At 62.7% G+C, this 54891-nt stretch carries 59 protein-coding genes and 1 tRNA gene (2 of these 60 running past the window's edge); 26 read left to right on the forward strand and 34 right to left on the reverse strand.

Translation table 11 applies throughout. The features are described from left to right. A protein-coding gene (locus CEW89_RS02455) for a cupin domain-containing protein (RefSeq protein ID WP_096804777.1) crosses the window boundary here: on the reverse strand, positions 1–128 show its beginning. The gene continues 391 nt to the left of window position 1, outside the view; only the first 128 of its 519 coding nucleotides appear in the window; the start codon lies at positions 126–128; the stop codon falls past the left edge of the window. Positions 129–269: 141 nt separating this feature from the next. On the opposite strand from CEW89_RS02455, the gene CEW89_RS02460 reads away from it, so the two are divergent. Both CEW89_RS02460 and CEW89_RS02465 read left to right on the forward strand, forming a co-directional pair. After that, positions 270–1247 (forward strand): alpha/beta hydrolase family protein, encoded by a 978-nt coding sequence (locus CEW89_RS02460; protein WP_096804778.1) that lies wholly within the window; start codon positions 270–272, stop codon positions 1245–1247. Positions 1248–1274: 27 nt separating this feature from the next. Continuing rightward, positions 1275–1820 carry an AAA family ATPase gene (locus CEW89_RS02465; RefSeq protein WP_096804779.1) on the forward strand — a complete coding sequence of 182 codons (546 nt, stop codon included), beginning with the start codon at positions 1275–1277 and terminating at the stop codon, positions 1818–1820. On the opposite strand, the gene CEW89_RS02470 is transcribed toward CEW89_RS02465, so the two are convergent. The 6 genes from CEW89_RS02470 to CEW89_RS02495 form a co-directional block, all read right to left on the reverse strand. Then, positions 1821–2684 carry a PhzF family phenazine biosynthesis protein gene (locus CEW89_RS02470; RefSeq protein WP_244906141.1) on the reverse strand — a complete coding sequence of 288 codons (864 nt, stop codon included), beginning with the start codon at positions 2682–2684 and terminating at the stop codon, positions 1821–1823. Between the two features lie 31 nt (positions 2685–2715). After that, positions 2716–3261, reverse strand: coding sequence for a YbhB/YbcL family Raf kinase inhibitor-like protein (locus tag CEW89_RS02475; RefSeq protein WP_096804781.1), 546 nt, complete (start codon positions 3259–3261; stop codon positions 2716–2718). Between the two features lie 90 nt (positions 3262–3351). Next, positions 3352–4602, reverse strand: a complete 1251-nt coding sequence (locus CEW89_RS02480) for an MFS transporter (RefSeq protein ID WP_096804782.1) — start codon at positions 4600–4602, stop codon at positions 3352–3354. Beyond that, the gene (locus CEW89_RS02485) at positions 4595–4852 is read right to left on the reverse strand and encodes a hypothetical protein (RefSeq protein ID WP_096804783.1); all 258 of its coding nucleotides are present in this window, start codon (positions 4850–4852) and stop codon (positions 4595–4597) included. The genes CEW89_RS02480 and CEW89_RS02485 overlap by 8 nt, the downstream gene beginning before the upstream one ends. A gap of 100 nt (positions 4853–4952) precedes the next feature. After that, on the reverse strand, positions 4953–5351 hold the full coding sequence (locus CEW89_RS02490; RefSeq protein ID WP_096804784.1) for a cupin domain-containing protein: 399 nt from the start codon (positions 5349–5351) through the stop codon (positions 4953–4955). Then, positions 5348–5725: a nuclear transport factor 2 family protein gene (locus CEW89_RS02495; protein WP_096804785.1), complete on the reverse strand. Its 378-nt coding sequence runs from the start codon at positions 5723–5725 to the stop codon at positions 5348–5350. Before CEW89_RS02495 ends, CEW89_RS02490 begins: the two co-directional genes overlap by 4 nt. Before the next feature lie 158 nt (positions 5726–5883). Between CEW89_RS02495 and CEW89_RS02500 the strand changes: the two genes are divergently transcribed. Continuing rightward, positions 5884–6132, forward strand: coding sequence for a hypothetical protein (locus tag CEW89_RS02500; protein WP_096804786.1), 249 nt, complete (start codon positions 5884–5886; stop codon positions 6130–6132). Here CEW89_RS02500 and CEW89_RS02505 read toward each other — a convergent pair. Then, the gene (locus CEW89_RS02505) at positions 6129–6590 is read right to left on the reverse strand and encodes a PaaI family thioesterase (RefSeq protein WP_096804787.1); all 462 of its coding nucleotides are present in this window, start codon (positions 6588–6590) and stop codon (positions 6129–6131) included. The two genes, CEW89_RS02500 and CEW89_RS02505, sit on opposite strands and share 4 nt — an antisense overlap. 428 nt (positions 6591–7018) lie before the next feature. Between CEW89_RS02505 and CEW89_RS02510 the strand changes: the two genes are divergently transcribed. Next, positions 7019–8200, forward strand: coding sequence for an MFS transporter (locus CEW89_RS02510; RefSeq protein WP_198403482.1), 1182 nt, complete (start codon positions 7019–7021; stop codon positions 8198–8200). A gap of 427 nt (positions 8201–8627) precedes the next feature. On the opposite strand, the gene pdxY is transcribed toward CEW89_RS02510, so the two are convergent. Genes pdxY through CEW89_RS02525 form a run of 3 tightly spaced genes read right to left on the reverse strand, consistent with a single transcriptional unit; the run spans position 8628 to position 10845 of the window. Continuing rightward, complete coding sequence (gene pdxY, locus CEW89_RS02515; RefSeq protein ID WP_096804789.1) at positions 8628–9476, reverse strand: pyridoxal kinase; 849 nt, start codon at positions 9474–9476, stop codon at positions 8628–8630. Further along, entirely contained in the window at positions 9473–10153 is a 681-nt protein-coding gene (locus CEW89_RS02520) for an MOSC domain-containing protein (protein WP_096804790.1), read from the reverse strand. The genes pdxY and CEW89_RS02520 overlap by 4 nt, the downstream gene beginning before the upstream one ends. Beyond that, entirely contained in the window at positions 10150–10845 is a 696-nt protein-coding gene (locus CEW89_RS02525) for a glutamine amidotransferase (protein ID WP_096804791.1), read from the reverse strand. Before CEW89_RS02525 ends, CEW89_RS02520 begins: the two co-directional genes overlap by 4 nt. 93 nt (positions 10846–10938) lie before the next feature. Between CEW89_RS02525 and pdxR the strand changes: the two genes are divergently transcribed. Continuing rightward, positions 10939–12351 (forward strand): MocR-like pyridoxine biosynthesis transcription factor PdxR, encoded by a 1413-nt coding sequence (gene pdxR / locus CEW89_RS02530; protein WP_096804792.1) that lies wholly within the window; start codon positions 10939–10941, stop codon positions 12349–12351. A 2-nt stretch (positions 12352–12353) separates the two neighbouring features. On the opposite strand, the gene bioB is transcribed toward pdxR, so the two are convergent. The 5 genes from bioB to CEW89_RS02555 all read right to left on the reverse strand — a co-directional run bounded on the left by bioB (position 12354) and on the right by CEW89_RS02555 (position 15809). Then, positions 12354–13328: a biotin synthase BioB gene (gene bioB, locus CEW89_RS02535; RefSeq protein ID WP_096804793.1), complete on the reverse strand. Its 975-nt coding sequence runs from the start codon at positions 13326–13328 to the stop codon at positions 12354–12356. Further along, on the reverse strand, positions 13325–13882 hold the full coding sequence (locus CEW89_RS02540) for a biotin transporter BioY (RefSeq protein ID WP_096804794.1): 558 nt from the start codon (positions 13880–13882) through the stop codon (positions 13325–13327). Before CEW89_RS02540 ends, bioB begins: the two co-directional genes overlap by 4 nt. 84 nt (positions 13883–13966) lie before the next feature. Further along, entirely contained in the window at positions 13967–14635 is a 669-nt protein-coding gene (locus CEW89_RS02545) for a GntR family transcriptional regulator (protein WP_096804795.1), read from the reverse strand. A gap of 38 nt (positions 14636–14673) precedes the next feature. Continuing rightward, the gene (locus tag CEW89_RS02550; protein WP_096804796.1) at positions 14674–15186 is read right to left on the reverse strand and encodes a hypothetical protein; all 513 of its coding nucleotides are present in this window, start codon (positions 15184–15186) and stop codon (positions 14674–14676) included. A gap of 29 nt (positions 15187–15215) precedes the next feature. Further along, positions 15216–15809, reverse strand: a complete 594-nt coding sequence (locus CEW89_RS02555) for a LysE family translocator (protein WP_096804797.1) — start codon at positions 15807–15809, stop codon at positions 15216–15218. A 227-nt stretch (positions 15810–16036) separates the two neighbouring features. Here CEW89_RS02555 and CEW89_RS02560 point away from each other — a divergent pair, with 227 nt between their 5' ends. Beyond that, entirely contained in the window at positions 16037–17356 is a 1320-nt protein-coding gene (locus CEW89_RS02560) for a hypothetical protein (protein WP_096804798.1), read from the forward strand. A gap of 136 nt (positions 17357–17492) precedes the next feature. Here the strand turns inward: CEW89_RS02560 and CEW89_RS02565 are convergent, their stop codons facing one another. Beyond that, the gene (locus tag CEW89_RS02565; RefSeq protein ID WP_244906142.1) at positions 17493–18563 is read right to left on the reverse strand and encodes a site-specific integrase; all 1071 of its coding nucleotides are present in this window, start codon (positions 18561–18563) and stop codon (positions 17493–17495) included. A gap of 120 nt (positions 18564–18683) precedes the next feature. On the opposite strand from CEW89_RS02565, the gene dusA reads away from it, so the two are divergent. Together dusA and CEW89_RS02575 are read left to right on the forward strand one after the other, a co-directional pair. Next, positions 18684–19676, forward strand: coding sequence for a tRNA dihydrouridine(20/20a) synthase DusA (dusA, locus tag CEW89_RS02570; protein WP_096804799.1), 993 nt, complete (start codon positions 18684–18686; stop codon positions 19674–19676). A gap of 11 nt (positions 19677–19687) precedes the next feature. Further along, positions 19688–20500: a class I SAM-dependent methyltransferase gene (locus tag CEW89_RS02575; RefSeq protein WP_096804800.1), complete on the forward strand. Its 813-nt coding sequence runs from the start codon at positions 19688–19690 to the stop codon at positions 20498–20500. A gap of 3 nt (positions 20501–20503) precedes the next feature. Here CEW89_RS02575 and CEW89_RS02580 read toward each other — a convergent pair whose 3' ends face one another. Continuing rightward, a complete protein-coding gene (locus tag CEW89_RS02580) occupies positions 20504–24172 on the reverse strand; it encodes an efflux RND transporter permease subunit (RefSeq protein WP_096804801.1) in 3669 nt (1222 codons plus the stop codon). Next, positions 24169–25296 carry an efflux RND transporter periplasmic adaptor subunit gene (locus CEW89_RS02585; protein ID WP_096804802.1) on the reverse strand — a complete coding sequence of 376 codons (1128 nt, stop codon included), beginning with the start codon at positions 25294–25296 and terminating at the stop codon, positions 24169–24171. The genes CEW89_RS02580 and CEW89_RS02585 overlap by 4 nt, the downstream gene beginning before the upstream one ends. A gap of 402 nt (positions 25297–25698) precedes the next feature. Between CEW89_RS02585 and CEW89_RS02590 the strand changes: the two genes are divergently transcribed. The 4 genes from CEW89_RS02590 to der all read left to right on the forward strand — a co-directional run bounded on the left by CEW89_RS02590 (position 25699) and on the right by der (position 30628). Then, positions 25699–26346 (forward strand): hypothetical protein, encoded by a 648-nt coding sequence (locus CEW89_RS02590; protein WP_066701612.1) that lies wholly within the window; start codon positions 25699–25701, stop codon positions 26344–26346. A gap of 60 nt (positions 26347–26406) precedes the next feature. Further along, positions 26407–27783 (forward strand): PQQ-like beta-propeller repeat protein, encoded by a 1377-nt coding sequence (locus tag CEW89_RS02595; protein WP_066701613.1) that lies wholly within the window; start codon positions 26407–26409, stop codon positions 27781–27783. A 37-nt stretch (positions 27784–27820) separates the two neighbouring features. Continuing rightward, on the forward strand, positions 27821–29023 hold the full coding sequence (locus CEW89_RS02600) for a glycosyltransferase family 61 protein (protein ID WP_096804803.1): 1203 nt from the start codon (positions 27821–27823) through the stop codon (positions 29021–29023). Positions 29024–29110: 87 nt separating this feature from the next. Then, the gene (gene der, locus CEW89_RS02605) at positions 29111–30628 is read left to right on the forward strand and encodes a ribosome biogenesis GTPase Der (RefSeq protein ID WP_096804804.1); all 1518 of its coding nucleotides are present in this window, start codon (positions 29111–29113) and stop codon (positions 30626–30628) included. 144 nt (positions 30629–30772) lie between these two features. Here der and xth read toward each other — a convergent pair whose 3' ends face one another. From xth to CEW89_RS02630, 5 genes are all read right to left on the reverse strand, one after another. Further along, positions 30773–31603, reverse strand: a complete 831-nt coding sequence (xth, locus tag CEW89_RS02610) for an exodeoxyribonuclease III (RefSeq protein WP_096804805.1) — start codon at positions 31601–31603, stop codon at positions 30773–30775. Positions 31604–31636: 33 nt separating this feature from the next. After that, complete coding sequence (locus CEW89_RS02615; RefSeq protein ID WP_096804806.1) at positions 31637–32833, reverse strand: BaiN/RdsA family NAD(P)/FAD-dependent oxidoreductase; 1197 nt, start codon at positions 32831–32833, stop codon at positions 31637–31639. 100 nt (positions 32834–32933) lie between these two features. Further along, the gene (locus CEW89_RS02620) at positions 32934–33290 is read right to left on the reverse strand and encodes a hypothetical protein (protein WP_198403483.1); all 357 of its coding nucleotides are present in this window, start codon (positions 33288–33290) and stop codon (positions 32934–32936) included. 306 nt (positions 33291–33596) lie between these two features. Then, positions 33597–33956 (reverse strand): hypothetical protein, encoded by a 360-nt coding sequence (locus tag CEW89_RS02625; protein ID WP_096804807.1) that lies wholly within the window; start codon positions 33954–33956, stop codon positions 33597–33599. A gap of 249 nt (positions 33957–34205) precedes the next feature. Beyond that, positions 34206–34538 (reverse strand): HesB/IscA family protein, encoded by a 333-nt coding sequence (locus CEW89_RS02630; protein WP_066701624.1) that lies wholly within the window; start codon positions 34536–34538, stop codon positions 34206–34208. 158 nt (positions 34539–34696) lie between these two features. Between CEW89_RS02630 and CEW89_RS02635 the strand changes: the two genes are divergently transcribed. From CEW89_RS02635 to CEW89_RS21455, 10 genes are all read left to right on the forward strand, one after another. After that, positions 34697–35869, forward strand: coding sequence for a deoxyguanosinetriphosphate triphosphohydrolase (locus CEW89_RS02635; protein ID WP_096804808.1), 1173 nt, complete (start codon positions 34697–34699; stop codon positions 35867–35869). Positions 35870–35902: 33 nt separating this feature from the next. Next, positions 35903–37891 (forward strand): cation:proton antiporter, encoded by a 1989-nt coding sequence (locus CEW89_RS02640; RefSeq protein ID WP_096804809.1) that lies wholly within the window; start codon positions 35903–35905, stop codon positions 37889–37891. Between the two features lie 53 nt (positions 37892–37944). Then, a complete protein-coding gene (gene argS / locus CEW89_RS02645; protein ID WP_096804810.1) occupies positions 37945–39663 on the forward strand; it encodes an arginine--tRNA ligase in 1719 nt (572 codons plus the stop codon). A gap of 141 nt (positions 39664–39804) precedes the next feature. After that, positions 39805–41004, forward strand: a complete 1200-nt coding sequence (locus tag CEW89_RS02650; RefSeq protein ID WP_096804811.1) for an SPOR domain-containing protein — start codon at positions 39805–39807, stop codon at positions 41002–41004. Between the two features lie 14 nt (positions 41005–41018). Beyond that, positions 41019–42008 (forward strand): beta-N-acetylhexosaminidase, encoded by a 990-nt coding sequence (gene nagZ, locus CEW89_RS02655; protein ID WP_096804812.1) that lies wholly within the window; start codon positions 41019–41021, stop codon positions 42006–42008. A gap of 16 nt (positions 42009–42024) precedes the next feature. Then, a complete protein-coding gene (locus CEW89_RS02660) occupies positions 42025–42840 on the forward strand; it encodes a segregation and condensation protein A (RefSeq protein WP_066701634.1) in 816 nt (271 codons plus the stop codon). Beyond that, positions 42833–43471, forward strand: coding sequence for an SMC-Scp complex subunit ScpB (scpB, locus tag CEW89_RS02665; RefSeq protein ID WP_096804813.1), 639 nt, complete (start codon positions 42833–42835; stop codon positions 43469–43471). Before CEW89_RS02660 ends, scpB begins: the two co-directional genes overlap by 8 nt. 90 nt (positions 43472–43561) lie before the next feature. Continuing rightward, positions 43562–43813 (forward strand): hypothetical protein, encoded by a 252-nt coding sequence (locus tag CEW89_RS02670; RefSeq protein WP_081423725.1) that lies wholly within the window; start codon positions 43562–43564, stop codon positions 43811–43813. Positions 43814–44200: 387 nt separating this feature from the next. Then, entirely contained in the window at positions 44201–44422 is a 222-nt protein-coding gene (locus CEW89_RS21465) for a diguanylate cyclase domain-containing protein (RefSeq protein WP_096804814.1), read from the forward strand. Next, complete coding sequence (locus CEW89_RS21455) at positions 44361–44591, forward strand: GGDEF domain-containing protein (protein WP_096804815.1); 231 nt, start codon at positions 44361–44363, stop codon at positions 44589–44591. The genes CEW89_RS21465 and CEW89_RS21455 overlap by 62 nt, the downstream gene beginning before the upstream one ends. 14 nt (positions 44592–44605) lie before the next feature. On the opposite strand, the gene CEW89_RS02685 is transcribed toward CEW89_RS21455, so the two are convergent. From CEW89_RS02685 to CEW89_RS02720, 8 genes are all read right to left on the reverse strand, one after another. Further along, positions 44606–45676, reverse strand: coding sequence for a 2'-deoxycytidine 5'-triphosphate deaminase (locus CEW89_RS02685; RefSeq protein ID WP_096804816.1), 1071 nt, complete (start codon positions 45674–45676; stop codon positions 44606–44608). A gap of 99 nt (positions 45677–45775) precedes the next feature. Then, positions 45776–45852: transfer RNA gene (locus CEW89_RS02690), tRNA-Pro, on the reverse strand. A gap of 106 nt (positions 45853–45958) precedes the next feature. Then, on the reverse strand, positions 45959–46930 hold the full coding sequence (locus tag CEW89_RS21160) for a MerR family transcriptional regulator (protein ID WP_244906144.1): 972 nt from the start codon (positions 46928–46930) through the stop codon (positions 45959–45961). Between the two features lie 24 nt (positions 46931–46954). Then, on the reverse strand, positions 46955–47254 hold the full coding sequence (gene ihfA, locus CEW89_RS02700) for an integration host factor subunit alpha (RefSeq protein ID WP_066701646.1): 300 nt from the start codon (positions 47252–47254) through the stop codon (positions 46955–46957). Between the two features lie 140 nt (positions 47255–47394). After that, the gene (locus tag CEW89_RS02705; RefSeq protein ID WP_066701647.1) at positions 47395–48369 is read right to left on the reverse strand and encodes a beta-ketoacyl-ACP synthase III; all 975 of its coding nucleotides are present in this window, start codon (positions 48367–48369) and stop codon (positions 47395–47397) included. A 19-nt stretch (positions 48370–48388) separates the two neighbouring features. Then, a complete protein-coding gene (gene plsX, locus CEW89_RS02710; RefSeq protein WP_096807104.1) occupies positions 48389–49444 on the reverse strand; it encodes a phosphate acyltransferase PlsX in 1056 nt (351 codons plus the stop codon). A gap of 123 nt (positions 49445–49567) precedes the next feature. Continuing rightward, positions 49568–49774, reverse strand: a complete 207-nt coding sequence (gene rpmF / locus CEW89_RS02715; RefSeq protein WP_066701648.1) for a 50S ribosomal protein L32 — start codon at positions 49772–49774, stop codon at positions 49568–49570. 321 nt (positions 49775–50095) lie between these two features. Beyond that, positions 50096–50659: a YceD family protein gene (locus tag CEW89_RS02720; RefSeq protein WP_096804817.1), complete on the reverse strand. Its 564-nt coding sequence runs from the start codon at positions 50657–50659 to the stop codon at positions 50096–50098. An 86-nt stretch (positions 50660–50745) separates the two neighbouring features. Between CEW89_RS02720 and CEW89_RS02725 the strand changes: the two genes are divergently transcribed. Then, complete coding sequence (locus tag CEW89_RS02725; protein ID WP_096804818.1) at positions 50746–51231, forward strand: outer membrane protein assembly factor BamE; 486 nt, start codon at positions 50746–50748, stop codon at positions 51229–51231. A gap of 171 nt (positions 51232–51402) precedes the next feature. On the opposite strand, the gene msrB is transcribed toward CEW89_RS02725, so the two are convergent. After that, entirely contained in the window at positions 51403–51810 is a 408-nt protein-coding gene (gene msrB, locus CEW89_RS02730) for a peptide-methionine (R)-S-oxide reductase MsrB (protein WP_096804819.1), read from the reverse strand. Between the two features lie 270 nt (positions 51811–52080). Here msrB and CEW89_RS02735 point away from each other — a divergent pair, with 270 nt between their 5' ends. Next, entirely contained in the window at positions 52081–52917 is an 837-nt protein-coding gene (locus tag CEW89_RS02735) for a hypothetical protein (protein WP_096804820.1), read from the forward strand. A gap of 339 nt (positions 52918–53256) precedes the next feature. Then, on the forward strand, positions 53257–54009 hold the full coding sequence (locus CEW89_RS02740; protein ID WP_096804821.1) for a GNAT family N-acetyltransferase: 753 nt from the start codon (positions 53257–53259) through the stop codon (positions 54007–54009). On the opposite strand, the gene CEW89_RS02745 is transcribed toward CEW89_RS02740, so the two are convergent. Further along, positions 54010–54651: a LysE family translocator gene (locus CEW89_RS02745; RefSeq protein WP_096804822.1), complete on the reverse strand. Its 642-nt coding sequence runs from the start codon at positions 54649–54651 to the stop codon at positions 54010–54012. Between the two features lie 109 nt (positions 54652–54760). Between CEW89_RS02745 and CEW89_RS02750 the strand changes: the two genes are divergently transcribed. Continuing rightward, a protein-coding gene (locus tag CEW89_RS02750) for an ABC-F family ATP-binding cassette domain-containing protein (protein WP_096804823.1) crosses the window boundary here: on the forward strand, positions 54761–54891 show its 5' end (the start). The gene runs 1714 nt beyond the window's last position; only the first 131 of its 1845 coding nucleotides appear in the window; its start codon is at positions 54761–54763; its stop codon lies off the right edge, out of view.

Here is a 54891-nt window from a genome sequence, read left to right on the forward strand (position 1 = left end):
TGCGTCGCACCGAGTGGGGCGGCAATGGCCGCCATGGCGGCATGAAAGCGGGTGCCATAGCTCTGTGGCGACAGGTCCAGATCGTCGAGCGTGACGACGGGGCTGCGTGGCATGCGATCCTGGGTCATTTCGGTGCCCTCCTGCGAGAAGAGAGCGCCAATCCGACCGGTCCCGCAATTGAATTGGCTTCAGGTGAGCCGTAGCAAAGCTCATTTGGCGTGCTTTCCCTTTCAAAGGAAGCTGTTCTCGTATTGTCGGACCTGAGACGAATGTGGACACCAATGCTTTATCGCTGGAGACCTGACGCTCCGCCATCGCGGCCGAACCCTGAAAGGCCCGCCTCGGCGATGCCCGCCGAACGCTTCGAGGTGGCGGCTGAAGACGGGTATCCGATCAGGGGTGGGATCTGGCACGCAGACACCGGCCCTGTCGTCGTGCTTCATGCCGCTACGGCGGTTCAGGCGCGCTATTACGCACGGTTCGCATCCTGGTTGTCCGGGCAGGGGGCGACGGTCCTGACCTTCGACTATCGCGGGATTGGTGAGTCCCGCTCCACGCCGGTGAAGGATTTGCAGGCGGGATGGGTCGATTGGGGCGTCCTCGATGCTGAGGCGGTGCTTGCCTATGCTGGCAGGCGCTGGCCGGATCGTGCGCTCTGCGCCGTGGGCCATTCAATCGGCGGCTTCGCCCTGGGTTTGGCGCGCACCTCGGATCGGCTGGACCGGATCGTGACGGTTGGCGCGCAATTCGCCTACTGGCGCGATTACGATCCCCGCCAGCGGCGTGCGATGTATCTGAAATGGCATCTCTTCATGCCAGCCGTGACGCGGCTCTTCGGCTATTTTCCCGGGGCACGGCTTGGATGGCTCGAGGATGTGCCGCGCGGCGTGGTGCGCGACTGGGGCCGGATGGGGCCGCGGTTCGAGTCGAGTGTTTGCTCCGCTTTGGACCCAGCAGACCTTGCAGCGCGTCATGGCGCCACCCGGGCACGGCTCCTGGCCATTGGGTTGACAGATGACCCGTTCTGCACCGAAGCTGCGGGCCAGCGATTGCTCGACTACTATTCCGGGGCGGATCGAACCCATCTGCGGATCGCGCCCTCGGATATCGCGGTGCCCGAGATCGGGCATTTCGCATTCTTCCACGCCCGTTTCGAACAGACGCTCTGGCCGCTTGCCGCCGCATGGTTGCTTTCCGGTCGACTGCCCAAGGATGTTCCGGGGCGGATCGTCTTTCCGACAGGCTGAATGCGGGTTTCTTCCACTAGGATCAAAATGAACGACCGACTTTTCGTCATTACCGGCGGCCCGGGATCGGGCAAGACGACGCTTCTGTCCGCACTGGCGCGGCATGGTCTCGCAACAATGCCCGAAGCCGGGCGCGCGATCATTCAGGATCAGACCCGGATCGGCGGGATAGGGTGGCACGGTCAGGACCGGCCGCTTTTTGCAGAGCTCATGCTCGGCTGGGAGATGCGCTCGTGGCACGAGGCGCAGGGGATCGACGGTCCGGTGATCTTCGATCGCGGCATTCCCGATGTGATCGGATATCTCCAGCTTTACGAGGGTGAGGCTCCCGCACATGTTCACGCGGCGGCCGAGCTCTACCGGTATCGCCCGACGGTGTTTCTTGCGCCGCCCTGGCCCGAGATCTTCGGTCAGGATGCGCAGCGCGGGCAGGATTTCGACGAGGCTGTTGCGACGGCAGAGGCAATGGAGCAGGCCTATGCCATGGCGGGATATGACCTGCTGCCGCTGCCTTTGGCTACGGTCGAGGCGCGGGTTGATTTTGTTCTGGAGGTTTTGGATCAGTCCATCTGATCAGGACGCGTCACCCAGATCCAGTTCGCCCCGCAGGACGATACAGGCGGCCCCGCCGATGGTGATCCGCAGCCCTTCGGCTGTCGTTTCCCAGCCCGCGTGAACCAGCCCACGCCGACCGATCTCGACCCCTTGCTCCGACAGGTAACCACCCCGAGGCACCGCGTCGCGATGCGTGGCGATCCACGCAGCAATGGCACCATTGCCAGACCCACAAACAGGATCCTCGGCCACGCCCTCACCCGGAGCGAAGGTGCGTACACGCAGGCGCGGCGCGGCCCCGGACCCGCTGTCCGCAAAGACCGTGAGCCCTGCCGCGCCGAGCCCATGGCAGATCCGCTCAATCCGGCCGAGGTCGGGTCGCAGGCCAGCCAGTGCCTGGAGGTCGTGCAGCTCAAGCAACAGCCATGGAACCCCCGTCGAGACGATCCGATGCGGGCTGTCCGCGAGCCTATCGAGCGGAAGGCAGATCGCCTCGGCAAGTTCAGCTTTGGTGACCGGCACATCGCGGAATTGCGGTGTCGCCTGCGTCATCGTGTAAAGGTCGTCTTCGAGGCGGATCGGAACCAGTCCGATGCCGCATTCCTGTGTCAGGCTTTGGGGCGTTCTGCTTTGCTCGCCGCAAAACGCATGGGCGGCGGCGATGGTCGGATGACCGGCGAAGGGCAGTTCGCGCACCGGGGTAAAAATGCGGGCGCGATAGTCCGCATCACCGGTCGGACGAAGCATGAACACGGTCTCGGAGAGGTTCATCTCGCGCGCGATGCGTTGCATGATCTCGGTGGACAAGTCGTCGGCGTCGAAGACCACTGCCGCTGGATTGCCCAGCAAGGGTCGGTCCGAAAAGGCATCGATCTGAAGCATGCGTTTCTTCATGGTCGGTAAGTCCTCGCTTTCAGCGCCCGTAGCGCGCTGTCAGTGTCACACTGCCGAGGCTGTGCGCGTGAATCATGTAGCCGGCGAGGGCGGGCATGGCGCTGGCGTCTAACCCCAGGCTCGGCACGTCGATGGCATAGACGGTGAACTCGTAGCGATGAGCGACTGCGCCCTCAGGCGGGCAGGGGCCGCCGTAGCCGGGCTGCCCGAAATCCGTCAGGGACTCGACCAGAGGGGCGGGCAGGTAGCCGGACGCACCCGCGAGCATCGCTCGTGTGTGCGCCGGAATATCCAGAACGATCCAGTGCCACCAACCGCTGCCGGTCGGGGCGTCCGGGTCGTAGACCGTAATCGCGAAGCTCTGTGTTCCCGCGGGCGGGTCATTCCAGACCAGGTGCGGGGATTGGTTGAGTCCCACGCACCCCATGGTCGAATTCACCAATTCCATGCGGATCGTTTCACCCTCCCGCAGGTCGCGGCTGTCCAGATCGAACGCGTGAGCGACAACGGGAGTGGCGGCGAGCGCCATTGAGATCAGGGCAGTACGGCTTAGGTTCATCATCATGAATGTCTCTCCTCGACTTCCATGATTTGACGGTATTCCAATGCGTTAGACGCGGCGATTGAGAAGCTTTCAGGGGCCCCGTAGAAATGATCACCGAACCTTGTCCAGACCCAGGGCGCGACCTTGATGCAGAGCCATCCACGCCAGAGCGATGGCTTGCAGACCGGCGATCAGCACGATGAACGCCACATGGGCGGACGAAATGCTCCACCCAAGCCGAACCAAAGCCTCGATGCCTGCGCCGATGCCGCCCTGCATCAAGAAACCGGTGAGGACAGCGCCGAGATTGAGCATGGCGATAGCGCGGCCGGACACTGCGTCGGGTAGCAGCCGGACCAGAAGCGCGTAGGCAAGGATGGGACCCGCGGTAAACAGCCCGTAGCCAGCCCAGAGGATGGGCTGCAGTGACGCGCCTGCACCGGCAACCGCAAACTGGCACAGCACAAAGCCAAGCGTCAGGGCGAACGTCAGGTGGAACAGGTGCCGGTCGGTGCGGGCGATCCGATCGGCGAGCAGGCCGAAGCCGAATTGCCCCAAGATGACGGCAAGGGAGAGTGCCATCAGGATGCTCGCTGCCGCAGTCGACTGGAGATCAATCGCGTCGCGCAGCCAGACCCCGGCCCAGAGCCCCTGATAGGCGACCCAGGCTCCCTGACAGAGGGCCGAAGCCGGTGCGATGGTGAGAAAGGCGGGGTGCGTGAGGACACCACGCAGTCCCTTCACAGCCGGTTCCGGGATCGCGGGTGCGGCCCGTTCCCTCGTCTGGGGCGGAACCACCGCGGCGATGATCAATGCAATCGTGGCTGTGACGCCGGCGAGACCCAGAAAAATTTCGCGCCAGCCGATTTGGCGTAGCAGCCATTCGGTCGGGCTGGTGACCGCGAGGGAACCAAGGCCGGCCGCTGCAATCGTGATGGCGTTTACCAGAGGCAGGCGCTCCCTCGGCCACCACAGGGTGTTCGCCTTGTAGGCGCCGGTCCAGCAAGCGGAAAGTCCGAGGCCGATCATGAAACGCGCCAGGACGAGCATGTGGGCTGTTTGTGCCCCGGCGAAGAGCGCGGATGCGACGACAGCCAGGAAGAGCGTAACCACCAGCACGCGTTTCGGCCCGAACCTGTCCAGGGCCTGGCCGACGAACAGCTGCGAGCCGGCCAGTGCGCCAAGGAAGGCGGAGGTCATCATGCCCATGGTCGCAGGCTCAAGCTGAAACTCGGCCGTGAGACGAGGCTCAAGAACAGCGTTCACATTTCGAAAGAGTTCGGAGAGCAGGTAGGCGAAGGTAAATGGCAGAGAGACGAAGACGATGCGGCGCAACGGGGACAATTGGGCTGGGTCAGTCATGCGTGTGGCCGGACCAGATGCAGCAGTCGTCCCTCAGGGAGTATACCCGCCCAAGGTCGTCGGTTTGCTCGGCACGATCCTGAATGGAGCCCGTTTCGCCAGATCGGTGAGGATAAGAGAGGAAGGACAGAAATGTCAGCAGGATGGCCGTGACCCAAAGAAGTGCAAGTCGTTGAAGACCCGACAGGCCGGGTGTCGGTGTGCCGCCAGAGGCGGCGCTCAAGGATTTTCTGAGATCATTGATGTTCATGGCTTCTGGAATCCGCTCTTTGTCTCAAGTGCTAGCCGGGAGCCGCCTCCACGCCGATTGAGAAGGTCTCAACCGAGCGGGAGATTTTGTCAGGGGCGGGCTAGAGCCAATACATCGGATGGTGCGCTACATCCGTCGGGACGGCCGCATGGTCTTCGACCGGATACCGGTCGCCGGCCGTATCAGGGGCGGAGACGAGCAGGATGCGCAGGTCTTCGGGCCCGTTGTTCTGCACCAAATGTCCCAGGCCCGGGGGGATTTCCAGGGCCTCTCCCGCCTTGGCCAAGAGGATACGACCCGGAACCTTGATCGTCAGTTCCCCGGCAAGGACATAGAAGATCTGGCGAGAGACCCGATGATAATGTGGTGCTTCGGCACCGCCGGGCGGCAGGCGCTCTTCGCGCAGCGAAAGTTCGGGGCGATCGACCAGTCTCCAGCCGTCACAGCCGTTCCCCCAGGGGTAATGGTTCGCGGCCGTCGCGCGCAGGGGGCCCGTCATTCCTCGGACCCGTAATAGGCTTCGCCCAAAAACTGGACGCCCTCGCGAAACCGCATGTGTTCGCAGGCATGCCTGACCCGACCGCCGGCTCGCGACACATAGAAAACCGTCACGGATTGCGCCTCTTCGTCAACGGCAGTTCCGCTCAGTTCGAAATGAAGATCGGGCACGCCTGCCAGGGCGTCGGTCCAGTACTGCCGCAGGGCGTCCTTCCCAACGATCTCAGCGTTTCCCGCCACCTGCTTGGCGAGAGGGCTGATGAAGACGGTGTCTTCGGCGAACGGCGCGAGAACCGTCTCCACGTCATGCGCGTTCCAAGCGGCGATCCAATGCCTGGCATGGGTTTCAAGGTCAGTGCGGGAAAGTCTTGTCATTCTTCCGGTATCCTTCTCCGTCCGCTTTAGCGGTCGGGGTTGACTGTCATGCGGCGGCATGGCTGCTCGCAATTGAGGAATCTTCTGGAGGTCCTGAGGATTTCGCGGCGACGATCACAGGGAGGAATTCTCAATATCCGCTGAAGGATCCGAAATTCATGGTTCTGGGTACGGGGTGCATTCTCTGGGGGAAGACACCGGAGGTGACAATGAACCCGCGATGCACGGCAGCCCCAACGCAAGAGCACGAGAAAGACAGTCTTGCATCACGCCCGGCCCGGCTGCCGCGCCGCTTTCGGGCCTTTTACCGCTTGAGCGACGCGGCGTTGGAAGATCTGGGATTGGATCGTCAAGATCTGCCGATCTTCAATCCTGTTCAGGCCATTCGCCGAGAAGACCTGTTCTAGCGCGAAGCGGGCAGGTCTGGCGTGTCATGCAAGCAGATCAGGGTTTGCATCCCCGTCGCGACATGTTTGCGGCGTTCTCCATCAACGCCCCATACGTCGAGCTGGCAGATGGTCAGTGTGCGACCGTTCTTGATCACGCGGCCGACAGCCTCGAGATAATCTCCTTGCGCCGGGCTGATCAGGTTCAGTTTGAACTCGACCGTCAGGACTGAACTGCCTTCGGGGAAGAGGGTGAACCCAGCGTAACCGCCTGCGCTGTCGGCGATGGCCGATGTCCCGCCAGCATGGAAGTAGCCATGCTGCTGCGTGAGTTCTGGACGGAACGGCAGTCGCAGCGTGACAAGCCCTGCACGCACCTCGGCTATCTCGGCCCCGAGATGTGCCATAAGCCCCTGTCGTGCAAAGCTTTCGCGCGCTCGAATGATGACTTCCTCGGAAATTGGATCGCCGACCTGCATATTTTTCCTCCACATCTTGGCCGGGGAAGTATGCATAAGGCATAGGTCTCGGCGCGTGAGGAATTCTCAGTCTCAACTGAGTGTTTGGCATTGGAGCAGACCGTTGTGCGGACCTCGAACACCCGCATGGCGGCGTCTCTCCCAAAAGGAGCCCGTCGCGGGCTTTTCCCAACAGGCGCAGATGCTGCATCGACAGCTTCATCACGCGGCTTCCGTGTTCGAGGGCTAGGGCGCAGAACCCCGCTCCTAGGGCCATGACCGGTTGGCTACCGTGCCTGGCCCTAAGCTCATTCCTGTGCAGCGAGCTTGATGCCCCTGTTCCGACCGAAACCAACGAGGGTGCGTTGCCTCCCGCAGGAAGCGGGCAAGATTAGAAAATCTCATTATCTCGGCAAGAGACGTCAGTTGTGCGAGCAAGGCCGCAGTGCATGTCTGATGCTATGCAAACAGGCCGTGTCCGTTCCGAACATCTATCTGCCGCTCTGATCCGGCTTCTGGCAGTCGGTGCCGGCGCGGCCGTCGCCAACAGCTATTATAATCAGGCTTTCCTCGGCCATCTGACAGCGGATTTCGGGCTGACGGCTGGCCCCGCCGCCATCGTGCCCGTGCTGACGCAGGCGGGCAACGCGCTCGGGGTGCTCTTCCTCGCACCACTCGGGGACCGGCTCGAGCGTAAGTCGCTTATCCTCGTGACCATCGCCGCCCTCGTGGCGGCGCTGATCGGTGCGGCTGTCTCGCCCGGATTCGTGTGGCTCGCTGTTGCTAGTTTCGCGGTCGGCCTGTTCGCCACGGTCGCCCAGCAGATCGTGCCGCTCGCCGTGCATCTGGCTCCTCCCGACAGTCAAGGTCGTGCACTTGGCACGGTAACAGGCGGCATCCTGATCGGAATTCTGCTTGCCCGAGCGGCAAGCGGCATAATCTCGGACCTTTGGGGATGGCCTTACGTGTTCTGGCTGGCCGCGGCGGTGATGAGCATTGTCGGCGCGGCGCTGGCGTGTCGGCTTCCCCGTGCGATGCCGACGACCAACTTGAGTTATCTGCGCCTGCTTGGATCTCTTTGGACGTTGGTACGCAAGTATAGCGTTCTCCGGCGCGTGGTCGTGGTGCAATTCCTGATCTTTGCGGCCTTCATCAGTTTTTGGTCGAACCTCGCGCTTCTGATGGCTGAGCCGCAGTATGGCCTCGGAGGAACAGCTGTAGGTCTTCTGGCGCTGGTTGGTGTCGTCGGCGCGCTTGCCGCGCCTATCGCAGGCGGTTTCACAGACAGGCGCGGGCCCGCCATGGTTGCGTCGATGGGCGCGGGGCTCGTGGTACTGGCCTTCGTCATTTTCGGGCTCTGGCAAAGTTCCATTATTGGGTTGGTCATCGGCATTGTGATCATGGATCTTGCTGTGCAATCCGCCCAGGTTGCCAACCAGTCGCGCATCTATGCACTCGATCCGAACGCGCGCAGCCGGCTTAACACCATATTCATGGCGACCATGCTCGCTGGTGGCGCGGTCGGGGCTGGCATTGGTGGCGCTGCCTACGCCGAGTGGGGCTGGAGCGGCACATGCGCCTTCGGCGTGATCTCGGCTACCTCGGCGATGCTGTTGTCGCGGAAGTCCTAAGACCATTAACAGACCGGCCTACTCACAAGCATAATGCTCTTTCCCGTCGCAAGTCTACGTTGCGAGCCCCATGGGAGGTGCCAAATGGATTGAGACAGAGGTCCTTTGAGGTGAGTGGCCTCTTCGCCAGAATCGAGATTCTGGTACTTACTGCTGAGCCGGTCGAACACCAGCTTTGAAGAATGCAGCGAGCCGGCACCCTGATCTGCGACCAAAAGCTTCCGGCTGGGATCTGCTTTGTTTGAGCGTGCGCTAGCCATCCGGTAGGGTCGCTCATTGATATCTCGCTCGTTCGTCCTACTCACTGCGAGAGCCATTTCAACGCGCTTGAAATGGGTTAGACTGTCATTTTGCGACGCCAGGGACGACTTGGCAGGTCATTCCAAGAAGTAGGCCGATCAGGTGACGATGTCCGTGCCGCCCGGCCTCAGTCAGACCCCAGTGAAAACAGCGCACGGCGGAACGCTGGCTCGCTCAGCACCACTTCACCCGCGCCAAGCGCCTCGGCGTAGCTGAGGGCGCGGGCGGTTAGGGTCTGGGCGTTCTCGATGGCGCGGGGCAGGGCAAGGCCCCGCCCGATGCCCGCGACCACAAGCCCGGCGAAGAGATCGCCGGTGCCGGGCAGGGCGATCGGCAGGCGCTTGGTCGGGTGGCGGCTGAGGGCTTCGGGGCCCAAGAGCACCGTCTCGAGTTGCCCGGGGCCGGTGTCGTCGAGCACGCAGCCGGTGGCGATCAGATGCGCTTCGGGCGCGATGTGCAGCGCCTCGCGCGCCGCCTGAAGATCAACCAACGTGTGGATCTGCTGCCCGGTGAGCCAGGCGAGTTCGAATGGGTTCGGCGTGGCGATGTCGGCCATCGGCAGCAGCCGGTCGCGCATTACGCCGGCGATGGTTTCTGGTACATAGAGGCCGGGCCCCTCGTCACCCATCACCGGGTCGCAGATGTAGCGCAGGCGCGGGTTCGCGGCCTTCGCCTCGGCCACGAAATCCGCCACCATCTCGGCCACATCCAGCGAGCCGATATAGCCGGTGAGGATATAATCCGCCCGCTCGGGCAGGCCGCGTTCGCGAGCGCCTTGCAGCAGGTCGGAGAAGAACTCGGGCGGCAGGGCACGGCCGCGCAGGGTCGGGTAGTCAGGAGTGTTCGAGAAGATCACGGTGGGGATCGCCGCCACCTCGAGGCCTGCCGCTTGCATCGGGAAGAGCGCCGCGGAATTGCCGACATGGCCGAAGACTACCTGGCTCTGGATCGAAATGACGAAAGGGGGGCGTTTCATGCGGTGCCGTCCAGTCTTGCACTCCAGTCCTCGACCCGGCGGCTTTCCAACCTCCGGACCGCGTATTTGCGCCAGCCCTCGGCCAGGACATTGAGCTTGGCGATACCTTCGAGTTCGACCAGGTTCATCCGGTCCACATAGAGAGCGTGCCAGAGCCGTCGTAAAGTCCAGTCCGGTGCCAGGCGGTCGATCAGCTCCAGCCGGTCCCCGGGGGTAACGGTGCCGGTCTGGAGCACCCGGTAATACCATCCCGTGCGCCCGGTCTGCTGCACGCGCCGCGCCATGTCGGGCACGCCGAAGCGGTGGTTGAGCTTCCAGCAGGGCTGGCGCCCCTGCGAGACCTGGATCAGCGCGCCGCCCAGCCGGAATGTATCGCCGACGGCGACCTCCGCTTCGGTGAGCCCGGCGGTCGAGATATTCTCGCCGAACCCGCCGGGAGCGGTCAGCGCCTGAAGGTCGCCGAGTTCCGCGCGCCAGTCGCTGTAATGATCGAGCGGATAATGATGCACGGCCTTCTCGACGCCGCCATGTACGCGCCGGTCGGCCTGTTCGTCGCCTTCGAACCCCTCGGGGCCAAGCCTCAGCGGGTGGGTAACCGCCGTCTTGCCGATCCCGCTCAGCGTGTCGCATCCGGGCAGGGGAGCGGCCCGACCTGTCAGGAGCGTGGCGGGCCTCATTCATCCAACCCCCGCAGCCATTGTTTCAGCATCGCCTGACCGGCGGTCCGCAGGGCCGGGCCATGTGCCCTGGCGTCCTGCCGGAGCGCCTCCGGGGCAATCCCCGCTTGCGCCAGTTCGGCGCTATGGCCGATCAGCCAGCGTTCGAAATGCGGCAGCATCCCGGCCTCGGGGTGGAATTGCAGGCCGAGAATATTGCGGCCCCGGGCGAAGCCCTGCGTTGCGCAGGCGGGGGTCGCGGCGAGACGCTCGGCTCCGGCGGGCAGGTCGAAGCCCTCGCCGTGCCAGTGCAGCACCGGGATATCCGAGAGGTGGGCAAGCGGCCCGGCCCGGCCGGGCGCGGTCAGGGTCAGGGGCGCGAAGCCGATCTCCTTTTGGGCAATGGGCGCGACAGGGGCTCCGAGTGCCGCGGCCATGAGTTGCGCGCCGAGGCAAATGCCAAGGGTCGGGCGATCCGCCGCCAGCCTCATGGCCAGCCATTCCCGCTCCTCTGTCATACAGGGAAAGGCGGCGCCGTCATTCACGCCGATCGGCCCGCCCAGCACCACGACCAGATCCGGTTCCAGCGGGTCGGGCAGTGGGTCCACAGCCGCCTCGATCCCGTGGAGCTGGTAGCCCGCGTCCCTCAGAACCGGGGCAAAGGAGCCGAGGTCTTCAAAGGCCAGGTGGTGCAGGATCAGGGCGGATTTCATTGTGGAAGCCTCTTGCGTTTTTCGCCTCTGTGGCAAAATACTGGCCTATGCAAAAGTGCCAGTATGAATGATTGAGATAGGCCGGTTTCCGACATGCGCGAGCCTCTTGCCCTCGGGATCGAGCCGGGCCACGACGGCCCGCTCTTCCTCGCCATTGCCGAGGCGATCACCCGCGACATCACCCGCGGGCGCCTCAAGCCCGGCGCGCGGCTGCCCGGCACGCGGGCGCTGGCGCGCGAATTGGGCGTGCATCGCAATACGGTGGACGCCGCCTATCAGGAGCTACTGACGCAAGGTTGGTTGCAGGCGGAACCGGCGCGGGGCACCTTCGTGGCGCAGGATCTGCCGCAGGGGATGCTGGTCCGCAGAGCAGCGCCCGCCCCGGTCGAGCCGGTGGCGCCGCGCGCGGGGATTGCCTTCAGCGATGGCGCCCCCGATCCGAAACTGGTGCCCGACAAGGCGCTGGCCCGGGCATTTCGCCGGGCGCTCTTGTCGCCGGCCTTCCGCGCCGGGGCCGATTACGGCGATGCGCGCGGAACGTCCTCACTGCGCGAGGCACTGGCAGGCTATCTCGGCTCGGACCGGGGCGTGGTGGCGGAGCCGTCGCGGCTGCTGATCGCGCGGGGCAGCCAGATGGCGCTGTTCCTGGCCGCGCGGGCGGCGCTGTCTCCGGGCGAGGTCATCGCGCTGGAGGAGCCAGGCTATCCGCTGGCATGGGCGGCGTTCCGCGCGGCGGGGGCAGAGGTGCGGGGCGTGCCGGTGGATGGCGGGGGCCTGCGGATCGACGCGCTGGAGCAGGCGCTGGCCGGCGATCCGCGCATCCGGGCGGTCTATGTCACGCCACATCACCAGTATCCGACCACGGTGACGATGGGCGCGGCGCGGCGGCTGCAGCTGCTGGAGTTGGCGCAGCGCCATGGGCTCACGCTGATCGAGGACGATTACGACCACGAGTACCGGTTCGAGGGCCGCCCGGTCCTGCCGCTGGCCGCCCGTGCGCCCGAAGGCCTGCCGCTGATCTATGTCGGCTCGCTCTCAAAACTGCTCTCGCCGGGCATCCGGTTGGGCTATGCGCTGGCGCCCGAGCCGCTACTGCGGCGGATGGCCGAGGCGCGCGCCGCCATCGACCGGCAGGGCGACGCGCCGCTGGAGGCGGCGCTGGCGGAACTGATCCGCGACGGCGATCTGGGCCGTCACGCCCGGAAAGCGCGGCGGGTCTACCGGGCGCGGCGGGATCTGCTGGCGGGGCTGCTGAGGAAGCATCTGGCCGGGCGGGCGACATTCGATCTGCCCGCCGGGGGCCTTGCGCTGTGGCTGCGTTGCGAGGGGAGATCCGCCGATGATTGGGCCAAAGCCGCTGGGCAAGCGGGGCTGGCCCTGCTGCCGGGTATGCGCTTTGCGCTGGAGGGTCCGGCGCCGCAAGCTTTCCGGCTGGGCTATGCGGCGCTGGACGAGGGGCAGATCGCCCGCGCGGTTGATATTCTCGCCCGGAGCGTTCCGGCATGAGCCTATTCCGCCGCGACCGCGCGCCGGGCCTGCGCGGGGGCGATGTGCATCCCGAGCCGGGTCAGCAGATCCTGATCCCTCCAGGCCGCCGGGTTGCCGGTGGTCAAGAGCTGGTCGCCCACGAAGATCGAGTTCGCCCCGGCAAGAAAGCACAGCGCCTGCAACTCGTCGCTCATCCCCGTGCGTCCTGCCGACAGGCGCACGACCGAGGCTGGCATCAGGATGCGGGCCAGCGCCACGATGCGCACCAGCGCGAAGGGATCGACGGCCTGGGCGCGCGCCTGCACCGGCACGCCCTCGATCTCGTTCCACAGGTTCACCGGCACGCTGTCGGGATGCTCGGGGAGCGTCGCCAGCGTCACCAGCATGGCGATGCGGTCCTCTTCGGCCTCGCCCATGCCCAAGATGCCGCCGCAGCAGACCTTGATACCGCCCTTGCGGACCTGCTCGACCGTGTCGAGGCGGTCCTCCATCGTCCGGGTGCTGGCGATCTGCGCGTAATAGTCGGGCGAGGTGTCGATGTTGTGGTTGTAGAAATCCAAGCCCGCCGCCTTGAGCCGCGCGACCTGTTCGGGCGACAGCATTCCCAGCGTCATGCAGGTTTCCAGCCCCAAATCGGACACGCCCCGCACCATGTCGCAGAGCTTGTCCATATCGCGGTCCTTGGGGCAGCGCCAGGCGGCGCCCATGCAGAAGCGTTGCGCGCCGGAGGCCTTGGCGCGCTGTGCGGCGGCCAGAACCTCCTCGGTTTCCATCAGCTTGGTGGCCTTCACTCCGGTGTCGTGAAAAGCGGATTGCGAGCAATAACCGCAGTCCTCGGGGCAGCCGCCGGTCTTGATGCTGAGCAGGCTCGCGGTTTCGATCGCGTTGGGGTCGAAATGCGCGCGGTGCAGGGTCTGGGCGCGATGCATGAGGTCGGCGAAGGGCAGGGCGTGGATCGCCCTGGCCTCTGCCATCGTCCAGTTGGTGCGGATCATTGTGCGCGGGTCCGGACGCGGGCGATGGCCGCGATGAGACCCGAGGCCAAAGCCAGCTTGAGCAGATCGCCGAGCAGGAAGGGCGTGAGACCCGCGGCCAGCAGCCCCTGCGCCGGGTCATAGAGCGCCAGCCAGGCGAGGCCGAGGGCATAGACCACGGCGAGGCCCGCCAGCATCGCCAGGAAACGCCCGATCAGCCCGCGCCCCTGCGCTAGCCAGCCGGTCAGGCCCGCGCCCAGCAGGTAGCCCGCAAGATAGCCGCCGGTCGGCCCGACCATATAGGCGAGCCCGATGCCGCGTTCCGGTGTGCCGGAGAAGACCGGCAACCCCAGGGCGCCCGCCGCCAGATAGGCCGCCATCGCCGCAAAGCCGAGCCTCGGCCCGAGCGTGGCGGCGAGGAAGAGCACCGCCAGCGTGTGCAGCGTCATCGGCACCGGCCAGAACGGGATCTGGATCTTGGCGCCCAGCGTGATCAGCGCCGCGCCGCCGAGCGCCAGCGCGAGGCCGCGTCCCAACGCTGCAGGACGGGTCAGAGAAGGGGTGAGAAATACCATGGGTCAGTCCTCCGAAGATAGGCATCGAATCTATCTATAATAACGAAGGCTGTGTGCGGTCCCTGCAACTAGGTTTATAGATAATTACCCTGGAATTTCGTAAGTCTCTCTTACGTCGGCATTTTTCATCGCAGTCTTGCGCTTGCCGATCCAGCCGACATGGCGCGCGAGGGTGGCGCAGGCGAGGTCGGTCTGCCCCTTGCGCAGCGCGTCGAGAATGGCGCGGTGGTCGTGATCCGTGCGTGCCTCCCAGTCGCGCCGCCAGGCGGCAAAGAGGAACCGCGCGCTGGCGGCCTGCAGGTCGTCGATGGTCCGCAGCAGACGCGGCATCCGGCAGGGGGACAGGATGAGCCGGTGAAAATGGCGGTTTGCTGCCTCCCAGTCACGGACGGTACTGGCGCTGTCGCCGTGGCGCGTAACCTCTTCTGCTTCCTTCAGAATCGTGCGTGTCATATTGGGTGCCGCGTGGCGTAGGGCGAGGCTTTCGAGGCTGGAGCGCATCTCGGCCACCTCGCGCAGTTCGGCCACGTCGAATTCGGTGACGCGAAAGCCGCGCCTCGGTTCGCTCTCTGTCAGACCCTGGGTCTGCAACTCGCGGAAGGCCTCGCGCACTGGGACATGGCTCGCGCCGAACTCGGCAGCGACATGGTCCTGCCGGAGGCGCGCGCCGGGCGGAATCTCGCCCGAGATGATACGGTCGGCAAGGACGCGGGCGATGCGGGCGGACTGGGTCTCTTCAGGGGCGTGTTTCATGAATTATAGATAGTTCATGCTGCGCCGCCCGTCGACAGTTAAGGTGGGCTTTGCGGCTCATCTGTCATCGTCGCCGTCTTGTAGGACCTGGCAAGCCTCTGCAGGCTCAGGCAGCCCTTGGTTGCAATGTTGGGAAGTCGCAATTCGTAAAGATCAGCGGCTCCGACACGTCTTCCCTCTTTCGGAGGTCGGCTGACACATTGGAAGGTCAGGATCGTCCGCCAGCCCCCGAGAACGTGCCAGCTTGCTCTGACGTCGATATCTCTCCATGGGATGATCGCCTCGGGATCAATGGCGTTCATGAGGATGCCCTGCGCCGTGAATGTCAGTATCGGGCCTTTTCGTCGTCCGTACTTCCAATGCAGGAGAACGGGCGCAAACCCCAGTGGCACGGCCAATGCCAAAAATGCCACCTGAGAGGGCCTGCCATCGACGCCGGGCTCCTGACTAAGAGACATCGTCACCGCGAGAGCTGGAACGAGGAGGAGCCCGGCCATAAGCCAGAAGCCGGCAAGCCGGAGATACGACAGCCAGATCACCAGATCGGGCATCGAATGCGCTTGGCGTGCCTTGTCCACCTTCAGAGCCAGAACATAAGGCACGTTGCCGATGTGAGCGCCGCGAGGGTTCGATTTGCGCGCCTGAGGCTGGTCGGGCTCGAGAGGTGGCGCCGCAGGGCGGATCCCATGGCAGACCAGACGGCCATGCACGGGGTGCCGATTAATGCGAAGGCCAAGCAAATGATCAGCAATTGAGGAAGAACCGCCTTCTCGGGCTGCAGAAATGCCGAGACCGCAGTGAGCGCGATCAGCCACGATTTCGGATTGATGAACTGGAACAGCATCGCCTGAGAGAACGAGATCGGGGTGGCATTGGGCGATTGCGCCAACGCATCTGCTTTCCAAAGCTTCAGGGCGAGCCAGAGCAGATAGAACGTCCCAGCCACCTTGAGTGCCAACTGGATACTGGGAAACTGTGCGAAAAGGCTGCTGAGACCGGCGGCCACGAGCAGGATCTGGGAGATCACACCGGTCGGAATGCCAACGATCTGCGGTATGGTGCTCCGAAAGCCAAACACCAGCCCCGCGTTGGCGAGAAGCATGTTGTTTGGCCCCGGGGTGATCGACATGACAAAGGCGTAGAGCGCCAGGGCTCCTATTGTGGTAAACTCCATTTGCGACCTTCCCAGTTCACACGACTACATGCTCCGCGTTCTGGACGGGCAAGGCGATTGAGAGCTTCTCAACTCGGCATGAGCATAATCCACGCTTGTCACGTGCCGGAACGCGAGGGACGCGGTCTCATTGGGTGGCGCTACCGCGGTTCATTCGCTTAGAAGGAGCCGAAAGGTCCGAATGCGAGGTGCGGGCTGAGCTCGCGCCCGCCCGGAAGCGAACTAGAATGACCAGCAAGCCACCCCCGCTGAGCAGAGCAGAAGACCGATTTGAGGTTTCTCGGGAACAGCTCTTCGAAGAGGTTTGGGAAACGCCGATCCTTCATTTGGCCGAGAAGTATGCCGTCTCAGGGTCGTACCTGGCTCGAGTGTGCACGGTGCTGCGCGTTCCCAGGCCCCCGGTTGGATACTGGCAAAAGAAGGCTGTTGGCAGGGCTCCCCGCCGACCGGAACTACCCGAGGCCCAACCCGGAGATCAACAGATCTGGAGCAAGGACAGGCCTCTCGCACGTCCCGCGAGAGAAGAGCGCGGTGAAGAGCGGCAGAAAGCTGGCCGGGGTGCGGCAAGGCCCGCAGTGAATGCCCTGCTGCGTGGGACGAAGAGCCAGTTTCTCAAGACCCGCAAGATTGATGCCAACGAATTCTTGCGCCCATACAAGCAACTCCTTCCTGACATCGTTACATCCGCCGCGCCTCTGGAACGAGCGCTCGACCTCGCCGATGGTCTCTATCTGGCGTTTGGAAAAAAGGGGTATCCCGTGCGGTTCGCCCCTCCGGATCAGAAGTTGCAGCGCGCAAAGATCGAAGAGCGGGAGACCGTCCGCCACGACCGGAAATATGGTCAGTATGGGCATGGTACCATCTGGTCGCCGCTCCGACCGACAATTGCGTACCTGGGCGCCATCCCGATCGGGCTGGTTCTGACGGAGATGACCGAGCGAGCGACTATGCGTTACCAAAATGGGAAGTACGTTCGTGAAAGCACGCTCGATCGACGACAGGGGCGGTCGATTTTGCAATCACACAGTTGGACGACAGAACAGGACCTGCCTTGCGGACGCTTTCGCTTGGTCGCTTATTCTCCGCACCCCGGAGTAGAGTGGCAGCTTTCATGGCAGGAGACCAGTAAGCGCTCCCTTGATAGGGCGTTCGGCGAAGTGATCCGCAAGCTTGAAGGCTCGGTCGAAGAATTGAAGGCTCTCATGGACGCGGCCGATGACGAGGCTGCCCGGAAGAAAAGGGAACAGGAGCTTCAATGGGAGCGCTGGCGGAGGGAAGAGGATAAGCGCAGTGAGGCGAAAGCCCGCTCCGAGAGCCTTCAACAGCTTTCGGATATCATGGCGGATTGGACCAAGGCGCTCTCCGTCGAGATGTTCTTCGTCGAGGCCGAAAAGCGTATGCAGATGGTGGACGGAGAGCGGCGCGTGCATCTGGAATCTCGGCTGCGTTTGGCGCGCTCGATGCTCGGCGATCTCGATCCGCTATCATTCATCGAGCAGTGGGTTTCGCCGGAGGAGCGCTACCAGAGAAAGTTCATGGATGAATAGGGTGCCAATAGGATGGACGGCATATCGCTAACTTGCCTCTATCTCAGCATTCAGCGGCCATGAAAGTTGATGCCTGTACCTGGCAAAACCTTGAGTGATGCGCGGGTCCTTTCGATGAGATTGACGTACTGGCGCATCACGTGTTGTCTATTGCGAGCAGCATTCCGGGCCAGTTTGCATATTTGTCGCCTGTCTCTCGGATGTGCGTATAGCGTTTCAGGCTGACCCAGGATCTGTGCCCACTGACAGCTGCGACATGGGGAATGTTCCAGCCCATTTCGAACAGGCGTGAGATGCCTTCATGGCGCAGATCGTGGAAGTGCAGATCCTCAATTCCGAGCAACTTGCAAGCGCGTGTGAAGTTGGCCGTGATTGCGTCCGGAGAGTAGGGGAAGATCTCAGCCTTGCTCTTCCGCATGCTGTCGATGATCCGAATGGCCTCCTCGGGCAAATCGACCCAGGTATCGTTTCCGAGCTTTTCTCCGGGATGCTTCATGTCACGGACCAGAATGCGCTTGTGCTCCTTCTGAAAGTCATCCCAGGTAAGGCGGGTGATCTCTGCCTGTCGGCGCGTCGAGAAGAGAGCGAAAACGATTACCTTGTGCATGGGCATGGCTTGAGGTGTTCTCTGGCGCCGATCAATGAAATGGGCCAGCAGCCGGTCGATCTCATCGAGTGTGGGCCTGCGGGTCCGCTGCGCGGAACGGGAGATGATCCCCATACGGCGCGCGACGGTGATCGCGTCTCTCATCTCCCGGTCATCCAGTCGGAAGTCCCACATCGGTCGTGCTATGGCGAATATGGAGGCGAGATGGCTCGCATAGTTCCCGACTGTTTGCGGTTGTCCGGGCAGTGACTGAAGGAACTCGATGATATCCTTCGACTTGATGGTGGAACAGGGCAGATCGGCGATCGGGTAGGTGGCGATGGTCCTGAGGACCTGGGCCTTTGTGCGACCGATGTCCTTCACCGTTTCTTCGGTGTAGCGCTCGATCGCTTTGGACAGGGGAGGGTCGGATGCATTCAGTTCCTCCAGCGCTCCGGGCTTGGCAAGCTCTTTCTCACGCTTCTTTATCCAGGCGGTCGCAGCGGGGCGTCTGTCAAAGGTTTTCGTCTCATGATAAGTAGAGCCCTCTCGCATTACACGCACACGAGCTAGGTAGCTGCTACTGCCATCTTTACGTTTGCGCGTGGTAATCGAGCCCATGATGACCTCCTGACTTGGTACATGGGAATTCTATTTGGTACATTGTGCCAAGTCTAGCGTCGAAATCGGCGTGTTTGGTACAGAACGGGCGGGAACTAGACGAAGGTGAGGCGCAGATAAGTGACTGATAAAGTTAAAAAAGAAGATTTATCAATGGCCTCACGCCTCTCCGTCGCCCCGATGATGGACTGGACCGACCGTCATTGCCGGTATTTTCACCGGCTGATGTCGCGGGAGGCATTGCTTTATACGGAAATGGTCACGGCACCCGCTTTGGTGCGCGGGCGGGCGTTGCATTTGCTCGACTATAACCCCGAGGAACATCCGGTTGCGGTGCAGCTTGGCGGCTCCGAACCTGCGGAGCTGGCGGCGGCGACGAAGCTGTGCGTGGCGCAGGGCTATGACGAGGTGAATCTCAATGTCGGCTGCCCGTCGGACCGGGTGCAGTCCGGCTGTTTCGGGGCGGTTCTGATGAAATCGCCCTATCTCGTGGCGGATTGCGTCACGGCGATGCTGGCGGTTGCGGGCGATGTGCCCGTGACGGTCAAATGCCGCATCGGGGTGGACGATCAGGAGCCGGCGGAGGTGCTGCCGGCCTTCCTCGCCAGGATGCGCGACGCTGGCGTGACACGAATCACGGTGCATGCGCGCAAGGCCTGGCTCGAAGGGCTGTCGCCGAAGGAGAACCGCGACATTCCGCCGTTGGATTACGATCTCGTCCATGAGATGAAGCGCGCCTTCCCGGACCTGCATCTGTCGATCAACGGGGGCGTTCAAAACCTCGATGTGGTCGAGGAAGAATTGACACATATGGACGGTGTCATGGTCGGGCGCGCCGCCTATCATCAGCCTTACGACATTCTCGGAACCGCCGATCAGCGGATTTTCGGCAGAGACGCCGATCCGCTCAGCCGTCATGACGTGGCGCTTGCGATGGAGGGTTATATCGGGCGGCACATCGCGGCGGGCGGCAAGCTGGCGCAGGTGACGCGACACATGCTGGGACTGTTTGCGGGCCAACCGGGGGCGCGGCGCTGGAAGAGGGTGTTGTCCGAGGGGGCGCACAAGGACGGCGCTGGGTTCGAGTTGGTGCGCGAGGCCTTGCCGAGATGACAGGGGGAGACATGACGAAACAAGACCTGACCCGGCAAGAGGTCACGGCGGCGAACAGGGCCGCCTGGGAGGCCTCTGCGCCGCTGCACGAAACCGGACCTGAGTGGCTGGCGCTTCTGGACGCCGCAGCAAAGCCGGGGTTTTCCACCTTCGACGCCACGATGACCGAAGCGCTCGGGGCGCGCGATCTGACGGGCAAGCGCGCGGTGCAGATCGGCTGCAACAATGCCCGTGAGCTTCTGTCGCTGGCGTCTTTCGGAGCGATTCCGGCGGCAGGCATAGATCAGTCCGAGCGGTTTCTCGATCAGGGCCGTCGTCTCGCGGAGGTCGCAGGGCAGGCGCCCGCGCTGATCGCCGCCGATATCTACGACCTGCCCGAGGGGATCGGCTCCTTCGATTTCGTCTTGATCACCATTGGTGTGCTGAACTGGATGCCCGATCTGACCCGGTTCTTTGAAATCGTCGCGTCCCTGATGGCACCGGGGGCCGTTCTGATGATTTACGAAACCCATCCGGTGATGGAGATGTTCGACCCGGAGGCGGCCTCCCCGCATGAGCCAGGATTCAGCTATTTCCGCACGGAGCCGCATGTTCAGGACGACATCTTCACCTATGACGGAGAAGATCACGGTATGGGCACGACCAGCTACTGGTTCCCGCACACGCTGGGTGAAATCGTGACCGCCACCGCGCAGGCGGGATTGCAGATCGACGGCCTTGAGGAGTTCGGCCACAGCAACCGCGAGCCGGAGTATGACCTCTATCAGGGGCGCGCCGCGCAAATCCCGATGTGTTTCCTGCTGACCGCGACGCGCGGCGCCTGAGCCTTACTCCGCCGCATCTTTTCCGGGTTTGCCGCGACCCGTTTCCGGGTGCTCCGGCTCGAGCTCGATCACGCTTTCGGGCGTGGCCGTGGGCTGTTCCATCGGGCGTTGCCTCTGAACGGTTTGCGAGGCGCGTTCGGCGTCGTAGCTGTCGGGTCCGGCCCAGCTCTCCGTTCCCGTGGTCCAGACGAATTCCGGGTTCTTCGCGCGTCTGGCCTCGCGGCGCAGGCGATAATCCTCGGCGGCCGCACTCTGGATGCCCATGCGGGTCATCAGGCGCATCACCGCGTGGTGCACAAAGACCCAGAACCACACCCGTGCGGCCAGCATCGCGGGGGTAAACACCAAGGTCAGGATCGTGGCGATGCCGAGGCCGAAAACGACGGCGGTGGCGAGGTTGGTCCAGAACTGCGCCGTGGGCGAGTTGATCGTATAGCCGCCGCCCAGAAAATCGAGCGAGACCGCGAACATCATCGGCGTCAGCCCGGCCATGGTGGTGATCGTGGTCAGAAGCACGGGCCGGATGCGGTCCTCTGCGGTGCGGATGATGGCCTCGATCTTGGGCATGTAGCGGGCATATTCCTGATAGGTATCAATGAGAACGATGTTGTTGTTCACCACGATCCCCGCCAGCGCCACAACGCCCGTGCCGGTCATGATCATGCCGAAGGTCATGTCCATCACCATGAGGCCGATCAGCACGCCCGCCGTCGACATCACGACCGCCAGAAGCACCAGAACCGAGTTGTAGAAGCTGTTGAACTGCGCGAGCAGGATGATGAACATCAGCGCCAGTGCGGCGCCGAAGGCTTTGCCGAGGAAGGCGCCGGTTTCCTTTTGCTCTTCATCGTCGCCGGTCCATTCCCACGTCACACCTTGGGGCAGGGGATTGTCCGCCTCAAGCCATTGGGTCAGCGTTTCGATCCGCTCGGTCGGTGTGATCGTGACGCCATCGTCGCGGGTCATGCCGCTGTCGACGGCGGCTTTCACATCGTAATAGCGCTGCTGATCGACGCGGGAGATCGAGGCGAGTTTCGCGACCGGCTCACGGGTGATGAAATTCGACAGGGGCACAAGCCCGTCGGAGGTCCGCACCTTCAACGTGTCCAGTGTCGAGAGTACGCGGAATTCTTCGGGCAGGCGCACACGGATGTCGATTTCCTCGTCCGAACTGTCGACGCGCATGGTATCGAGGGTGATGCCCCGCGTCACAAGCTGGATCATCCCTCCGACGGTCGCCACATCCGCGCCGAACCGCCCGGCTTTCTCCACATCCACGTCGATCTGCCAGTCGATGCCGGGCAGGGGCCGCGTGTCTTCGATGTCGGCCAGTGCGGGCGTCTCGTCGAACTTGGCGCGCACGATTTCGGTGGCCGTCTCCAGCGTGTCGAAATCGTCGGCTTTGAGCCGAAGGTGAACGGGTTTCGCCGAGGCCGGTCCCATGGAGAGGTTCAGCGTTTCGGTATAGATGCCGGGGAGGCGGGCGAGTTTTTCTTCAAGCTGCGCCAGCACATAATCGCCGTCATACTCCGGGCTGACATGGGTGTTTTGGAAAAACAGAAACCCGTCTTCCGTGGTCGTGGGCCGGTCGTCCCATGGGATCAGCTCGACCTGAATTTGCCCGATGGTGTCGCGCGGCGCGGAGGTGCCGCCGGTGTTGGAATTGAGCCCTCCGTCGCCCGCAAAGACGAAGGCATTGTCGACACCGGGCTGGGCGAGCACGATGTCCTCCGCCTGCCGCACCAGCGCGTCTTTCTCGGCGACGGACAGGTTGCCGCGCGCTTTGACATAGATGATTGCCTGTTCCGGTTCGGTCGCGGCAAAGAATTCGACGCCTTTGTTGTGCGACCCGTAATAGGAGAACACCGAGAAGACCGCGACGATCACCGCAAGGATGGTGACGGGCGGCATGATCGGATTCGCCGTGATGAATTGGATCACATGGCCGAAGGGGGTGCGTTTGTAGCCGGATTCGACCTTTTTCGGCGCTTTCTCGATGCGCAGCGCGCCAAGAGTGATGGAACTCAGTGAGCCGCCAAGGAAGATCAGCACCAGTGCGATCAGGAAGCTTTCGCGCAGGAAGAGGAAAATGCCCGCGCCGAGCAGCGCAAGCGAGAGGACCGCGAGGGGGAGACGCAGCGCGTGCGAGACATGGTCATGCAGAAGATCGGAGATCTGGCTGTAGAATCGTGCGATCCGTCCGGTGACCCCGCCCATGACCGGCAGGTAGATCAGCGCCACGATCAGCGAGGCGGAGAGCACGAAGATGATCGTGACCGGCAGCATCCCCATGAACTCGCCCGCCACCCCCGGCCAGAACAGCATGGGCAGAAAGGCGCAAAGCGTGGTGGCGGTCGAGGACACGATGGGCCAGAACATCCGCTTGGCGGCCTCGACAAAAGCGGTCATCGGGCCTTCGCCCTCGTCCATTTTGCGGTCGGCATATTCGACCACGACGATGGCCCCGTCGACCAGCATGCCGACGGCGAGGATGAGTCCAAACATCACGATGTTGGAAATCGTAATGTCCATCAGGCCCAGAAGAATGAAACACAACAGGAAGGATGTGGGGATCGCGAAGCCCACCAGCAGGGACGAGCGGATGCCCAAAGCGGCCAGAACCACGATCATTACAAGCGCGATGGCGGTCAGGACCGAGCCTTCGAGCTGGCTCACCATCGACGAGACCTGCGTCGACTGATCGTTCGAGGTGCCGACCGTGATCGCCTGTTGCAGCGGTTCGGGCCAGCTCTCATACTCGGCCTGTACCGCCCCCTTGACCAGCGCAACCGTGTCGATCACCGGGTAGCCTTTGCGCTTGACCACCTGAAGCGCGACGGTGCTCTCGCCGTTGAACCGCGCCGTGCCCGCCCGGTCCTCGAAGGTCAGGCGAATGTCCGCCAGATCGCCCAGCGTCACCACCCGGTCGCCATTGACCTTGACGGGAAGCGCCATGACATCGCGCTGATCGTTGAAGCTCGACGGGATTTTGATCGAGAACGTGCCCTGATCGGTCTCGATCTCGCCCGCCGCCACGAGCTGGTTGTTGTTGGTGACAACGCTGATCAGTTCGCCCGCTGTGACGTTGTAGCTTTCGAGCCTAAGCGGGTCGATCACCACTTCGAGCATCTCGTCGCGATGGCCGGTGAGCTGAGCCTCCAACACCGGTTCCAGCCCTTCAAGCCGGTCCTGCATCGACTTGGCGTATTGCACCAGCGTGCGTTCCGGCACCGGGCCGGTGAGATTGACGATCAGGATCGGGAATTCGGAGAAATTCACCTCCGAAATGGTGTAATTGTCCGCTCCATCCGGGAAATCCGCCTGCACCCGGCCCATGCGGTCGCGCACGTCTGCAATGATCTTGGTCTTGTCCCAGCCAAATTCGAACTCGAGCCAGATGCCCGCATAATTCTCCGCCGCCGTGGCCGACATGGTGTCGAGACCGTCGAGGTCCGACAGCTCGGTTTCCATCGGCTTGATCAGCAGCTTTTCGGCATCCTCGGCGGAAATGCCGGGGAATTGCACCGACACATAAAGCCCGGGGATTTCAATGTCCGGCTCGCCCTCTTTCGGCAGGCTGACATAGGCATAGGCCCCCGCGATCAGGGTCAGCGCCACGAAGGCGAGGATCATCCGGGCATGGCGCCCGGCCCAGTTGACGAGGCCGGTCATTGTTCGGTCTCCGTTTCGGTGTCATCCTCGAAATGCGGTTCGATCAGGACACCTTCGCGCACGAATTCCTGTCCGACGGTGATGATGTCCGCCTGCTCCGGCAGGCCTGCGACCCAGATGCCTTCGCGCGTGTCGCGCAGCACCCTGACGGGGGCGAAGACGACGCGATTGTCCGGCCCGGCAAGGCGCAGCCCGATCAGCCCGTCGTCATTGAGCGTCAGCGAGGATTGCGCCACCAGATGCGCCATTTCGCCCTCGGCCCGGACCGCCAGTTCGACGGTCTGGCCATCGCGAATGGCAAAGTCCGGGTTCGGCACCTCGACCTCGACGCGGAAGGTGCGGGTGGCGGCATCGGCGGAGCGGGCGAGATAGGTGACATGCCCGGTGACGGTATTGCCGGAAATCAGCCGCGCGCCCGCGCGCGCGCCGATTTGGATCTCGTCGACCTCGGTCTCGGGGGCGTAGCCCACAAGTTTCATCGGATCGAGCTGAATGACCGTCGCACAGGCCGCGCCTGTCGTCAGGAAGGTGCCGAGCTCCGCCGTGTCGCTTTCCAGCAGCCCCGCGAAAGGCGCCTTGATCTCGAGGTTTTCAATGTCGCGCGCGGCCTGGGCAAGCGCCGCACGGGCGCTCTCGACACCGGCCTCGGCGGAGAGAATCTGGGTCTCGGAGGCATAGCCGCCCGAGGCGAGTTTGCGGGCGTTGCCCAAAGCGACCTCGGCTTCGGCCAGCGCGGCCTGCGCCTGTGCGAGCGTAGCATCGCGTGTGCCGCGGTCGATCTGACACAGAAGCTGTCCGGCCTCGACCAGTGCGCCCTTGCGCAGCGGTTCGTTGACGACGCGCCCGGCGGTTTCGGCCGTCACCGTGACCTCGCGCGCCGCTTCCGTTTCGCCGCGCAGCACAACGGTGCTGTCGAGCGGTTCGGCCTGCGAATGCCGGACCACGACAGCGACCGCATGAGCCTCCGTGCGAGCCTTTTCGGCGGGGGGCGTGAAATCTGCCTCGACCTGCGCGGTTTCGGGGGTGCCCGTCGGGGCAGTGCCGTTCAACCGGTCGCGCTCGAAGATGAACAGGTAGAGCGCGGCGGTGACGAGAATGGCGATGGCGATGGAAACGATGCGCATGTGTCTGTTGCTGTCCTTGTGGGGCCCGCGACATGAAGGCCGTGGAGCGGTCTTTGCGGTTGATCCTTCCCGGTGTCACGGTTTCGGGAGTTAATCGGATTAACATTGCGGCCAAGATGGATAAGACTTCATCTTATCACAAGAGAAAGATACGCAAAGATGACGTGTAAAAACGTCTCAGAAGAAGAAATTTTCCGGTATCGTGCCGAACTGCACGCAGTCCGGGAGTCTGTTGAGCGTTCGCGCACAGAGGTGCTCCCGCGCTCTCGCGCCTGTGATCCCAGGGGCGTTTGTGCCCGGGCCCGGTGTGTCGCGCAGGTCTTGGCATTCCGTCGCAGATCGGGGTAAGAGGGGGCAGACGTTTGAAATACCAATCCCGCAGCGCGCGGTCAGGGGGCGAGAGTGAGCCATACCGATAGCTTTATCGACGAGGTGACCGAAGAGGTCCGCCGCGACAAGTTCTACGCTTTCCTGAAGAAATACGGCTGGATCGGAATCGTCGCCGTGCTGGCGCTGGTGGGCGGTGCGGCCTGGACGGAATATTCCAAGGCGAAAGCCCGGACGGCAGCGGAAGCCACGGGCGACGCGATTACCGCGGCTCTGGGCGCCGAGACGCCCGAGGCGCGTGCCGCCGCACTTGCCGATGTCGCGGGTGGCGAGGCGCGGGTGGCCATAGCGATGCTGCGCGCCGGTGAGCTTCATGCCGCGGGCGATGTGAAGGGCGCTCTGGCCGTTCTGGCGCCGCTGGCTGCCGACGACATGCTGGACCCGGTCTATCGCGATCTCGCGGTGCTCAAGACGGTGATGATCGGTGCCGGGGAAATCTCGCCCGAGGACCGCATCGGCCAGCTTGCGGGCATTGCCAGCCCCGGTGCGCCCTATCGGTTGCTCGCCGAGGAACAGCTTGCCGCGGCGCAGGCGGAAATGGGCGATACACAGGCGGCGATCGACGGCTATCGGGCGATCTCGCAGGACGTGGATGCAAGTAATGCCTTGCGTCGGCGCGCGGCACAGATGATGGTGGCGCTTGGGGCGGATCCCGCCGAGTAAGGGTTGCGACAGGCAAGGGCCGGGTGTGGGATGCGTAGGGTTAAAGCAGGGAGTGCAGGGATGATCGGTCAGACATGTAAGGCCGGGACCGGCGACGTCAGAACCGGAAAGGCCGGGATTGGCAAGGCCGGGCTGTTCATGGCGATGCTGGCGCTGACGGCCTGTGGCGCCGGGCGGGAAGAGATTCTCCAGGGCACCCGGCTCGATCCGAGAGACGGCTCCGTACTCGCCGCCGCGAACACCGGCCCGGTGGTGAATCGCGCCGAGAAGATTTCTCTGGGAACGCCGATCACCCGTGATTCCTGGACGATGACCGGGGCAGGGCGCACGCATGCTTCTGGCCACAACGCGTTCACCTCCGGCACGCCGCATCTGATGTGGACCGCGGATATCGGTCAGGGCAAGACCCGCCGGGCGCGGTTGACCGTTGATCCGGTGGCCGAGGCCGGTGTGATTTTTGCGATGGATTCGGCGGCGCGCGTGACGGCGGTCTCCGCCAGCAGCGGTGCACCGGTCTGGTCCGTCGATCTGACACCTGCGGGCGAGAAAAGCGGCAAGGTCTTTGGCGGCGCTCTGGCGATCTCCGGCAACACGCTCTACGCCACCACCGGCTACGGCGATCTCGTGGCGCTCGATCTGTCGACCGGCGGGGAGCGCTGGCGTCAGCGGTTCGAGGCCGTGGGGGCTGCGGGCCTGTCTGTCCATGACGGGCTGGCCTATGTTGTCGCGGGCGACGGTCAGGTCTGGGCGGTGCAGACCAAAGACGGTCGGGTGAAATGGACCCTCAGCGGTCCGGAAACCATCACCTCGCGTGCCGGTGCTACCTCGCCGGCGATCGGCGACAAGTTCGCCGTGCTGCCGTTCTCTTCGGGCGATCTCTACGGTGTGTTCCGTCAGGGTGGCGTGCGCTACTGGTCGGCCTCTCTGGCCGGTCAGCGCAGAGGCGTGGTCTATGCCAACGTGTCCGACATCACCTCCGATCCGGTGATCGTCGGCGACCGCTTCTATGTCGGCAACCAGGCCGGGCGCTATGCCGCCTTCTCCATGGACATGGGCGAGCGGATCTGGACTGCGGACGAAGGCGCCTATAGCCCGGCCTCCGTGGTCGGCGGCTCCGTGTTCATCGTCACCGACCGCAACGAGCTTGTGCGTCTGTCGGCGTCGAACGGGCAACGGATCTGGGGCGTGCAACTGCCCTATTACACCACCGACAAGGTGCGCAAACGTAAGGCGGTCTTCGCCCATTACGGTCCGGTGGCCGCAGGTGGCAAGATGTGGGTGGCGTCCGACGATGCGGTGCTGCGCGGTTTCGATCCGGTCTCGGGTGCGCTGGTCGCCACCGTGGCTCTGCCAAAGGGCGCGGCGTCCGATCCGATCGTGGTGAATGGCACAATGTATCTCCTGCTTGAAGACGGCTCGCTCGCGGCGCTGCGCTGAGGCCTTGCGGAGACGTGAGCGCGGGTGATGTAACGGTATGAAACAGCTCGATCTTCCACCGGACCGCCCGATCCGGGATCGGGTCGTCGTGTTGGAAAACGCGCTGTTCCTGCCGAACCGGCGGCGTAAGGCGACCTGGCGATACTGGGGCGGCGTGCAGTCAGCCGATGGCAGCGAACACCCCTATGCCACCGGCTGGCATTATCCGCGGGACCGGGCGAATGTCATCCCCGAGGACTATCCTCTGCCCGAGGAGATCCCGACGCTTGAGGGCGATTTCCTCTATCTCGGTCATTACCCCTCGGGGTTCGGGCACTTCCTTCTCGAAGGCACGGCGCGGCTCTGGCACCTGCGGCAGAATGGCAAGGCCCATTCTGCGGCGCTGATGCTGAAGCCGCGCAAGCTGGCGCCGGAGGGGGTGGAGCGACAGATTCGCAGCTTTGCGGAGTTCTGCGGGCTTGAGGTGCCGCCGATGATCTGGCCCGACGGGCCGGTGCGTCTGACGAAGCTCACCGTGCCGCAACAGGGGTGCGGGGCACTCGAACTGATGCTGGGCGCGCCGGAATATCGCGACATGATCGTCGGGCGGTTTGCCTCCGATGTGCCCGCCCGTGGGGCGAAGAAAATCTACATCTCCCGCAGTGCCCTCGATTCGACCCATGGCTCGCTGATCGAGGAGGACAAGCTCGAAGCGCTCCTGAAAGACGAGGGGTTCGCGATCTATCACCCGCAGGAGCACAGCTTTCGTGACCAGATCGCGCAATACAAGGCTGCGGAGGTGATCGTCGGTCTCGATGGGTCGGCGTTTCACGCGCTCGCTCTCGTGGGCTGGTCTTCGGACAAGACCGTCGCGATCATCCAGCGCCGCCCGGCGGCGGAGGCGGCGCTGCAGGCGCGCCAGCTCGAAGCCTTTGGTGTGGCCCGGGTCGGGGTTGTGGCGGGGCATGAGACGGCTTGGTCTCCGGCGGGCACGCGACGCGCGGCGCTGTCGATGTTCGGCACGCTGTCCTTCGCCGAGACCGGACGGGCCCTTTATGAGCTGGGTGCGATCTCGCGGCCCGACGTCTGGACGGACACGCCGCGTGCCGAACTCGAGGAGCGAGTGCGGGCCATCGGGGCCTGGCTGGAGCGCGACATGTACGAGGTGCGCAACTCCGCCACCCCGCTGGATGACAGGCCAGCGCGTCTGCATTCCGATCACATCACCCTGATCCCCGAGACCACACGCAGGCCGGGCTGATTGGATGCGCCGGGCATGCCGCAGAGTTTCCTCTGGACAGTCGGGTGCAAAAAGGTATACCCCGCAGGGTCAACTCCGGAGCGTTTCATGTCTTTTTCACTTGCCATCGTCGGCCGCCCGAACGTGGGAAAATCGACCCTGTTCAACCGCCTGGTTGGCCGGCGGCTGGCGCTTGTGGACGATCAGCCCGGCGTCACGCGTGATCTGCGCGAGGGTGAGGCCAAGCTGGGCGATCTGCGGTTTACCGTGATCGACACGGCGGGTCTCGAAGAGGCGACCGACGAGAGCCTTCAGGGCCGGATGCGCAAACTGACCGAGCGCGCCGTCGATATGGCCGACATTTGTCTGTTCATGATCGACGCCCGCGCGGGCGTTTTGCCCGCCGATGAGGTCTTTGCCGACATTCTGCGCAAACGCGCCAAACATGTGATTTTGGCGGCCAACAAGGCCGAGGGGCAGGCGGGCGAGTCCGGTTTGCTGGAGGCGTTTTCCCTGGGCCTCGGCGAGCCGCTTCGGCTCTCCGCCGAACATGGCGAGGGCATGCCCGATCTTTACGCCGTGCTGCAACCTTTGGCCGAAGAGTTCGATGAACGTGCGGCGGCAGAAGCGCCGGAGGTGGACGTCGAGCTGACCGAGGAAGAGCAGGAGCTGGGCGAGGGCGAGGATATTGGCGGCGAGTCCCGCGAATTTACCTTCGACAAGCCGTTGCAGATCGCCGTTGTGGGCCGCCCGAACGCGGGCAAGTCGACGCTGATCAACAAGCTTCTGGGCGAAGATCGCTTGCTTACGGGTCCCGAGGCCGGGATCACGCGGGACTCGATCTCCGTGACCATGGACTGGAACGGCGTGCCGGTGCGCGTGTTCGACACGGCAGGGATGCGCAAGAAGGCCAAGGTGCAGGAAAAGCTCGAAAAGCTCTCCGTCGCCGATGGTCTGCGCGCGGTGAAATTCGCCGAGGTCGTCGTTGTGCTGCTCGATGTGTCGATCCCGTTCGAGCAACAGGATTTGCGGATTGCCGATTTGGCCGAGCGCGAGGGCCGCGCCGTGGTCGTGGCCGTCAACAAATGGGACACGGAAACCGATAAGTCCAACAAAGCCAAAGAGTTGCGCGAAGAGTTCGCGCGGCTTCTGCCGCAGCTCCGGGGCGCACAGCTTGTCACCGTGTCGGCGGTGACCGGCAAGAATTTGGACAAGTTGCAGGAAGCGATCCTGCACGCCCACGCGATCTGGAACCGCCGCGTGTCGACCTCGCGCCTGAACAACTGGCTGGGCGCGATGACCGAGGCGCACCCGCCGCCCGCACCGGGCGGTCGCCGGATCAAGCTGCGCTACATGACGCAGGTGAAGGCACGCCCGCCGCAATTCGTGGTGATGTGTTCGCATCCGGACGAGTTGAACGACAGCTACAAACGCTATCTGGTCAACGGGTTGCGCGAAGATTTCGACATGCCGGGGACGCCGATCCGGCTGTTCTTCCGCTCTCAGGCGGATAAGAACCCGTATAAAAACAAGACGAAATCGACGCCCTCGCGGTTGCGTAAACACCTTGGCAAGGACCGGGCGGATGCGCCGAAGGTCAAGAAGCAGCGGCCGCCGAAGAAATAAGAAAAGCGCTGACGCGCTTGCCTTCGGCGAGGAGTGAACGGCGGAAAAGAAACGCGCCAGTGGCGCGTTTGAGCCGAGAACGGGCGGAGCCCATGAGACAAAAGAAGGGGGCGTTGTGCCTCCCTTTTTCGTTTGATTTTGTGTTTAGAGGTCGAGATCGACCCAGATCGGGACGTGATCGGACGGCTTGTCCTTGGCGCGGGTGAAAGCGTCGATCTGGCAATCCGTCAGGAGATCGGCGGCCTGCGGCGACAGCAGGAAATGGTCGATGCGGATGCCGTCGTTTTTCTGGAACGCGCCCGCCTGGTAGTCCCAGAACGTATAGGTGTCCGGCGCGCCATTGCGGACACGCAGCGCGTCGGTCAGGCCAAGCGCGGTGAGGCGGCGGAATTTGGCGCGGCTCTCCAAGCGAAACAGCGCGTCGTCTTTCCAAGCCTCGGGGCGTTTCGCGTCCTCGGGCTGGGGGATCAGGTTGTAATCGCCCGCCATCAGGAAGGGCTGTTCTTCCGCCAAAAGCGCCTCGGCGCGGGCGGTCAGCCGGTCGAACCATTTGAGCTTGTAGTCGTATTTCGAGCCGGGCACGGGAGTGCCATCGGCGTCGAGATCGACCGGGTTGCCATTCGGCAGATACAGCCCGCAAATGCGGAGCGCCTGCGTCTCGCCCACAACCGTCGCCTCGATATAGCGCGCTTCCTCGTCGTCGCCGCCATCGCGCCCCGCGCCCTCTGCGCCGGGCAGGCCGCGCGTGACGTCCTCAAGCGGCAGTTTCGAGAGCAAAGCGACGCCGTTGAACGACTTTTGTCCATGGGTTTCAACATTATAGCCCAAGTCTTCGAAGATCTCGCGGGGGAAATTTTCGTCGACGGATTTGATCTCTTGTAAGATCGCCACATCCGGTTCGGCCTCTTTCAGCCAGTCCGTGAGCGCGTCTGCGCGCGCCTTGATGCCGTTGATGTTGAAGCTGGCGATTTTCATGGCTTCTCCCTCTTTTGCCCCTTTGTAGGGGGCTTAGCCTTTGTCGGCAATGGCCCGTCCGGCTGCCGCCGCCGAGGCCCAGGCCCATTGGAAATTATAGCCACCGAGCCAGCCGGTCACATCCACCACCTCGCCGATGAAATAGAGGCCGGGGACGGATTTGGCCGCCATGGTTTTCGACGAGAGCGCATCGGTGTCGACGCCGCCCAGCGTCACCTCGGCGGTGCGGTAGCCCTCCGATCCGGTGGGTTTGAGGGGGAGGCCGTGGAGTTGCTCCGCGATGGCTTGCAGGGCTTTGTCGGATTGGTCGGCAAGATTGCCGGTGAGGGCAAGTTTCTCCGCCAGCGCCTGGGCAAGCTTTGTGGGAAACAACGTCGCGAGGGCGGTTTGCATCTGGCGACGGCCGTTGTCCGCGCGGGCGGATTTCAGGGCATCGAAAGCGTTTTGCCGCGGCAAAAGATCGACCGTGATTGCGTCGCCCTCGCGCCAGTAATTGGAGATTTGCAGGATCGACGGGCCGGACAGTCCGCGATGGGTAAACAAAAGCGCCTCGTCGAAGCACGTACCATTGGCGGAGACCCGCGCGTCGACCGCCGTGCCCGCGAGTGGTGCGATCCAGTCGAGCTCATGGGGGGCGAAGGTCAGGGGCACGAGGCCGGGGCGGGTGTCGGTCACGGGAAGGCCGAATTGGGTGGCGATCTGATAGCCAAGCCCGGTCGCGCCCATTTTCGGGATCGACTTGCCGCCCGTGGCGACAACGAGATGACGACAGGTGGTGGAACGACCGGAGAGGTTCAGGCGAAACCGTGTGCCGTCATGGGCGATCTCATCGAGGGTGGTCTCCAGCCGGATTTCAGCGGCGCGGGCCTCAGAGAGCAGCATCTCGACAATGGCCGTCGATTTGCCGTCGCAAAACAACTGTCCCAACGCTTTTTCGGGGTTTTTCTCATGCCATGTGATGCCGTAACGGGCCAAAAGGTCGATGAAATCCCATTGCGTGTAGCGTGCCAGCGCCGATTTGGCGAAATGCGGGTTGCCGGAGAGGTAGTTTCCCGCTTCGGCGTAGAGATTGGTGAAATTGCAGCGCCCGCCGCCGGAGATGCGCACCTTTTCCGCCGGACGTTTGGCATGGTCGACCACAAGCACGGAACCACCTCGCGCGGCTGCAAAACCCGCACAGAACAGGCCTGCGGCACCTGCGCCCAGTATGATCGTGTCGACATGCTCCATGGGCCGGTTTGATCAGGCCGGACGGAGTATTGCAAGTCAGATTGCAGACAGAACAAAGGCCTCGCATATGCGAGGCCTTTTCTCAAAGCGCAGACTGGGTTCAGTCGATCGGGTTGCGATCTCTGACCTTCGCCGTGGCCGCAGGCGTCGTCGTATCCGTGGTGTAGAGCACGGTAAGAACGTCATTCAGAGCCGGTGTGGTGAAATTCACCCGAACATCGGTGTTGACGCCGGCTTTGACCGGAGCGGAGCCGAGCACTTTTCCGTCGGTGCCGGATTTGTTGTCGTAGGCGTAGATCACGCCATCGGTTTCAGCACGCACGAGTTCAAGCGTCACGCCGGAATTGGTGTTTTGGGCCTCACCCGGCTTGATGTAGTTCGATCCCGCGAAGGCAGCGGAACCGGCAACGGCGATCAGGGAGGCGGCAACAATGGTTTTCATGGAATGTGTACTCATGATTTTGGTCCTTTGGAAGTCAGACCGGGCATATCCCGGGTCCATTATATGTCCTGTCTCATATGGGGTACTCCGGGGCGGAGGTAAGAGTCTGAATGATCACAAGATTGCGCGTGAAAAGTGACAATTTCGTGTGTGAATCCCTGTGGCTACGCCTGTGCGAAAACGCGCAGAAAGGAAGGGTCTTCATGTGCGATGTGCATCAGGTCTCAGGCCTGGCCATCCCTGAAGCCGCGAAAAGCCCCTTGTGGGGCTTTTCTATCGGTTCTATCGGTCATGCGGGTTTCATCTGTCGTGGATGGGAGCTTACATCTTGTCGAGATTGTGCAGGGTGGTGGTCGCGACCGGCGCGCCTTCTTCGCTCAAGACCACGAGCGCTTTCTGGGCCACGTTCGGGGTGAGCTCCACTTTCACGTTTGTGTTGGCGCCGGCATGAACCTCGGCGGTCCCCAGCAGAGCGCCTTGGGTGCCGTTCGAATAGTCGTAGATCGACACGGTCCCCGCCTCGGAGGCCCGCACCAGCTCGAGGTTGATCACGGAGTTCAGGCTCTGGATTTCGCCCGGGACGATGTAGTTGTAATCCATATTGGCCGCGAAGGCGGTGCCGGAGGTGGCGACGGCGAGAAGAGCGGCAGCGGTCAGGGTTTTTACGGAATTGAAGGTCATTTTCTTGTCCTTTCCAGGAAGGCGTTTGAGAATGGCGGAACGGGAAGAACTTCGGGTCCGTCTGTGTGGTCAACAGGTGGAGGTCGCCATGCCGGTTTGTAAGGGGTTGATATGTCACAAGAACGCGCCTCGACCGTGACTTTGCGTGTGCGATTTCGTGATCGGAGCGGCGCGGTGACCGGGGAAAGCCAAAGAAAAAGGGAGATCCGAAGACCTCCCCGATCACGAATGGCGACATTCCGCCCGGTTTTACATCGAAAACGACACGCCGCAGCCGCAGGACGCGGTGGCATTGGGGTTGTCGATCACGAACCGCGCGCCGATCAATTCCTCGGTGAAGTCGATGGTGGCGTTTTCCAGAAAGGGCAGGGAGACCGGGTCGATCACCACCACGCCACCGTCGCCCTTCAGGACCACGTCGTCCTCGGCGGGCTCGTCGAGCGTGATGTCATACTGAAATCCGGAACAGCCGCCTCCCTCGATGGCCACGCGCAGAGCCTTGCTCTCGCCGGTCATTTCGTTGATTTCGGCCAGCCGGGCATACGCGCGGTCTGTCACTTTCGGCGGCAAGGTGAGGGGCATGCTGTCATTCCCGGGTGTTCAGGCTGAAAAAACAGCCGGTTATTGCGATTTTCCCGCGTCATCTGTTTGTCGCGGAGTGCTGGGCACAATATAGTCCTCACAAGGAACAGCGACAAGACAGCCATGAGGACGGAGGCGATGGCTTCCGGGAAGAGCAGATGTTGAAACCCTATGCGACCCAGCCTTTCGAAACCCGCGGGCGGCTTTACCCGGAAGAATTGTCGACCTTCCGCTCGCCGTTTCAACGCGACCGCGACCGGATCATCCATTCCTCGGCCTTTCGGCGCCTCAAACACAAGACGCAGGTTTTTGTCGAACATGAGGGCGATTATTACCGCACGCGGCTAACCCATTCCATCGAGGTGGCGCAGGTGGCGCGCACGCTTGCGGGGGCTTTGGGGCTGAACGAAGGGCTGGCCGAAGCCGTGGCGCTCGCGCATGATCTGGGGCATTCACCGTTCGGGCATACCGGGGAGGATGCGCTTGAATTGCTGATGGCGCCTTATGGTGGCTTTGATCACAACGCCCAGGCGCTTCGGATCGTGACCAAGCTGGAGCGGCATTATGCGACCTTCGACGGTCTGAACCTGACATGGGAGAGCCTTGAGGGTATTGCCAAGCACAACGGGCCGATCATCGGCCCCAATGCCGACAAGAAGAAACACCCGGATGATGCGCCCTTGCCCTATGCGCTCAAGGAGGTGAACGATCAGTTCGATCTGGAGCTGCACACCTTTGCCAGTGCCGAGGCGCAGGTGGCGGCGATTGCCGACGATGTGGCCTACAATCACCACGACCTGCATGACGGGCTGCGTGCGGGGCTGTTCACCGCCGAGGATCTGATGGAACTGCCGCTCACGGGCCCGGCCTATGAAGAGGTCGACCGGCTCTATCCGGGGCTGGAGCGCAACCGGCGCGACCATGAGGCGCTCAGGCGGATTTTCGGCTATATGGTCGAGGATGTGATCGCAATTGCCACCAACCGGCTGGAAAGCGCCAAGCCGGAATGTGCGCAGGACATCCGCGATATGGACCGCACGATCATCCGCTTCTCGAAACCGTTCTTCCAGAATCTTAAGGCGATTAAATCCTTCCTGTTCAAGCGGATGTACCGCGCGCCTTCGGTGGTGAAAGAACGCAAACGGGTGACCCATATGGTCAACACGCTCTTCCCGCTGTTTATGGAGCAACCGGAACTTCTGCCGGCGGAATGGCGCCATGAGGTCGATAATGTGCAAAGCGACACGGAACTGGCGCGGCTGGTTCTGGATTATGTTGCCGGGATGACCGACCGTTTCGCCATTCAGGAATACGAACGGCTCTGCACCTGATCCGAGTATTTAGAGCACAAAGGAAACAGCGACATGGCCACGGAAACAGTCACGGGACTTGGCGCGGTGGAGGCTTTTGCCCTTGTGGGCGTTTTGGGCGTCGGAGCGCAATGGTTGGCGTGGCGGCTGAAACTGCCTGCCATCGTGTTGATGCTCGCGGCGGGGCTGGTGATCGGGCCGGTGCTGGGCGTGTTCGACCCGGCGCGCGACATTGGCGATCTGGTGCAGCCGTTGATCTCGCTTGCGGTCGCGGTGATCCTGTTTGAGGGCGGGCTGACGCTGGATCTGCATAAGCTCGGCGATGCGCGCAAAGGTGTGATGCGCCTTGTGGTGATTGGCGCGCCTTTGGGCTGGTTCCTGTCCTCGGCGGCGCTGCATTGGGGGGCGGGGCTCGGATGGGAGGCCTCTGCGGTGTTCGGCGGCATCATGGTGGTGACCGGGCCGACCGTCATTGCGCCTTTGCTGCGGCAGGCGAAATTGCAGAAACGCCCGGCGAACCTGTTGCAATGGGAGGCCATCGTCAACGATCCGGTGGGGGCGTTGGCCGCCGTGCTGGCCTTTGAATTCGTGCTGGTGGGGCGCGAGGCGGAAAGTCTGCCTGCCGCACTGACCCAGTTGGGCGTGGGGATTGCCATCGCCATGGCCGTTGGCATCGCGGCAGGGGCGGCGATTTCTTACGCGTTTCGGCGGGCGTTTGTGCCGGAATATATGAAGGTTCCGGTGCTGTTTGCTACGCTTCTGGCGACCTTTGCCTTTCCCAATATGATGCTGCATGAAAGCGGGCTTTTGGCCGTGACGGTGATGGGGCTGATCATCGCCAATGCCGATCTGCCGTCCTTCGAGGAGCTTCGCCGATTCAAGGAACATGCGACGATCCTTTTGGTCTCGGGTGTGTTCATTCTGTTGGCGTCTTCGATGGATTTCGCCTCTCTCGGGCAACTCACATGGCGCGCGGGGCTGTTCGTGGCGCTGGTGATCCTTGTGGCGCGGCCTTTGACCGTGCTGATCTCGCTCATCGGCACCGGTCTGCCGCGCAACGAGAAGCTTTTGATCGCGCTCACCGGTCCGCGCGGGGTGGTTTTGGTGGCTGTGGCGGGGCTTTTTGGCGAACGTCTGGCGCAGGCGGGGGTGAGCGACGGCTCGGTGATCGGGCCGCTGGCCTTTGTTCTGGTGCTGGCAACCGTGGTGCTTCATGGCTTCACGCTGGCCCCTGTGGCCCGCGCTTTGGGATTGGCGTCGAAAGGTCGGCCCGGCGTTTTGCTTCTTGGCGGCTCGCGCTTTACCACCGCTTTGGGCGAGCTTTTGAAGCGTGAGGAGGTGCCGGTTTTGGTCGCCGATCCGAACCACGCGCGACTGTTGCGGCCGCGCACGGCTGGGCTGCCGGTGTTTTATGGTGACATCCTTGGCGAGGCGGCGGAGGACAGTCTGGAGATCCTGTCGTTCGAGACGCTGATCGCGGCCACCGAGAACGACGCCTACAATACTCTGGTCGCCACGGATTTCGGGTCGGAATTCGGTCGCGATCAGGTTTGGCAGATCGCCCGCGAAAAGGGCGAAAGGGCGCGCCATTCGTTGCCTTCGCAGCTTGGCGGGCGGCCTTTCGGGGCGGGTAAGACCTTTGGCGAGCTCGAGGAGCTGATGAAACAGGGCTGGCGCATCACCGCGACGCCGCTGACCGAGGATTACGGCTTCGATCAGTGGAAGGAGGACCGCCCGCATGCGCTTTTGCTCGGGCGGCTGGTCTCGGGCGGGGTGTTCAAGCGGTTCTTACAGGAAGATGCCGAATTGTTGTTCCCGCGCCGGGCCGAGGCGGCCATCGAGGCTCTGCCGGAAGATCAGCGTGAGACGGCGCGCGAGGCCTTGAAGCGGCGGCGCACCGATCTGCGTCTCAATGCAGCGCGCGGACGGATGGGGGCGGGGGTGAAACTCGTGGCGCTTGTGCCACCTGAAAGCGAGCGCAAACGCGCGGACGGGCTGTCCGAGGGGCAGGCAGACGGCGTGGCGGAGGGTCAAGCCCGTTGACCTTGGCCACATGCGTGGTAAACCCGCGCCAAGCTATACATTAGAGAGACGTCATGAACCTGTTCGCCGATATCCGTGTCCTTGTGATCGACAGCCTTGCGGCGCTGACCGCCGAGGGCGCGCTGCCCGAGGGGCTCGATTTTGCCAATGTCGCCGTGGAGCCGCCGCGCGATCCGCTGCATGGCGATATGGCGACCAATGCCGCAATGGTTCTGGCGAAACCGGCCAAGGCGAAGCCGCGCGATATTGCCGACAAGCTGGCCGAGAAACTCGCCGCCGATCCGCGTGTCGAGAGCGTCGATGTGGCGGGGCCGGGGTTCATCAACCTGCGTCTGGCGCAAGGTGTCTGGACCGGGCTCGTGGAGGGCGTTCTGACGGCTGAGGGCTATGGCCGCTCGAGCATGGGCGCGGGCAAGAAGATCAACGTCGAATATGTCTCCGCCAACCCCACGGGGCCGATGCATGTTGGGCATACCCGTGGTGCGGTGTTCGGCGATGCTCTGGCGTCCCTGCTGGATTTCTCGGGGTATGATGTGACGCGGGAATATTACATCAACGACGGCGGGGCTCAGGTCGATGTACTGGCGCGGTCCGCATTCGAGCGCTATCGCGAGGCCAACGGGCTGAACCCGGAGATCGCCGAGGGCATGTATCCGGGCGATTACCTCAAGCCGGTGGGCGAGGCGATGAAGGCGACATATGGTGAGCGCCTGCTCAACACGCCCGAAGAGCAATGGATCGACGAGGTGCGCGAATTCGCCACCGACGAGATGATGAAAATGATCCGCGCCGATCTCGCCTCTCTCGGTGTCGAGATGGACAATTTCTTCTCGGAGAAATCGCTCTACGGCACGGGGCTGATCGAGGCCGCACTCAAGGAACTCGATGACAAGGGGTTGATCTACGAGGGCGTCCTTGAGCCGCCGAAAGGCAAAACGCCCGAGGATTGGGAGCCGCGCGAGCAGACGCTGTTTAAATCCACCGAACATGGCGACGATGTCGACCGCCCGGTGAAGAAATCCGACGGCTCCTGGACCTATTTCGCTCCCGACATCGCCTATCATTACGACAAGGTGAAACGCGGCTATGACGGCATCATCGACGTCTTTGGTGCCGACCATGGCGGCTATGTCAAACGGATGAAAGCCGCCGTGTCGGCGCTGTCCGACGGCAAGGTCGAGTGCGATATCAAGCTCATCCAGCTTGTGAAACTCTTCAAGAACGGTGAGCCGTTCAAGATGTCGAAACGTGCGGGCACCTTTGTGACGCTGCGTGATGTGGTCGAGCAGGCGGGCAAGGATGTGACCCGCTTCATCATGCTGACGCGCAAGAACGACGCGCCCTTGGATTTCGATTTCGACAAGGTTCTGGAGCAATCGAAAGACAACCCGGTGTTCTACGTGCAATATGCCCACGCCCGGGTCCGTTCGGTGCTGCGCAAGGCAGCCGAACAGGGCGTGACCCTGACCGATACGCCGAAGTTCGACGACCCGGCGGAGATCGCGGTTGCGCGCAAGATCGCCGACTTCCCGCGTCAGGTGGAAATTGCCGCCAAGGGCCACGAGCCGCACCGGATCGCCTTCTATCTCTATGAGCTGGCGTCGGATTTCCACGCGCTGTGGAACAAGGGCAACGAGAACGAGGCGCTGCGCTTCCTGCATGACGATGCGGAGCTGTCGGCGGCGAAAATCGCCCTGCCGCGCGCCGTGGCCGTTGTGATTTCCGCAGGTCTTGGTATCCTTGGGGTCACTCCGGCGGAAGAAATGCGTTAAGCCGCAAGGCTTTAGGCGAACAAGGGTCGGAGACCCCGAGAGGGGCCGCGGGCAAACGAGGGCATAAGACCCTCATGCGGCCTCTCAAGAGCAGATGACAACCCGCAGAAAACAAAGCGGGAAACGAGCGAGGCGAAGAGAATGCAGGACGTGTCGAACGGCCCCCGTATGGGCTATGGATCGCCGCAGGCGGACGGTTATTCTTCCTATGACAATCACTGGCAGCGGGCTGAGCCGCAGGTGACGCGCGGGACGCATAATCCGGGTTACGGCCATCCCGAGCTGCGTCAGAGGCCGGATGCGGACCGGCTTTTTGCCGATGGACATGTGCATTTTGAGCAACAGTCGCCGCGCCATACCGCGACCGGTTTTCAGGACCCGCGTGCCTCATATGAGGCCGGTCCGGCCTATGTCTACGACACCACGGACATGCTGTCGGAAGAGGGTGCGGAGCGTCCGCATCTCGGGCCGGCGCAGTGGGGCGGTGCGATCGTCTCTCTGGCGCTGATTCTCGGGCTCGGCATCTGGGGCTATAAGCTGATGGTGCGCGATGTGACCGGCGTGCCGGTGATCCGCGCCATGGAAGGGGCTGCGCGCATCCTGCCGGATGATCCGGGCGGGCAACTGGCGATGCACCAAGGGCTTGCGGTCAATTCCGTGACCGCCGACGGCTCCGCCGCGCCGCCCGCAGACCGTTATGTTCTTGCGCCCGCTGCGGCAGACCTGTCGGAGGAAGATCAGCCGATGGCGGACATCCGGCCGGTGCTGAGTTCCTATGAACCGTCGACCGCCGATTATGCGGTTCAACCGGCCTCCGCGCCTCTGGAAGAGATGGCTGTGGAGCAGGATCCGCAGGAACTCGAGGGCGTCGAAACGGTGGTCGCCGCCGAGCCGGAGCTGCTTGAAGAGGCACCTGTCGCCAACGCCAGGCCCGTGCCGTTACCGAAACCGCGCCCGGTGCGTCTGGCCTCTCTGGCCGCGGAGCAGGGGGGCGCGAGCCTCGATGGCGTGGCCGGTGACATTCTGGCGGCACTTGGCGCTGCCGAAAGCGTCGAAATGGCCCGCGAAATGGCCCCGGAGGATGTGCCTGAGGGCAGTCGTCTGGTGCAATTCGGCGCCTATCAATCGGCCGAGGTGGCGCGGTCCGAGTGGGAACGTCTGACAGGGCGGTTCACCGATCTCATGGACGGCAAGACCCGTGTGATCGAACGTGCCGAAAGCGGTGGCAAGACCTTCTATCGCCTGCGCGCCTACGGGTTTGCCGATGCCTCGGACGCGAACCGCTTCTGTGCTGCGATGACCTCGATGAACGCGGCCTGCACGCCGACGGTTCAGCGCTGAGCGCCGGAGAACCCATGGTGCAGGGCGCATTTATCCTTGGTTGTGAGGGGCTTGCCCTCACCTCTTCGGAGGTTGAATTCTTTAGGTCCTCTAACCCTTGGGGATTTATTCTTTTTGCCAGAAATATTTCCGATCCGGTGCAGCTTCGCGCACTTACCGGCGCGTTGCGCGAGGCGGTGGGGCGGGACGCGCCCATTCTGATTGATCAGGAAGGTGGCCGGGTGCAACGGATGCGCGCGCCGCATTGGCGGGAGTTTCTCCCGCCTATGGATCAGGTGGAACAGGCTGTCTTGAAAGAGGGCGCCCCCGAACGCGCCCTGTGGCTGCGCGGGCGGCTTCTGGCGGAGGATCTGCACAGTGTCGGCCTCGACGTGAACTGTGTTCCCGGCCTCGATGTGGCACGCCCCGACACCCATCCTTTCCTGCGCAACCGCTGTTTCTCCGAGGACCCCGACACGGTTGCCCGCATGGGCCGCGCTTTGGTGGACGGCATGGCGGCGGGCGGGGTGGCGCCGGTGATGAAACATCTGCCGGGCCATGGCCGCGGCACGGTGGACAGCCATAAGGGCCTGCCGCGCGTGACCGCCACGCGGGCGGAATTGCAAACGGATTTCGCGCCCTTCAAGGCGCTGAACGATTTGAGCATGGGTATGTCGGCGCATATCATCCTGGATGCGGTGGACCCCGAACGACCGGCGACGCAAAGCCCGGACGCGATCCGGGTGATCCGCGAGGAGATCGGTTTTCAGGGCCTGTTGATGACGGACGACATCTCCATGGGGGCGCTCGAAGGTACGGTGCGGGACCGTGGTGAAGTTGCCTTGAAGGCGGGTTGCGATCTCGTGCTGCATTGCAACGGCAATCTGGCGGAGATGGAGCAGATCGCGGCGCTCGGCACGATGAGCGCGCAGGCACAGGCCCGTGCAGACCGGGCGGCGGACACGCGCCCGGCCCATGTGCCCATTGACACGGACGCGCTGGCGGACGAGTTTTTAGCCTCGTAATCCTGAAGAGCGCCCGATGGCCGATCCCGATCAGTTCGACATCAACGACATCCTGACGGTCGAGGAACGCCTCGCCGCCGAGGCCTTGATCGTGGATGTCGACGGGTTCGAGGGGCCGCTCGATCTTTTGCTGCAATTGTCGCGCACACAGAAGGTCGATTTGATGAAAATCTCGATCCTGCATCTGGCGCAGCAATATCTGCTCTTCGTCGAGAAGGCCAAGGAGCTTCGGATCGAACTGGCCGCCGATTATCTGGTGATGGCGGCGTGGCTGGCATTTCTGAAGTCGCGGCTCCTGTTGCCGCCCGATCCGACAGACGACGGCCCTTCGGGCGAGGAACTGGCCGCGCATCTTGCCTTTCAGTTGCAACGTCTGGAGGCGATGCGCGAGTCCGCCGCCAAATTGATGGCGCGCGATCAGAAGGGCCGGGATTTCTTTGCCCGTGGCATTCCCGAAGCGGTGCAGCGCCTGCGCAATGTGACCTATACGGCGAGCCTTCTCGATCTGATGCAGGCCTATGCGAGGGTCCGGACCAAGGACGAGTTCCGGCCCTTCGTTCTGGACCGTGAGGCCATCCTGTCGATGGAGCAGGCGCTGGAAAAGCTGCGCTACCTGATCCCCTATGCGGTCGAATGGGCGGATCTGTCGTCTTACTTGCCCGAGGGCTGGGAACTCGATCCCAAGAAACGGCGCTCGGCGACAGCGGCGACCTTTGCCGCCTCGCTGGAACTGGCGAAACAGGGACAGATCGAGATTCGTCAGGGCGGAACCTTCGAGCCGATCCAGATCAAGGCTCGGCAGATTAGAACACCACGGAGAGAAAATGGCTGAGGAAGATCGTCAGGAAGAGAGCCTGTTCGCAGCCCCGCCTTTGGCCGAACAGGAGCGTATGGTCGAGGCCGTGCTGTTCGCCTCGGCAGATCCGGTGACCATTGCCGATCTGGCGGGCCGGATGCCGCATGGCTGCGATCCGAAGGCGGCGGTCGAACTTTTGCAGAAACGCTACGAGGGCCGCGGCGTTCGGGTGGTGCGTGTGGGGGAGGCCTGGGCGATCCGCACCGCGCCCGATCTGGGCTTTCTGATGCAAAAGGAAACCACCGAGACCCGTAAACTCAGCCGCGCCGCGATTGAAACGCTGGCGATCATCGCCTACCATCAGCCTTGCACCCGCGCCGAGATCGAAGAAATTCGCGGCGTCTCGGTGTCGCGCGGCACGCTCGATCAACTTATCGAGCTGGAATGGATTCGCTTCGGCCGGCGGCGGATGTCGCCGGGGCGCCCGGTCACTTATGTGGTGACGTCCACCTTCCTCGATCACTTCGGGCTGGAGACGGCGCGCGATCTGCCGGGGGTGAAGGAATTGCGGGCGGCCGGGCTTCTGGAAAGCCGTCCGATGCCGGGACTCGACGAGGAGCGCGACGAGGACGAGGATCAGGACGACCTGTTCGAGGACGAAGCCTGAGGGCACAGAGTTTGCGTTGACGTGCCGCGGAACGACCTTATTCCTGCGGTAACCGGACTGATGACAGAGATGAGAGGGAAGGCAGACGTCATGAATTTGGACAGATTGATCTCGATGATCGTCAATCGCTTCGTGCGCACCCTTGTGAACAAGGGGGTGAATGCCGGGATCGACGCCGGGACGAAAAGCCTTGCGAAACGCCGTGGCGCCAAGACCTCTTCGGGGGTGGAGTTGACGCCGGAGCAGAAGGCGGATCAGGCGCGAATGGCGAAGCAGGGCCGGGACACCGTACAGAGAGCGAGAAAGATTGCCCGGATGAGCCGGCGAATCGGTAAATTCTAGGTCGGTTGTGACGAAGCTTTTCCCGTTTTAAATACGGCGACATAATATTACGCCTGTGTTCAAGTATCCTGCGAATTTCTCTGAAAACATTTAGGGGATGTTAACCTGTCCCGTCAGAGACTTCCGCATTCCGTGAAGTGCCGGGCAAGGGCTCTGTCAATGGGCGCCCGGAATCTGTGCCGGTGTTTGAAAGTGACTGATGCCATGTCAGGTTTGCATCTATTGGATTTGCGGAAGGATCGGTCTTTCCGACGTTTGAGAAGATCGAACGGGAACGGCGCAACCTGGCGCATGTGATGCGGCAGCAGGCGCGGCACAATCCGTTGACCGGGCTGATGAACCGGCGTGCGGTTCGGGATTATATCGGCGGGTTTCAAGACAGGGCGGATGCGCGAGGTCGGCAAACGGCTGCGTGGCAAATTGCGCCCTTCCGATTTCCTGGCGCGTTGGGGCGGTGAGGAATTCTTCGTGCTGCTGCCGGGGGCGGACCTGCACCAGACCATGAGCATGGCACAGGTGCTCCGAACGGCGGTGCGGCCCATGTCGGCTGGGACACAACACGGGGCAGCGCGAGGCGATCACCCTTTCGCTTGGTGTGACTGTCTATGATCGGCAGATGAGCGAGGACACGCTGGAGCAGGCGATCCAAAAGGCCGATACGGCGCTTTACACGGCCCAATCGAAAGGTCGCAATCAGGTGAATTGCTGTGACAAACCCGCGCCCGACGGGCAGAATGCCGTCGAGGAAGTCTTGCCGAAAAGCTTGGCGTTGCACTGAACCGCTGCGGGGCCTCAGCTTCGGAAATGTTTCGACAGTTTGAGCCCCTGGCCCTGATAATTCGAGGCAAGATCGGCACCGTAGAGCCGGTCCGGGCGGTTTTCCATGCGCTCATAGACCAGGCGACCGACGATCTGCCCGTGTTCCAGAACGAATGGCGCCTCGTGGCAGCGCACTTCGAGCACGCCGCGCGCCCCTTCGCCGCCCGCCGCCGCATTGCCGAAACCGGGATCGAAAAAGCCCGCGTAATGCACCCGGAATTCGCCCACCATCGCCAGATAAGGTGCCATTTCGGCGGCGTAATCGGGCGGGATATGCACGGCCTCGCGGCTGACGAGAATATAGAACGCCCCCGGATCGAGGATGATCTGGCCGGTCTTGGAATAGATCGGCTCCCAATAGTCCGCCGGGTCGTAAAAGCCGATGTTGTCGAGGTCGATCACCCCGGTGTGCGGCTTGGCGCGATAGCCGACGAGATCGCCCTCGGCGGGTTCGAGATCGACGGAAAAGCCCAGCCCCTGGTCAATCACCGCCGCGCCATTGACGAGCGGGCTCTCGGCATGGAGCGCCTCCAGCTCGGCATCGGACAAAACCGATTGCCCGGCGCGGAATCGCACCTGATTGAGTCGCATGCCGGGGCGCACCAGAACGGAGAAGGAGCGGGGGCAAATCTCGGCGTAAAGCGGCCCGTCATAGCCGGGTGCGATGCGGTCGAATTCGACGCCTTCGTCGGTGATCAGCCGGGTCAGGAGATCGAGGCGCCCGGTCGAGCTTTTGGCATTGGCCACGGCCTGAATGCCGTCGGGCAGGGCGAGGCGTTCCATCAGAGGCACGACATAGACGCAACCCTTTTCCAGAACCGCGCCGTCGGTCAGGTCGATCTGATGCATTTCGAACTCGGACAAGCGTTCGGCGACCGTGCGTCCTTCGCCCGCCAGAAACGAGGCCCGGACCCGCCAGGCGCGGGTGCCGAGACGCAGATCGAGCGAGGCGGGTTGCACCTGCGCGTCGATCACCGCCGGGCTGGCCGTAATTTCGCCGCGCGTCAGCATCTCCCGAATGGCATGATCGGCCAAAACACCCATGTCGTCCTCCCCGGGCCCTCAAACCCTTGTTTCTGATCCGAAAGCTGTAACGCAAAACCGCCCGCAAGCCCAGAGGCCGCGAGCGGTTTTGAGGTGTTTTGGTCGGGCTAGCAGGACTTGAACCTGCGACCTTCCGTCCCCCAGACGGACGCGCTACCAGGCTGCGCTATAGCCCGACGTGGACCCCTTACATAGTGATTTCCGTGGCGGGGGCAAGCGCTAAATTGGCAAATCCGTCGCAAATTCCTGTCGCAAATTCCTACCGCCGCCGCGCGCGTCGGGTTACCCGGCCATGCGCGCGCGCAAGGTCTCCGTGCGGCGCAGCAGGGCCGCGAGCTCGGTCTGTGGCACATGCTGCAAATGACGATGGTTCAACTGCCCGAGAATTGCGGTAAAGCCGTGATCCGGTTCCGCCGCGTCCGACGGGTCCTCCGGCAGGTCGAGATCGTCGCCGAGCGGGCCGCGTGCAGAAGAAATCGCAGACAAAACCGATGGGGGCGGGGCGGCATGGCTGTCCTCGGGCGGTTGTGCCGCATCGGGTTCGGTGGCCTCCGTGCCGATGTCCGCGGTGAGAATCGCTTCTTCCTCCGCAGTCATCGCCGCCATGTCACAGTCGATCTCAGGCAGTTCTTCGGCGCTGTCGTCCTCTGCCTCGATCAGGTCGGGCTCTTCGAACAGATCGGTCGTCGGGCCGAGAGCGAAATCGAAAGAGGTCTGACCGGGCAGCGGCCCTGACTCTTTCGGCGCGTCAGGCTCTTCGGCGATTTGCAACCCGAAGACCGTCTCCTGTTCGGTCTCCGGTGCGGCGGCGATCGGTTGGGGCGGCGTCATCGGTTCCGGGCGGGCAAAGGGAATCACACGCTCTTCCGGCTCGGGGCTGTCAAAATCGTCCTGCGGCACCATTTCGGCCATGGGCGCGAAGGGCGCAGGGGGAATCGGACTGTGCTCCGGCGCGGGGGCGCTGATTGGCTCGATGCCCTCGATCACAGGCGAGAGAGAGGCGACATATTTCACCCCATGCTCGCGCAGGAGCTTCTGCACGCCGCGAATGGTCATGCCATCGTCATGCAGAAGTTTCTTGATCCCGCCCAAAAGCGCCATATCGGCCGGGCGGTAATAGCGCCGCCCGCCTGCGCGCTTTACCGGTTTGACCTGGGTGAACCGGCTTTCCCAGAACCGCAAAACATGTGCGGGCGTGTCGAGCCAATCGGCAACCTCGCTGATCGTGCGAAAGGCGTCCGGTGATTTATCCATTGTAGATCAAACCTTTAAGCGGATTTACGACTTGTTGCCCGCCGCCACGCGGTCCTTCATCAGATGCGAAGGACGGAAGGTCAGGACGCGGCGTGCCGGGATCGGGGCTTCGTCGCCGGTCTTCGGGTTGCGGCCGACGCGTTCGGATTTGGCGCGCACCGAGAAGGTGCCGAAGGACGAGATCTTGACGGTTTCGCCCTCCACCAGCGCGTCGGAAATATGCGCCAGAACGCTTTCGACGAGGGCGGCGGATTCATTGCGGCTCAGGCCGACCTCGCGAAACACGGCTTCGCTGAGATCCATACGGGTCAGTGTCTTGTTCATTTTTTCCCCCTGTGGAACGTTTGTCCCGGAGAGTGGCAGTTTGCCAAGCTTGCGTCAATATCAATGACTTGGCTGGGGCTGTTGAGGTGCCGGAACCTGCCGAAAAGGTCAGGCAAACCTGACCCGGCGTGACCCGCGGATCACCACCGGATGACCACCGCGCCCCAGGCCAGCCCGCCACCGATCGCCTCGGCGACACAGACATCGCCCTGTTTGATCTGTCCGCGCGCCTTGCCGACCGACATGGCCAGCGGGATGGAGGCGGCGGAGGTGTTGCCGTGATCCTGCACGGTGACGACGACCTGATCCATCGAATGGCCGAGCTTCTTCGCCGTACCCTCGATGATGCGGATATTGGCCTGATGCGGCACGATCCAGTCGATGTCGGCGTCGGTGAGCCCGGCCTTGCCGATGGCGGTCTCGGCGGTCTCCGCCAGTTTCTGGACGGCTTGGCGAAACAGCGCATTGCCCTGCATACGGAGTTTGCCCGAGGTGCCGGTGGTGGAGACGCCACCATCGACATAGAGCATATCCTTGTATTGGCCGTCGGAGTTCAGGTCGACCGCAAGAATGCCACGATCCTGAGGCGTGCCGGCACTTTCACGCGCTTCGAGCACCAGCGCCCCGGCACCGTCGCCGAACAGGACGCAGGTCGAACGGTCTTCCCAATCCATGATGCGCGAGAAGGTCTCGGCACCGATGACGAGCACGCGTTTGGCCTGACCCGAAACGATCTGGGCGTTGGCATTGGACAGCGCATAGATGAACCCGGCGCAGACGGCCTGCACGTCGAAGGCAAAGCCGCAGGACATGCCGAGCGCGTTTTGAACCATCGTGGCGACGGAGGGGAAAGTCAGGTCCGGCGTCGAAGTGGCGACGATCACCGCATCGATGTCGGATGGCTCCATCCCCGCGTCCTTGAGCGCGGCGCGTGCGGCCTCGGTCCCCATCATGGAGGTGGTTTCGCCTTCGGCGGCAAAATGACGCCGCTCGATCCCGGAACGGGTGCGGATCCATTCATCGGATGTATCGAGGGTTTTTTCGAACTCTGCGTTCTCGACCACGCGGGAGGGGAGATAGTGCCCCACACCTGCGACGACTGCCCGGACTGTCATGGACAAGGCCTTATGTTATTTATGACGTTCCGTCATTTTGCGATGTGGCGACGGCGGATGCAACCCGTGCCGCCAAACGATCGGTAAAGCCCGAAGCAGACAGCTCATAGGCCAGTTTGATCGCAGCGGAGACACCTGTGGCGTCGGCCGAGCCGTGGGATTTGACCACGGTGCCGCGGAGCCCGAGGAAGACCCCGCCGTTCACCCGGCGCGGATCGATTCGTTTTTGCAGGCGTTTCAGAGAGGTCAGCGCCAGAAGTGCTGCGATGCGCGACAGTGGCGTCGCCTTGAACGCTTCCTTGAGAAGATCGCCCACCAGTTTCGCGGTGCCTTCGCCGGTCTTGAGTGCGATGTTGCCGGTGAACCCGTCGGTGACGATCACGTCCACCCGGTCGCCGGGAATATCGCCGCCTTCGACGAATCCCTTGAAGGCATAACCGCCGATGTCGGAGGCGTTCTCGATCAGTTCGTTGGCCTCTTTCAGCTCGGCGCGGCCCTTGTGTTCTTCGGTGCCGACATTGAGAAGTCCGACGCGCGGGGTCTCGAGGCCAAGCCCGTTGCGGGCATAGGAGGCGCCCATCATCGCGTATTGCAGCAGGTCGCGGGCATCGGCGCGAATGTCGGCACCGACGTCGAGCATGACATTGAAACCTTGCGGATTGCGCGAGGGCCAGAGGCAGGCGATGGCAGGGCGGTTGACGCCGTCGAGCTTGCGCAGGCGGATCATCGAGGTCGCCATCAGCGCACCGGTGTTGCCACAGGACACGCAGGCCTGGGCCTCGCCATCCTTCACCGCATCAATGGCGGACCGCATCGACGTGTCGGTGCGGCGCATCGCCTGAGAGGGCTTGTCATGCATGGTGACGACGCCCGGCACATCGCGAATCTCGACACGATCGCGCAACACTTTGCGCTTGCGGACGAGCTTTTCAAGCTCGGCCCCGTTGCCATGGACGATGAAGTCGAGAGCCGGATTCTTGGACGCGGAACGCGCAATACCGGCGACAACAGCCGCCGGTCCACGATCGCCACCCATGGCGTCGATCGAAAGCGTGATCTGAACCCCGTCGCGCATGCCGAGCCGTCCCGTGTTGTCCGTTTCCTTATGCCCGGACCCCTGTCCCGTGATCGGGGCAGAGGTGCCGGAAGAAGTCTCGGACGGGCTCATGCTCATCAGAACGCCAGTGGGGCTTCGGACTTACGCCGCGTCTTCGTCGAGGTCGATCTCGTCGGCCTGCGCGATGACTTCGCGGTCATCGTAGTGGCCGCAAGCGCCACAGACGTGGTGCGGGCGTTTCAGCTCGCCGCAGTTCGGGCACTCGGCCGGGTTGCCGGCGACCAGAGCATCGTGTGCGCGGCGCATGTTCCGCTTGGAGCGGGTAACTCTATTCTGAGGGACAGCCATGTCTCAACCTCGGTAGCAACGGGCAGGGGGCCTTACGATCCCGTGCCTCTGGTGGGCGGGGCTTGTGGCCCCTGATACAAGTCCGGACCTCATGCCCGGTGAAAACTTTGGCGCTTCATAGGCCTTCGCGGGCAGAGTGTAAACCATGGTTTGCACCATAATTTTCGTCTGCGCTCTTGTCTGGCCCGAGAAAGATCGGTGCCTGAAACCTGTCAAAGACATGCATGGAAGCGAGGCCGGGAACATACTCGCTTTGCGATTCCATGCAAGTGTTTTGTTTGCGATGTATAAAAGCGGCTTTCAGGCCGCCATTTCCGCCGCTTATTCGCCGTCTTTGCCGATCTTGTCGCGCAGTGCCTTGAGGGCGGCAAAGGGTTTGGTGTCCTCGTCGCTCATCGCCGCTTTGCCCGGTTCGGTGAACTGGGTGACGCCCAACTCCGCCCCGTCGGCGCGCGGATAATCGGGCGCGGCGAGCGCCAGCGCCTCTTCGGCGACGGTGGACAGCAGGAGCGTGGCAGGCAGCGGCTCGATTGTGTCGTCCTCCGGCATCTCGAGCTCCTGCTCGGGGTGAAATTCCTCATGCAGATCGGCAATATAGGTGCGGTTGACCGGCACATCGAGCCGGGTCGTGACCGGAACCAGGGTGGCGACACAGGGCTGCACCACAGTGGCCCCCAATTCGCCTTCAAGCCGCCAGTCACGTTTGCCGACGGGGATCATCTTGCCCTCGAACTTGACCTTGCGGACCGAACTGAGGCCCAGGGCGGTCGCCATTTCCTCCAGATCTTCGCTGGAAGGTACGAGGCGAAAGGCATGAGCATGCGCATCGGAAAGATCACGCAGGTGCAGCGGGCTGCCCCAGCTGTTCAAGCCGTCGTGTCCCATGGTGGAAGTCTCCTTGATCGTCGGGCGCTGTTTCTATAAGCCGGATACCGATACGAAGCGCAAGCGCACAAGGCAAGAGGGGGCTTATGTCCAACCGTATTTTCCCGCAGGGGGCTGTTAAAGGGGCCGCAATGGTGGCGAAAGCCGTTCTGGGGCTGGCTCTGGTCCTGTCGCTGAGCGCCTGTGTCGCGCAGTTCCGCAACCATGGCTATGTGCCCACTTCCGGTCAACTGTCGGAGGTGCGGGTCGGGGCCGACACCAAGGACACGGTGGCCGAAAAGATCGGCGCGCCGGGGGTCGAGGGGATTCGCGACAATTCCGGCTGGTATTACGTCCGCTCGCAATTCCGCCACTATGGTGCGTTCGAGCCGAAAGAGGTGGATCGTCAAGTGGTTGCGATCTCCTTCGACGGTCGCGGCGTGGTCAGCAATGTCGAGCGCTTCGGGCTTGAACAGGGCCGGGTCGTGGTGCTGGAACGCCGTGTGACCGACGACAATATCAAGGGCATCACCTTCCTCGATCAGCTCTTCGGCAACCTCGGCAACGTCTCGGCGGAACAGCTTTTGCAGTGAGCCGCGACCGGGATGCGATATTGAAAAAGCCGCCTTTCGGGGCGGCTTTTGTTTTGAGTATTTCAGCCATCGGAAAACCTGAAAGCTGCGAAAACCGGCTGTCGGATTTGCGTCGGACTTTTGTCGGACTTCCGTCGGGCAGGAAATCGGGCGTCGGGCAGAAACGCGGGGTTACGCCACCGTGCCGTCATCCGGCAAAAACCGGATCGACACGCCGTTGATGCAATAGCGCAGGCCGGTCGTTTCGCGCGGCCCGTCCGGAAAGACATGGCCCAGATGCGCGCCGCATTCGTCGCAATGCACCTCGGTGCGGATCATGCCGAAAGAGGTGTCGCGGGTCTCGGCGACGGGGGCGTCCGCCTTGGTGCGGTCAAAGGACGGCCAGCCGCAATGGGATTCGAATTTGTTCTCCTGCCGGAACAGCTCCGCGCCGCAACAGGCACAGGTGAAGGTGCCGGGGGCTTTCGGGAAGCCCGGATGAGAAAAGGCGCGCTCCGTGCCGTGCTGACGGGTGACGCGGTAGGTCTCCGGGTCAAGCTCCTCGCGCCATTCGGCATCTGATTTTTCGATTTTTGGCATGTTGGGCTCCCGTGGTCGTTTGGGAGGAAGATAGGGGGTGCGGGGCTGGTGGCAAGGGGGGAGCGGCCCGGAGCGCACGTATAAAGGCTCTGCCGCGAATGAACCTCGAAACCGACGCGCCGGTTGGCACCATAAGTGCGACCGCTCTTGCATGGTACGTGAAGCCACCCAAAGGTGGGCGGCTGCCCTTTGCACGGATTAGGGCAGTTGCCGTTGGGCCATACTCACCCTAGATTTGTTCCGAGGACAGGAACTAGATAGAGCGAAGATATGACCCCAGTCTTCAAATATTTTCAAGCTCGTGAAGAGCTTCAGATTTCTTTACAGTCGCTCGAAGAAATATACGCCATTTTGGACCCCAAAAGGCCACGTTTGCGTACAAGACTAGTATCTCTTACGACTGACTTGGTTGTGTCGAGTGAAATGTGTTTTGAAGGTTTTTGCGGCTGCATGCCTTTCTCGTTTCACTATGCATCAATAATCTCTAGCCCGGAATATGCTGCGGCGAAATTGACTGGGTGTGAGACTGAGAGATATCAATATATCCTTCTTGAAAAAAAGGCGCGCGGACATTCGCTTACAGAAAGCGAAGAGGCTGAACTGGCTGAAATTCAAGATCGGCTTAATCATTTTGGGGAATTTACCATAAAGATTTTCCGAGATGTTCCAAAGGAGATGGAAGAGACGAGGAGGCGATCAGAAGATCGATTGAAAGCATCTACTCGAGCTTTCCTATTTTCATGCCGTGCGTTCCAAGATGCACTATACGCATTGATGTTGGTTTCCCAGGGTCAAGCCCCCGGAAAATATTCTTCAATGGCGGACGGCGTTAAGGAGCGAGGCGTGGCGCGAAATCTCTTGGGCAACGAAAGTCCATATTATGATTGGTTTTCAAGATTTAAGAATTTGCGGGATTTGGCAAAAGAAGGCGCCACTTGTGGAGTTGGATTGGGTCAAATTGATGTGGGGGTGTCCTTTGATGATGCTAGAGATAATAAAGTCGTAAAGGTGGGGGGCAATGACTTTCATCTATCCGACCTAGCGGAAGCGATGCAAATGAGCGCGATGGCTATAAAAAAGACAGTCTCGGTGCCAGACGCGAGTTAATTGCCTCAAACAACCGGCTCCCCCGCGAACCTCGCGTTTTTTGGATATACTTGGACCGCTCTCCAAGGTGTCAGGCCTTGCAGTCGGCATCCCTGTCGATGGTAACGCGGATGAGTTTTCGGCCGTCAGAGTTCACCTTGTCGTCCGCAGAACTGTCGTTAGTGCCCCACGCAGCGAACGACCTATCCCCGCCCATCCCACCAAAATGCTCTGCATTCCGGCTGCCGCGATCACACACCCAAACCCAACGTCAAAAAACCGTCATCTCTTGCAGGCAGAAAGAGGCGACCCCATAGTCTTATGGTAAGATAGTGGTGAAAGCGGAAGGAAGCCTTCGCGATGTTCAACCTGCTCAAGGGCCGTTACACGGTGCGTTTTGCCGAAACCCGCGCGGATATCGAGGCGGCGCAGCGGTTGCGCTATCTGGCCTTCGTGGCCGGAACCGGGGCGGCGGAGCGTCTCGACGGGCTTGAGGCCGATGATTTCGACGGGCTGTGTCGGCATGTTCTGATCGAGGAGCGCAAGACCGGGCGGCTGGTCTGCACCTATCGGTTTCTCGACCTGAACGGCGGGGCGGAGATCACGCGGAGCTATTCGGCGCAGTTTTACGGGCTTGAGGGGCTGGCGGAGTATGAGGGCCGGATGTTGGAGATGGGGCGGTTCTGCATTCATCCCGAGTGTCACGACCCGGATATTCTGCGCATCGCCTGGGGCGCGATGACGCGTTATGTCGACGAACAGGATGTCGAGTTGTTGTTCGGCTGTTCGTCGTTTCACGGGGCGGACTGGGCGCTGCATGCCGATGCGCTGGCGATGCTGAAACACCGCCATCTCGGGCCGAAACGATTCTTGCCGAAGGTGAAAGCGCCGAACGTGTTCAAATATGCCGCGCGTCTGCGGCGCAAGCCGGATGCGAAACGCGCGGCCAAGGCGATGCCGCCGCTGTTGAAAACCTATCTGATGATGGGCGGCTGGGTGTCGGATCACGCGGTGGTGGACCCGGACCTGAACACGATCCATGTCTTCACGGGCGTCGAAATCAAATCCATTCCGCCGGCCCGGAAGAAGTTGCTGCGCTCTGTCGCCGGCTGATCAGCGTTTTTCCAACGCGAGGCGCAGGCCGAGGGCGATGAGAATCGCGCCCAGAGAGCGCTCCATCCATTTGCCGAGGGTCTGAGAGCGGCGCAGCGCTGCGCCGAGGCGGTCGCCCATGAGGATGAGCGGCGGCTCGATCAGAGCGGCGGTGAGGATGACCAGCGTGCCGTGGAGGAACAGTTGCGCGGGCAGGGGGCCTGCGCCCTCGACCACGAATTGCGGCAGGAAGGCGAGGAAGAAGAGCGCGACTTTCGGGTTCAGGATGTCGGTGAACACGCCTTGCCGGAAGATTGCCCAGGGGGAGCGACGCGGACCTGTCATATCCTTGTCTTTCAGAAAAGCGCTGCCGTCGGAACGCAGTGCCCCGATGCCGAGCCAGACGAGATAGGCGACGCCGACCCATTTCACGATGGAAAAGGCGGTGGCGGAGGTCATCAGGATGGCCGACAGCCCGGCAGCGGCCATCAGCACATGGACCATCGCGCCGATCCAGATGCCGAACATGGCGGCGAAACCCGCGCGTTTGCCGCCGCGGAGGGTCTGGCCGAGGATGAAGGCGAAATCCGGTCCCGGCGCGAGGTTCAGAAGAAGTGCAGCGGAGAGGAAGGTGGTCCAGTGGAGCAGCGAATAATCGAACATGGGGCAGGGTATAAAGCCATGGCACGGGGTGTCCAACGTCGCTTTGTGACAGGGGCCATCACATGACATGATCATTGACCTTTGTGCGGCGCCCGAGTAGCGGTGCGACATGGCACGCGCACCCGTTTTACAACTCTCCGATATTTCGCTCACCTTTGGTGGAAACCCTGTCTTTGACGGGCTGTCTCTTGTTGTCCAGGAGGGCGACCGGGTCGCTCTTGTGGGCCGGAACGGCTCGGG

This window comes from Celeribacter ethanolicus, assembly GCF_002407265.1.
Lineage (GTDB): Bacteria > Pseudomonadota > Alphaproteobacteria > Rhodobacterales > Rhodobacteraceae > Celeribacter > Celeribacter ethanolicus.

Excerpts from the sequence above, each read along its gene's own strand:
- CEW89_RS02565 (WP_244906142.1), bottom strand. The coding sequence starts at position 18,563 with ATGGGCTCGATTACCACGCGCAAACGTAAAGATGGCAGTAGCAGCTAC.
- CEW89_RS02740 (WP_096804821.1), top strand. The coding sequence starts at position 53,257 with ATGTTCAACCTGCTCAAGGGCCGTTACACGGTGCGTTTTGCCGAAACC.
- CEW89_RS02705 (WP_066701647.1), bottom strand. The coding sequence starts at position 48,369 with ATGACAGTCCGGGCAGTCGTCGCAGGTGTGGGGCACTATCTCCCCTCC.
- argS (WP_096804810.1), top strand. The coding sequence starts at position 37,945 with ATGAACCTGTTCGCCGATATCCGTGTCCTTGTGATCGACAGCCTTGCG.
- CEW89_RS02495 (WP_096804785.1), bottom strand. The coding sequence starts at position 5,725 with ATGACAAGACTTTCCCGCACTGACCTTGAAACCCATGCCAGGCATTGG.
- CEW89_RS02545 (WP_096804795.1), bottom strand. The coding sequence starts at position 14,635 with ATGAAACACGCCCCTGAAGAGACCCAGTCCGCCCGCATCGCCCGCGTC.
- CEW89_RS21465 (WP_096804814.1), top strand. The coding sequence starts at position 44,201 with ATGCGCGAGGTCGGCAAACGGCTGCGTGGCAAATTGCGCCCTTCCGAT.
- scpB (WP_096804813.1), top strand. The coding sequence starts at position 42,833 with ATGGCTGAGGAAGATCGTCAGGAAGAGAGCCTGTTCGCAGCCCCGCCT.
- CEW89_RS02465 (WP_096804779.1), top strand. The coding sequence starts at position 1,275 with ATGAACGACCGACTTTTCGTCATTACCGGCGGCCCGGGATCGGGCAAG.
- CEW89_RS02660 (WP_066701634.1), top strand. The coding sequence starts at position 42,025 with ATGGCCGATCCCGATCAGTTCGACATCAACGACATCCTGACGGTCGAG.
- CEW89_RS02650 (WP_096804811.1), top strand. The coding sequence starts at position 39,805 with ATGCAGGACGTGTCGAACGGCCCCCGTATGGGCTATGGATCGCCGCAG.
- CEW89_RS02550 (WP_096804796.1), bottom strand. The coding sequence starts at position 15,186 with ATGCCCGATCTGGTGATCTGGCTGTCGTATCTCCGGCTTGCCGGCTTC.
- CEW89_RS02540 (WP_096804794.1), bottom strand. The coding sequence starts at position 13,882 with ATGGTATTTCTCACCCCTTCTCTGACCCGTCCTGCAGCGTTGGGACGC.
- CEW89_RS02625 (WP_096804807.1), bottom strand. The coding sequence starts at position 33,956 with ATGACCTTCAATTCCGTAAAAACCCTGACCGCTGCCGCTCTTCTCGCC.
- nagZ (WP_096804812.1), top strand. The coding sequence starts at position 41,019 with ATGGTGCAGGGCGCATTTATCCTTGGTTGTGAGGGGCTTGCCCTCACC.
- CEW89_RS02460 (WP_096804778.1), top strand. The coding sequence starts at position 270 with ATGTGGACACCAATGCTTTATCGCTGGAGACCTGACGCTCCGCCATCG.
- CEW89_RS21160 (WP_244906144.1), bottom strand. The coding sequence starts at position 46,930 with ATGGATAAATCACCGGACGCCTTTCGCACGATCAGCGAGGTTGCCGAT.
- CEW89_RS02525 (WP_096804791.1), bottom strand. The coding sequence starts at position 10,845 with ATGAAATCCGCCCTGATCCTGCACCACCTGGCCTTTGAAGACCTCGGC.
- CEW89_RS02575 (WP_096804800.1), top strand. The coding sequence starts at position 19,688 with ATGACGAAACAAGACCTGACCCGGCAAGAGGTCACGGCGGCGAACAGG.
- CEW89_RS02480 (WP_096804782.1), bottom strand. The coding sequence starts at position 4,602 with ATGACTGACCCAGCCCAATTGTCCCCGTTGCGCCGCATCGTCTTCGTC.
- CEW89_RS02510 (WP_198403482.1), top strand. The coding sequence starts at position 7,019 with ATGTCTGATGCTATGCAAACAGGCCGTGTCCGTTCCGAACATCTATCT.
- der (WP_096804804.1), top strand. The coding sequence starts at position 29,111 with ATGTCTTTTTCACTTGCCATCGTCGGCCGCCCGAACGTGGGAAAATCG.
- CEW89_RS02520 (WP_096804790.1), bottom strand. The coding sequence starts at position 10,153 with ATGAGGCCCGCCACGCTCCTGACAGGTCGGGCCGCTCCCCTGCCCGGA.
- CEW89_RS02720 (WP_096804817.1), bottom strand. The coding sequence starts at position 50,659 with ATGGGACACGACGGCTTGAACAGCTGGGGCAGCCCGCTGCACCTGCGT.
- msrB (WP_096804819.1), bottom strand. The coding sequence starts at position 51,810 with ATGCCAAAAATCGAAAAATCAGATGCCGAATGGCGCGAGGAGCTTGAC.
- plsX (WP_096807104.1), bottom strand. The coding sequence starts at position 49,444 with ATGCGCGACGGGGTTCAGATCACGCTTTCGATCGACGCCATGGGTGGC.
- CEW89_RS02685 (WP_096804816.1), bottom strand. The coding sequence starts at position 45,676 with ATGGGTGTTTTGGCCGATCATGCCATTCGGGAGATGCTGACGCGCGGC.
- CEW89_RS02735 (WP_096804820.1), top strand. The coding sequence starts at position 52,081 with ATGACCCCAGTCTTCAAATATTTTCAAGCTCGTGAAGAGCTTCAGATT.
- CEW89_RS02635 (WP_096804808.1), top strand. The coding sequence starts at position 34,697 with ATGTTGAAACCCTATGCGACCCAGCCTTTCGAAACCCGCGGGCGGCTT.
- CEW89_RS02500 (WP_096804786.1), top strand. The coding sequence starts at position 5,884 with ATGGTTCTGGGTACGGGGTGCATTCTCTGGGGGAAGACACCGGAGGTG.
- CEW89_RS02595 (WP_066701613.1), top strand. The coding sequence starts at position 26,407 with ATGATCGGTCAGACATGTAAGGCCGGGACCGGCGACGTCAGAACCGGA.
- bioB (WP_096804793.1), bottom strand. The coding sequence starts at position 13,328 with ATGATCCGCACCAACTGGACGATGGCAGAGGCCAGGGCGATCCACGCC.
- CEW89_RS02555 (WP_096804797.1), bottom strand. The coding sequence starts at position 15,809 with ATGGAGTTTACCACAATAGGAGCCCTGGCGCTCTACGCCTTTGTCATG.
- CEW89_RS02475 (WP_096804781.1), bottom strand. The coding sequence starts at position 3,261 with ATGATGATGAACCTAAGCCGTACTGCCCTGATCTCAATGGCGCTCGCC.
- CEW89_RS02620 (WP_198403483.1), bottom strand. The coding sequence starts at position 33,290 with ATGAGTACACATTCCATGAAAACCATTGTTGCCGCCTCCCTGATCGCC.
- CEW89_RS02640 (WP_096804809.1), top strand. The coding sequence starts at position 35,903 with ATGGCCACGGAAACAGTCACGGGACTTGGCGCGGTGGAGGCTTTTGCC.
- CEW89_RS02580 (WP_096804801.1), bottom strand. The coding sequence starts at position 24,172 with ATGACCGGCCTCGTCAACTGGGCCGGGCGCCATGCCCGGATGATCCTC.
- CEW89_RS02560 (WP_096804798.1), top strand. The coding sequence starts at position 16,037 with ATGACCAGCAAGCCACCCCCGCTGAGCAGAGCAGAAGACCGATTTGAG.
- CEW89_RS02585 (WP_096804802.1), bottom strand. The coding sequence starts at position 25,296 with ATGCGCATCGTTTCCATCGCCATCGCCATTCTCGTCACCGCCGCGCTC.
- pdxY (WP_096804789.1), bottom strand. The coding sequence starts at position 9,476 with ATGAAACGCCCCCCTTTCGTCATTTCGATCCAGAGCCAGGTAGTCTTC.
- xth (WP_096804805.1), bottom strand. The coding sequence starts at position 31,603 with ATGAAAATCGCCAGCTTCAACATCAACGGCATCAAGGCGCGCGCAGAC.
- CEW89_RS02745 (WP_096804822.1), bottom strand. The coding sequence starts at position 54,651 with ATGTTCGATTATTCGCTGCTCCACTGGACCACCTTCCTCTCCGCTGCA.
- CEW89_RS02630 (WP_066701624.1), bottom strand. The coding sequence starts at position 34,538 with ATGCCCCTCACCTTGCCGCCGAAAGTGACAGACCGCGCGTATGCCCGG.
- pdxR (WP_096804792.1), top strand. The coding sequence starts at position 10,939 with ATGCGCGAGCCTCTTGCCCTCGGGATCGAGCCGGGCCACGACGGCCCG.
- CEW89_RS02670 (WP_081423725.1), top strand. The coding sequence starts at position 43,562 with ATGAATTTGGACAGATTGATCTCGATGATCGTCAATCGCTTCGTGCGC.
- CEW89_RS02505 (WP_096804787.1), bottom strand. The coding sequence starts at position 6,590 with ATGCAGGTCGGCGATCCAATTTCCGAGGAAGTCATCATTCGAGCGCGC.
- CEW89_RS02615 (WP_096804806.1), bottom strand. The coding sequence starts at position 32,833 with ATGGAGCATGTCGACACGATCATACTGGGCGCAGGTGCCGCAGGCCTG.
- CEW89_RS02470 (WP_244906141.1), bottom strand. The coding sequence starts at position 2,684 with ATGCTTCAGATCGATGCCTTTTCGGACCGACCCTTGCTGGGCAATCCA.
- CEW89_RS02725 (WP_096804818.1), top strand. The coding sequence starts at position 50,746 with ATGTCCAACCGTATTTTCCCGCAGGGGGCTGTTAAAGGGGCCGCAATG.
- ihfA (WP_066701646.1), bottom strand. The coding sequence starts at position 47,254 with ATGAACAAGACACTGACCCGTATGGATCTCAGCGAAGCCGTGTTTCGC.
- CEW89_RS02600 (WP_096804803.1), top strand. The coding sequence starts at position 27,821 with ATGAAACAGCTCGATCTTCCACCGGACCGCCCGATCCGGGATCGGGTC.
- rpmF (WP_066701648.1), bottom strand. The coding sequence starts at position 49,774 with ATGGCTGTCCCTCAGAATAGAGTTACCCGCTCCAAGCGGAACATGCGC.
- CEW89_RS02485 (WP_096804783.1), bottom strand. The coding sequence starts at position 4,852 with ATGAACATCAATGATCTCAGAAAATCCTTGAGCGCCGCCTCTGGCGGC.
- CEW89_RS02490 (WP_096804784.1), bottom strand. The coding sequence starts at position 5,351 with ATGACGGGCCCCCTGCGCGCGACGGCCGCGAACCATTACCCCTGGGGG.